Raw genomic sequence first — 57,671 nt, 5'->3', positions numbered from 1 at the left:
TTTAATCGTTCTGTTCTAGCCAACTGCTCCTCATTAGCCAATTGCAATTTTTTATCTTCATGAATCACCGCAGGAGGGTTAAAATTCAAATAGTGATTTGCTCCAATAACAGATTCATGGTCTACCGGAGTTGGCTCCTCAAGCGTCCAATCTGATGTACTTTTAGTTTCAAACCGACAGGTATTACAGATAAACTCTTCCACCTCTCCATACTCATCTTTTCGTCCCGTTACCCGCAACACCTCTTCGCCTTTGTACCACAGAGTCACCTTACCAGCACAGGTAGGGCAGTCCCTATGCGCATCCACAGGCTTCGTAAACCACACACGATTCTTAAACCGGAAAGTCTTATCCGTCAACGCCCCTACCGGACACACATCAATTACATTTCCTACAAAATCATGGTTCAGCGCTTTATGTATAAATGTAGATATCTCTGAATGATCACCTCTATTCAAGACCCCATGTTCACGTTCATTGGTAAGCTGATTGGCAACAAAAACACAACGGTAACACAGAATACAACGATTCATGTGCAACTGTATTTTATCTCCAATATCAATACGTTCGAATGTACGGCGCTCAAACTCATAACGTGTCCCTTCATCACCATGCTCATAGCCCAAATCCTGCAATTTGCACTCTCCCGCCTGATCACACACTGGACAATCCAAAGGGTGGTTGATCAAAAGCATCTCCACAACTCCTTTTCGAGCTTCAACAACATCTGGAGACGTTATATTCTGTACCTCCATGCCATCCATAACAGTTGTGCGACAAGATGCCACAAGTTTAGGCATTGGCCGAGGGTCTTTCTCAGATCCTTTAGATACTTTGACCAAACAGGTACGACATTTTCCCCCCGTTCCCTCTAATTTAGAATAGTAGCACATCGCTGGCGGGACAATATCTCCACCTATCTGACGCGCCGCATTTAGAATAGTAGTTCCTGGTGCTACCTCTACAGGTATACCATCGATTGTTACTTTAAATTTTACAATTTCTTCAGCCATCGTTTCTGCTTTCTACTAGATTATTACCCCGTTTACTGTGCTACAGGTTTTACAGGATCGGCATAATGTGCTAATCCATAATTCCTCGATTGCGACTCCCCTGGATGAAGCACATGCCATTCAAATTCGTCTCTAAAGTGTCGAATCGCTGCTGCTACCGGCCACGCCGCAGCGTCGCCTAACGGACAAATTGTATTACCTTCTATTTTTCGTTGAATATCCCATAGTAAATCGATATCCGCGATACTGCCTTTACCATGCTCTATTTTATGTAATACCTTCTCCATCCAGCCCGTTCCTTCACGACAAGGAGAACACTGTCCACAGCTCTCGTGATGATAGAACCGAGTGAAGTTCCAGGTGTTACGGACAATACATTGATCTTCATCAAAAACGATAAAGCCTCCGGACCCCATCATCGTGCCTGTCTGGAAACCACCATCTGCCAAAGATTCATAGGTCATCAGGCGGGCATCTCCGTTGATAGTCTTACAGATTAAGTTTGCAGGTAGAATCGGCACAGACGAACCGCCTGCAACCAAAGCCTTTAATCGCTTTCCATTAGCTATACCACCACAATATTCGTCGGAATAGATAAACTCTTCTACGGGCACGCCCAACTCAATCTCATACACTCCTGGATTCTTCACATTTCCTCCAGCAGAGATAAGCTTTGTTCCTGTGCTGCGCTCTATACCGATTTTCGCATACTCCTCGCCTCCATCATTGATAATAGGGACAACAGATGCGATAGATTCAACATTATTTACAACCGTAGGACAGCCATATAATCCTGCAACTGCGGGAAATGGTGGCTTTATGCGCGGATTACCACGCTTACCTTCCAATGATTCCAACAGTGCCGTCTCCTCGCCACAGATGTATGCACCACCTCCCGGTTGTACATAGATCTCTAAGTCATAGCCTGTACCTAATATATTCTTGCCCAAAAGTCCAGCGGCCTTTGTTTCGGCAATAGCGCGTTCTAAGATTCGGATCTGCGGCATCATCTCCCCGCGGACATAGATATACGACGTATTTGCCCCCAATGCATAGCTTGACACAATCATGCCCTCAATTAATGCATGTGGGATATGAGTCATCAAATAACGGTCTTTAAAAGTACCCGGTTCAGACTCATCGCCATTACATACCAAATAACGGGATACACCCTCTGGCTTTGCCAAAAAGCTCCACTTCATCCCGGTAGGGAATCCCGCTCCTCCTCTACCCCGTAGTCCCGATTTCTTCACCTCCTCGACAACGTCATCAGGAGACATGCTCTTTAATGCTTTCTCTACAGCACGATATCCACCTTTTTGACGATAAACATCAAAAGTCTGAATACCAGGCTCATTGATATGCTCTAATAATAATTTACGTCCCATATGTTTTAAGCTTGCTGTTTCGCTTTATCACGCAAAGTGTCGATCAATTCATCAACACTTTTTTCGGTTAAATTCTCGTAAAATGTATACTCAGGTCCGATCTGTAATACAGGTCCATAACCACAAGCGGCCATACATTCTACACCTCGCCAAGAGAACAAACCATCGGCTGTAATCTCTCCTTCTTTTACGCCCAGACGGTTTTCAATATGTTGCATAATCTTTTCAGCACCGACCAAGCAACATGGTCCAGTACGGCACACTTCCAACATATACTTTCCTTGGGGCTTTAAAAAATACATGGTATAAAACGTAGCCACTTCATACACTTCAATAGCTTGTATATGAAGATATGATGCCACTTTATCCATACTATCTGTACTTAACCATCCATACTCCGCTTGCACGAGGTGAAGGATTGGCAACAATGCTGACTTTTGTTGACCCTCGGGGTATCGAGCGACAATCTCGCCGAACTGCTCCAAAAGCGCTGCAGAAAATTCTACCGGTTGGTTCTCTTGTATACTAAGCATCTAACTCTCCTGCTATTACATTTAAACTACTCATATTGATAATCGCATCAGATATCAACATACCTCTACTCATTGGTGCAAACATCTGATAGTTGATAAAAGATGGTCTTCTGAAATGGAGTCGGTAAGGCGTACGCCCTCCATCATGTATCAGGTAAAAGCCGAGTTCGCCATTGGCGCCCTCCACGGCATGATACACTTCCGATTTCGGTGTTTCCCATTCTCCCATCACTATTTTAAAGTGATAAATCAATGCTTCCATATTATTATAAACCTGCTCCTTTGGCGGTAAATAAAACTCTGGAACATCAGCATGAAACACCCCTTTTGGTTCTTTCTCTATTTTATCTAGCGCTTGCTGAATGATACGCATAGACTGCCGCATCTCTTCATTACGCACCATAAACCGATCATACACATCTCCATTTGTACCTACCGGCACATCAAACTCAAACTCTTCATACGAACAGTAGGGAGCTGTAACCCGGACATCATAGTCGACTCCGGTAGCGCGTAGAATAGGACCAGACCAGCTGTAATCCAATGCTTCCTCCGGCTTTACTGCTGCTACCCCTGAAGTACGCTCAATAAATATGCGGTTACGAACAAAAAGCTCCTCAAACTCGCTCAAAACAGGCGGATAACGTTTAAGAAACTCTCTAATCTTATCAAAAGCAATATCATTAAAATCACGCTCGAATCCACCAATACGACCGATATTGGTCGTCAAGCGGGCACCACAGATTTCTTCAAAAATTTCATAGATAAACTCCCGCTCCTGCATCACATAGAGAAAACCTGAAAAGGCACCTGTGTCTACCCCCAAAATACCATTACAAATAATATGGTCGGCGATACGCGCTAGTTCCATCACGATCACACGCATATACTGCACCCGCTTGGGAATCTCAATATCCAAGAGCTTCTCGACTGTCATATGCCATCCCATATTATTGATTGGGGACGAACAATAGTTCAAACGGTCGGTAAGTGGTGTAATCTGATAAAAAGGACGATGCTCTGCAATCTTCTCGAAAGCTCGGTGTATATAGCCAATCGTGGAAACCCCACTCACAATCCGCTCGCCGTCTATCTGCAAAACATTCTGAAACACACCATGCGTAGCAGGGTGCGTAGGCCCCAGATTGAGCGTTATTAACTCATCTTGAGGGTCATTATCATAAAAAACGGGATCATTAGGGGTTATCTTGGTTATTCGGTTGCTCATCTTATCTACACTTGAAGTTAACGGCCAAAATAAAAATCTTTCTTATCTATTCGGTTAGGATCTTCTAGCGGATATTCTTTTCGCATTGGAAAGACATCCAGATCATCCATATTCAAAATTCTCCTTAGGTCTGGATGGCCTTCAAAATGAATACCAAAGAAATCGTACGTTTCTCGTTCCATCCAGTTTGCCCCTTGCCACACACTCGTTGCAGAAGGTATAGACGGCTGCTCGCCACCGATAAACACTTTCACACGAACACGTATATTTTGGAAAAGGTTATGAAGATGATACACCACAGCATATTGCTTTTCCTGCTGTGGATAGTGTACTGCAGTAATATCCGTCAAATAGTTTAAACGCAACAGTTCATCGTTCTTGACAAATGCCAGCAACTCCAAAATATAAGCTGCCTCCGTTTGAATTGCCAATAAACCATGAGGCTCTCCTAAAACCTGAATCTTATCGCCCAAAACTGCCTGTAGACGATCAATTATAACCTGATTATCCAACTTATTCATTATTTGCTTCTATACCGTACTTCTCTAATAATGCTTTATATTCCGGGGTATTTCTCCTATTCAAAGACTCATTCTTTACAATCTCCTGCAATTTGAGCACACCATCTAGGATTGCTTCAGGACGAGGTGGGCATCCAGGCACATATACATCTACAGGAATAATCTCGTCAATTCCCTGTAGAACAGAATAGGTATCAAAAATACCTCCACTGGATGCACAGGCACCAACAGCAATAACCCAACGCGGCTCAGCCATCTGCGTATATACCTGTCTTAATACTGGAGCCATTTTTTTAGCAATGGTCCCCATCACCAATAACATATCTGCTTGACGTGGCGAAAAACTAGGTCGCTCTGCACCAAAACGAGCCAAATCATAGGTAGAACCCATGGTCGCCATAAACTCTATTCCGCAACAAGATGTCGCAAAAGGCAGTGGCCACAGCGAATTGGCTCGAGCCAGTCCAATGGCTTTATCTAATGAAGTGGCAAAAAATCCAGCTCCTTCTACACCCGGGGGCGCTTCGGCTAAGGTAACTTTGCTCATAATTAGTTATTTCTTCTTTTCGTAGTTTATTTCTCGGTTCAATATAATATTTTTAATCTTGTATTGGAGCCGAGGATTGCTATTTAGAACTGTTCTAATCCCAGTTCAGCGCCTTCTTCTTTATCACATAGATAAAGCCCAGAAGCAGCATACCCATAAAGACAAACATCTCGATAAGCCCCTGCATTCCAAACTCTCTAAAATTGACAGCCCAAGGATACATAAAGATAACCTCGATATCAAAAATGACGAATAAGATAGCGACAAGGAAGTATTTGATGGAGAAAGGCTGCCTTGCATTACCCACCACTTCAACTCCGGATTCAAAAGAAGAAAGCTTCTTTTCCGAACGGACTTTAGGGCCTAAAAGATGAGTTCCCACAATGGTAAGCACTCCAAAACCGGTTGCAACAGCCAATTGAATCAGAATAGGCAAATAGTCTACTGGCATATTCTCTAGTTGTACGTTTTCCATGATAAGTTTAAGTCTCAGTTATATACACAAAAATAGGAATTTTATCCCAAATAAAAAGGGGAACTGCTATGCAGTTCCCCTTTTCTTACTAATTTTTAGAGGTTTAACTCTTTAAGTAGTCAATATAAGCCTTAGCCGTTTCGTCTTCAGGACTAATTTTGATTGTATTCTCAAAATACTCTAATGCTTTCTTGTTGTCTCCTTTTAATAAATAGAAGTATCCAACGTTATTGTACGAATCCACCAACTTAGAAGTTGCATCTTCATCTAATGTCTCCCCTGCAGCTTGTTTATCCTTCAATACCTTAATCAATTGATCGAAAGCAGGAACAAACAAACCTTTAGTCAATTCAGGAGTTTCTGGATTGATAACATCCAATTGCATATTCGCATATCCTGTCATATACAACGCTTGTACAAGATATTCGTCGTATACTTTCTGATCGTTCGATTTTACGATAACATCAAATGCTTTTATTGCATCATTTAATTCCTTCGTTGCATCTTCTTCCTTCTCTTTTTTAGCTGCTCCAGCACGGAAGTTAGCCATTCCTAAGAAATAATTTGCCTCGTAATAGAAATCCGTACCAGTTTTCTGCGCAGGAATATTGAAAATAGCCGCAGCTACATCATATTTACCTTGTCCAAATGCCACCATACCGGCCGAACCGATTTCAGGCATCATTTCAGGGTTCATCTCTAATGCTTTTTGCAAATTAGGAAGACCTTTAGCCACATTACCAGCTTCGATATTTGCCAAACCAGAGAAAAGATAATCGATATCGATCAAACGGCTTTCTTCTGCGCCTGCAAACAATTTATCAAAATACTCGACACCTTTCGCATAATCTTTATCTTGATTGACTGCGATCAAACCCAAGTAACGGAATACTTTTGCGTCAACTCCCGGTACATTAGCCAACTTCTCCGCAACAGTTTTCAACTCGTCATATTTCTGACCATATACTAAGAAATCCGCATAGCGCACGTTCGCCTCTGGTGACATATCACCTGTAACCTGTAAATACTTTTTGTAACTATCTACCGCTTTTGAAACCTGAGCTTCGTAAGCTGCTTTTTCTTCGTCTGTATTATCTGGCATACGCTTCGCCATCTGCAATTGCGTCTCAGCGATTTCGCGGTATACCGGACCATAGTTAGGGTATTCCGATACGATATTGTTATATTGTTCTAGCGCTTCGTCGAATGCAAATGCACGACGTGTAATCAACGCTTGTTGCACTTTTGCTTTCACCAAGTTAGGGTCCACATTAAGTGCGTCACGGTAACTAACATAAGCTTGGCTATTATCTTTCAATCCTAAGAAAGCATCACCTAAAGCTACAGGAACCATTGCGTCCTTCGCATTTTTAGCTTTTGCTTGTGTCAAATAATCTACTGCTTTTGCAAAATCAGGCTTAGGTGCATCGATATATGCACGACCGATATAATACAAAGGCAAATAATCTTTCTTTCCTAGAGAAGCAGTCGCTGTAGCAAACTTAGATTCTGCAGCAGAAGTGTTGTTCTTCATCAAATCTACGATACCCAAACCTACATTATTCAACTGCTCTTTTGGCGCATTTGTCAAACCATTATTAAAAATAATTGCCGCAGAATCTGCCTTTTCATTAATCAAATAAATCTGTCCAAGGTAAAAGTAGTTCTCGCCATCTTTAGCCTTCTTCTCGACCAAATTTTGCAAAATACCTTTAGCCTTATCGTACTGCTCTGCATCCATAGCTGCCTGAGCGTCCTTCAAACTTTGAGCACTTGCTGTACCAACCACAGCCCCAGCTAGTAATAAACTCAAAAATAATTTGCTTTTTGTCATAATTCTATCTTGTATTCTTATAGTTGTTTACTAATTTATTTTATCTCTAATTATTATCTCGCGACCTGGCATTGTGTAGGGTAGTAACCCCGATTTCAAAACAATACGCTGTCCTCTGTCTCCGGTCATAAATGCTGAAAAGCCAATTCCCAACCCCAAATTAGGCTGGTAGTTCAGTACAAAAATCTCACGTTTCAAAGGATACTCCCCTGTCGCAAAACTTGTCTGAGAAGGCTTCACATATTTCTTGACCCCATCTTTCTCACTAACTACGCTCAAGATACGAATTTTATCTTTTTCTGAAAAAGAACTTTCTAAAGATAAAAATTGATTGTAACTAATCAAGCCAACTTTTCCTCTTTTTTCTGCTACTTCCTTTAAAACAGCTTCAGCACCATCCTTTGCCTCAACAAAAGTGTTAGCAACCTTTTCTATTTTCCCCAGCTCCCTAAAGTAACGAAAGACACTCGAATTCAGATTGTCAAAAACCAAGGAATAATCCTTGACCTTATTCCCCTTCATCAACTCTGCAATATCAGATACATTAACGTTCGTATCTGCATCCGCAATATTACCTACCAAAATAATGCCATCATAAGCGACACTATAAATTCTCGGGGTAACAGACCTCGCTTTAAACCCCTTCTGTTCCTCCTCTGTCAACTGCCTGGTCAAAACTGCAAACGCTACATCTCCATTCAAAAGACTATTGACCACTTGTACTTCAGGATTCGCCTGTTCTTGGATTTTAGCATTATAGTACGAGCTTTCAAAAACTTCTTTCTGTTCCAAAAATAGGGGTAAGACGGTTTCGTCTACAGCAACCGGCAAGACCCCGGCCAAGATATCATCTTTCTTCTCCTTTTTAGTATTATTAGAACAGCCTGTAAAACCAAGAGCTACCACGCTGATCAACACGGAACAAAAAAACAGTTTCATACTCAGTAAGATTTAAAGATTAATACAAGGATTAATCGTACATGATTTTTAACGTAAAAAATTATTCTGCCAAAGTCTTGCAAATCGCATAAACGAGTACACAATCAGCAATCCTCCAAACATATTCTTATACGTTTTGTCAATTTCTAAAGGGAATGCCTTCCAAAAGATAATCAATAGGCCCAAAATGAAATAGAAAAGAAACATACATAGGCCTAAAATGGACAGAAATCGCTGTGTCGGCGATTTCTGTCTAAATTTATTGTTTCTTGAGTTGTTATTCACACTCATTACATATTTGTTAAGTCCAAACGAATAGGCAAAGTATAAGCAACACGCACTGGACGTCCGTTTTGAATACCTGGGCTCCATTTCTTCGCTTTCTTCAACAAGTTGACAGCAGCTTGTCCTGTACCATACGAAAGATCACGAACAACTTTGACATCAGTCAACTCTCCGTTTTTCTCTACAACGAACGATACCTGAACAGTTCCTTTCACTCCTGCATCGATAGCGCCTGATGGATACTGGTAGTTGTCGCCAATCCATTTACGGAACGCAGCCATACCACCCGGTGGCTCAGGTTGAATCTCTACGGATTCGAAGATTTCCTCTCCGGAACCAGTTCCTCCTTCTACACCTTTAGTACTACCTGTTGCTGATCCAGCAACATCTTTTGTACCCCATTTACCTTCAGTTGTGATACTACCACCCTTCATACCTTTCATCGCAACAGGGCCGATAAGTTTTTTCTTATCTGTAGCCTCTTCGACAGTAGCAACTTCCTGCTCTACCGCCTTTTCCTTAGGAACAGGCTTAATCTCAGGTAAAGCAACTACATCTAGTGCAGGTTTAGATTCAGCAATCTTAGGTGCTTCTTCTTGTACAGGTGGCTTCTCCTCTTCTTCAGGAAGTTTCTCCGCCAAATCCTCTAAAGTAACTTCTTCTGTAAAAGCAATCTCCTCTTTCGGAGCTTCTTTACCTGAAAAAAGCTTTAGATTAAGCGCCGAAGGAACACTGAAAACCGCAACAATTGCCGTTACAATAAGTAACGCTGTGTTGGTTGCTTTCGGCCCTAACTTACGAAGCTCGTACGCTCCATAAGATTTGTTCCTGTTTTCGAAGACAACATCAAGCCACTCTTTCTTAAATATATTTAATTTTCCAAACATATTATTTCTGTTTTATGATAACTGCACACAATGATTAATCATTGTATAGATTATCCTTTTTCAATAGCTCAATTTCTTCGGCCATGATACGGTTAGATATCATATAACGCTTGACGTCTACGATTTTCATCTCGTCTAATGCATCAACGATATTTCTAGTTACCGATTTTTCACTCGGGCGTATCACTACGATCATGTCTTTGCCTCCTGCCTGTTGAGGAACTACCTGTTTCATCTTCATAAGTACAGCACGTAGACCGTCCTTACTGTAATCGATTACAGCTGGTTCTTGGATAGGCTTTTTAACATCACCTTGATACCAAATAAGCTTGTCGTCAGAACCCAATACTAAAGTCACACTACGATGCTCATCCACATCAACATCAGTTTGCTTATCTGTCTCGACGTTTTTATCAGGCATAGCGACATCCATCGCTTGAGGCTTATTCAAGGAAGTGGTCAACATAAAGAACGTGATCAGTAAGAATGCCAAGTCAACCATGGCTGTAAGATCGACCTTACCCCCAGATTTCTTAGACCTTACCTTTCCGCCTTTACCGCCCTTACCAGAGTCTTGATTTAATTCTGCCATTTGCTTCTATTCTAATTAATCAGCTTTAAGGCCAGTTACGAAACTGAACTTGTTTTGCTTCTGATTACGTAATGTTTCAATTATTAAATTCAAACTAGGGAACTTCTCATTGGCATCGGCCTTGATTGCTACCGTCATTAGCTCGATATCATCTGGATCAGTACCATCTGCGGCAGCTTTATCTCTCAATATCTTTGCTGATGCTAACCTAGCCTGCTTTACCCATGAAGACAATTCATTTGATGCGTTTGATGTCGAATCTACAGGAATTCCCTTTTGCTTATCTTCTGTTCTATCGCCTGCTTCAGCTGCCAACAATGTTTTCATTGTTTTCATTGACACTCCAAAATCTTCCATCGCTTTGAACTTACCGTATTCTTCTGGTGTAAATTCAATGCCATACAATGCGCCCATTTGCTGTAAAGCTTGTACGCGTACATTTTGGTCTGACATATGAAAGAAGACTTTTCCTTCATTACCGACAGTGATCATTGCTACGTTTCCATCAGGCAATTTTGCTTCTGAATAGGAATGTGGCGCGTCAACTATCAGTGACTCTTGTTGTCTTGCGGTTGCTGTAAGAACGAAGAACGTAAGAAGCAAGAAAGATACGTCACACATCGCTGTCATGTCGATCGATGTACTGGCTCTTTTTACTTTTGCTTTACCCATTTCTTTAATCTTTTTTAATTAACAACTCTTCTTTTTCTTTAATGATGCTTGTACATTTCAGTTTCCATAAAAAAAACTAAAATTTATTTTTAAGCATCTTACTTGTGGTTAGCAGCGTACGTTTGTACGATAGAGAAACCAGCCTCGTCGATAGAGTAAGTTAATTTGTCGATTTTTGCAGTCAAGATGTTGTACATTACAATAGCAAATGTAGATGTAGCAATACCTGTAGCTGTATTGATAAGGGCCTCAGAAATACCGTTTGCTAATTTAGCTGAATCTGGAGCACCACCTGTTGCCAATGCCGAGAAGGCCTTGATCATACCTGTTACCGTTCCTAATAGACCTGTCAACGTACCGATAGAAACCAAAGTAGCCAATACATTTAAGTTTTTCTCTAACATAGGCATCTCTAATGCTGTAGTCTCTTCAATTTCTTTTTGGATAGCTAAGGCTGATTTTTCTGCATCTAATCCTGGGTTAGCTTCAACATCTTTGTATTTCAACAAACCTGCTTTGATTACGTTAGCAACAGAACCTTTTTGTTTGTCACACTCAGCGATAGCTGTATCAATACTACCAGTTTTTAATAATGATTGTACTTTTCTTACGAAGTTACCTACATTACCTGTACCTGAAGCTTTTCCGATAACGATAAAACGCTCGATAGCGAATACCCATACCATCAAAAATAGACCGATTAAGATAGGAACGACTACCCCTGCGTGATAAACCATACCACCGTAGTTACCTGGAAGAGGTTGGTTTTCAGGATTATTATCGATAAAGTTAGAAGGGTTACCCATCACATATTTCCAAATCAAATAACCAATGATAAAACAAATAACGATAGATAAGCTCGCAAATAAGTTACCTGAATTGCCACTCTCTTGTTTTGCTGGGCTAGTAGTTTTTGGTGCGTTTGCCATTTTTACTAAATTTTAGATTTTTACTGTTGTTTAATTATTTATGTTTAATTCAATTTAATGCAATACTTTTTACATCATTTTGACGTCTGTCAAAACAAATATACTATTTTGTTACAAAAGTCAAATTTTTTAGCATTTAATTTTACACTCTTTATAAATGTGCTTGACGGATGAGCATCAGCGGCAATCATATCCTCAATACACACATAAATTAAATGTTTCCATCTTGTGAATATTATGCAATAAAAACTATTTTTTTTTTGATATGCAAATTAATAAATAGTTAACTCACAAAAATAAGTAAGCTATCACTCACTTTGGTTGTTGCAACATATTTGTGGGATACCGCAGTTTAAGCCGCTAATCTCCTTGTACTAACGTATTTATAGCACAAATATTACACTATCCTCCGGCTTGTTTTACGTTATAGCCAGAACTCGTTAAAATTTCAAAAACTTTTTGCTTAAAATCCCCTTGTATCAAAATCTCTCCATCTTTTGCCGTTCCTCCAACTCCACATTTTTGCTTTAACAATTTAGCCAGATCCTGAAAATCCGAATCCTTCCCTATAAATCCCTCAACTACTGTCACAACTTTTCCTTTCCTAGACTTGCGATCTAAAAGCACTTTCAATTTCTGCTTCTCTTTCGGCAGTGTCTCCATTTCTGTATCTAGTTCTTCTTCATAGGAAAATGAACTATCAGTTGAGTAAACGATACCTTCGTAACGTTGCTTTTTTTGTTTGGCCATCTTTATTTAAAAGTTACAGAAGTTATAAAAGTGATGTAAGTTACGAGGAACCTTTTATCACCATCGTAACCTTTCTCTCCATTATAACTTTATTTTACGTATGAGGGAGGTGTTAGATTTGAGCGTAAAAATATCTCAATACTCATATCTTATCTTTAACATATTATCTTCAACGAACTCGGCTTGACCTCAATTTGAAGATCGCCCGTCAAAGTCAATGGCTCACCATCGACATGTACTGGACCAGAGTCATCCCGTTCAATCAATATATTCCGACCTGGAATAATCTCCACATACTCGGACTGGTCTGCAGATCTATTAAAAAGGTGGTAAACCATCATAGGCAGGATGTACAACGGAAATTTGTGCACAATACATACATCCAACACACCATCGTTGACAGATGCATTGGGTGCTATATAGGCGTTGTTGCCGTACTGTGGCGAATTCGCAACAGATATCATAAACGCCTCTCGCTCGTATTTCTTACCATCTATGGTTAAGGTATAATGACAGGGCTTATACTTTCCTAAGACATTGATCACAGATCTTAAATAACCAATAGGCCCACGGATAGAATCATTTGCAAACCGGTCACTCACAGATGCATCAAACCCCAGTCCCGCAATATTAAAGAAAGGTTTCTCATTGATCGTTCCACAATCCACGTCCACTGTTTCAAATCGATTCAACCGACGGATAGCAGCAGTTTCATTCATAGGAATCCCTAAATAGAGTGCTAGACCATTACCTGACCCCTCGGGAATAATTCCCAAAGGAACCCCCGAACCTATCAGTGCAGCGCCCAGCTCGTTGATAGTGCCGTCTCCACCTACAGCGATAACCGCATCGTATTTTTCCTCAATAGCTTTCCTGCCCAATTCATAAGCATGATTAGGTTTCGTTGTCTGCTGAAAAGTTGGGTTAAACTTCTTTAAATCAAGAACCTCCAAAACTTTCTTATTGAAAGCAGTTTTCTTTTTTCCTCCCGAAATGGGATTTATCACAAAAAGTATCTTTTTTTGATCTTCCATAAATGCATACTGTCACGCTTGTAAAGATATAGATTACATCGCAATTAATAACCGTACAAATCATGGAATAACTAAAATTAGCTTTTAATAGTTATAAAAGAGTCGTAGCTTTGTGGCGTCAAAAAAAGGTGGACTGATTTGCATTTTACACATACAGAGGTAAAAAGGGAGATTGCAACCACAGAAAAAAAGTGCTAAAACCGTTCATTCATTCGATTTTTCACTACTACCTGTATTGCCCTTCCCCTAAGATACAACGCGGTCCGCAGAAGTAATATTATACAAAAACAACTATTGTAATATGGCATATCTATTTACATCCGAATCGGTATCGGAAGGCCATCCCGACAAAATTGCTGATCAAATATCTGACGCATTAATTGATAACTTCTTAGCTTGGGACGAAGATGCCCGCGTAGCTATCGAAACATTGGTAACAACTGGACAAGTTGTACTAGCAGGTGAAGTCAAGTCTAAAATATACTTAGATGTACAAAAAATAACCCGATCGGTTATCGAAAAAATTGGCTACACCAAATCGGCCTACATGTTTGAAGCTAATTCCTGTGGTGTATTATCGGCAATACATGAACAGTCCGCAGACATTAACCAGGGAGTAGACCGCAAAACGAGACAAGATCAAGGAGCTGGCGATCAAGGAATCATGTTTGGCTATGCCAACAATGAGACCGACAACTATATGCCTTTAGCATTAGACTTATCCCATCGCTTACTCTATGAATTAGCAGCATTACGTCGCGAAAACAAAGAGATTACTTATTTACGTCCTGACGCCAAATCTCAGGTTACACTAGAATATAGCGACGACCATAAACCCCTACGCATAGACACTATCGTAATCTCTACACAGCACGATGATTTTGACGAAGAGAATACTATGCTGGCAAAAATCACCGAAGACATCAAAAATATTTTGATTCCTCGTGTCAAAGCCCAGTTGAAACCCGAATTGCAAGCATTGTTCAACGATGATATAAAATTCCATGTCAACCCTACTGGTAAGTTTGTAATCGGTGGTCCTCATGGAGATACAGGATTGACCGGACGTAAAATTATTGTCGATACTTATGGTGGAAAAGGTGCTCACGGAGGTGGGGCTTTCTCTGGAAAAGACCCATCAAAAGTGGATCGTTCTGCAGCTTACGCAACGAGACACATCGCCAAGAATCTAGTCGCAGCGGGTGTTGCAGATGAGATACTAGTTCAAATCTCCTATGCCATTGGTGTAAAAGACCCTATGGGGATCTATGTAAACACCTACGGTACTAGTAAAGTAAACTTATCGGATTCCGAAATTGCAACCAAAATAACGGAGCTATTTGACATGACTCCGTATGGTATCGAAACAAGACTAGGCTTACGAAACCCTATGTATGCGGAAACTGCTGCATACGGACATATGGGAAGAACACCGAAAACAGTTACTAAAACTTTCGAAAATTCAAACGGTGAAACCAAAACAATGGAAATCGAATTATTCACTTGGGAAAAACTCGACTACATTGATAAAGTAAAAGCTGCTTTTGGAATATAATTCTTAACCAGATCATACGTTTTAAAAAGCTCAAAGAACTAACATTCTTTGAGCTTTTTTTAAGCAGTAAATACAGTACCTGATAGGTATTCGATTATCTATAGATTCTGATTTAACAGGGAGATTATCCGTACTTCATTCGGACTTAATAGGGACTTCATTCGGATAAATCCGAATAAAACTCGAATTATATCCCCGTTTTTTCCCAATCAAATACCTTTTTGGGGAAAAGATGTTCCCTACTTGGTAGAAGAATGAACCCAAGACTTCTCTAGTAGACTTAAAACATATCGAGATGATTAGGAATGGAAGACCTATATCAAGCCTCTGGCCTTAATTTCCAAATACTTATTAATGGAATTTATGCTCAAATCCTCCGGGGCGGTATAAATAGTCTGTAGCCCATTGCGTGTGAGTTCTTGGATAATCAGATTTTTCTCATACACAAATTTTTCTGCTATAATTTTATTGTAGATATCAATCGTTTTAACAGCCGGCTCTCGAGCCAAATCGAACAGCTCCGTATTTTTGAAGACAACCGCGACTACAATATGGCTCTTATTCAACATCCGTAAATAAGGAAGCTGTCTATTCATTGCTTCCAAGGTCTCGAAGTTCGTATAGATAAAAATCAGAGACCGTTTATTAATATGTTTTCTGGCAAAGGCATACAACCCACCAAACTCAGACTCTTCGAACTTTGTTGTAATGCCATATAGCTTGTCGGAGATCAACCTCATCTGCTTATTGTTCCTTTCGGCTGCAATATGATTATCCACCTCCTTGGAGAATGTCAACATACCTGCCCGATCCTGTTTAAGTATCGCTGCATTCGAAAGCACCAAGGTCGCATTTATAGCATAATCCAACAAAGTCATCTCTTGAAAAGGCATCCGCATAACACGTCCCAAATCAATAAAAGAATAAATCGGTTGGGATTTCTCTTCTTGATATTGATTTATCATCAGCTTATTATGCTTGGCTGAGGCCTTCCAGTTCATATGCCGATACTCATCCCCTTTGACATACTCACGTATATGATCAAACTCCATTGTAGTACCTATCCGACGAATGCGTTTTATACCTAACTCAACAAGCCTATCCGTCGTTGCCAAGAGCTGATATTTACGCATCTGTATAAAAGAAGGGTAGCAAGGGATATCGAGATTCCCCTCCAGCGTAAACTTCCTTTCAAAAAGTCCAAGATGGCTGATTAAGACATTACATCTCCCAAAAGAATATACTCCGCGGCTTTTGGGAGACAACTCAAACTCGATTTCATGGCCCTTATCTGGAGACAACCGCAAGAAAAACTCATTCTTCCGCATCTGCAACTGTAGAGGCATCTCTTCCAGTATCCGTGCTTTTACCCCGATAGCATAACTACTCGAAACCAGCAACGAGAAGGAATTAATATCCCCGTTTGACATTTTCTCAGGGTACTTACGCTGAATAACAATAGGCTTCTTGGGGAAAAACAGAAAAAGCAAGTCCCAAACACATACCAAGAGCAATCCCCACAGTACAACTGTACATAAGATACGTAGAGGTTCCACGTAAAACGACAGGGCAAAGCCTCCCGCCAAGCCTAAGAGCAGATAGAAAAAGAGATTCTTGACATATAGCTGCCTTATCCAGTTCATTATCGAGGGATTTCTACAGATTCTACCAACTGCCGAATAATATAATCGGCGGAGAAGCCTTCCATTTCTTTTTCCGGAGTAAGCTGTACACGGTGCCCTAAAATAGAGGGCGCCACATACTTCACATCCTCAGGTGTCACAAAATCTCTCCCCTGGAGAGCGGCAAAAGCCTTGGACGCTTCCAATAGCGCAATGGATGCCCGTGGTGATGCTCCGAGACTTAAATTTGGATTGCTACGTGTCTGCACAACAATCTGCGCGATATATTGCAACACATCTTCATGTACAAAAACTAGTTTTGTCAATTGCTGAAATTGAACAAGTTCTTCTTTGGACATTACCGTTTGGACAAGCTCTTCTTTATTGCCGGTACGCTGCAGATGATGCTCTTTCAAAATATTCAGTTCTTGCTCAAACTCGGGATAATGGACATCCACCTTAAACAAAAAACGATCTAACTGCGCCTCAGGTAACCGGTAGGTTCCTTCGTGTTCAATCGGATTCTGTGTAGCAAATACTATAAATGGACTAGTCATCTTGTAGGTATGGCCATCAACGGTGACTTGCTTCTCACTCATACATTCAAATAGCGAAGCCTGTGTCTTTGCTGGTGCCCTATTAATCTCATCGATTAAAATAATATTCCCAAATATTGGTCCCTTTCTAAACTCGAATTCGTTGGTCTTCAAATCTAAGATAGATGAGCCTGTCACGTCAGAAGGCATTAAGTCTGGAGTAAACTGAATCCGCTTAAAATCACTACTTATAGTCTTTGCGATAAGCTTGGCGGTCAATGTCTTCGCTACCCCAGGCAGTCCCTCTATCAGTGAATGCCCTCCTGCAAGAATCGATATCAACAGCATATTGATTACACGGTCCTGCCCTACAATTACTTTTTTTATCTCTTGTCTTACCGCTTCCAGCTTTTCTTGTAAAACCGTCAAATCAATCCTGTTTTCAAAATCGGGCAAATAACGACCTGTTACATTATCTTGTTCGCTCATATCAAATTAGCTTTACTTTTAAATTCTTCTATTTTTCGATTAATATCTTTCACATCCTCTATGGAAAAACTATTCCGTGCGCGGCACCCGTGGAGAAAAGAGAAAAGGGTCCTCGTTTCTTCTAAACTCACCGTCGACTTTAGGGAGAGCTGCCGTAGGAATTTATCGTCTAAAAGATCCAACGTTTCCAAGTGATAGTTATGCCGTATAGCGTAGAGGAAATAATCGATTTTCTTATGGACAATATTTCCCGGATCTCCATTCTCATAGTACAGCGTACCGATGGTCTTCGCAAATTCCTTGGAAAGATTTGCTTCCGGTCGTACGATTTTTACTGCACGCTGTTCACGCTTGCTTTTAAACAATAACAGTACAAATAGACCAAACAACAACAAGTACCACGCCTGGCTAAAACCAGGACTGGTTAAAATAACCCGCAAAGGTGTAGCAGACTGTCCGGAGTTAAAGTAATAGTCGGAAAACAACACCTTCTTATTCTTAATTACTCCCAGAGCCCGAGAGACGTACTCGTACCCTCCTTCCTGCAGTAGGTGATAGTTGGTAAATACCTCGGGAACCAAATGTAAATAAATAGCTCCCTTACCATGAGAGACACGTATGAAATTGGGGATAGCTCTTCCTCTTGAATGTAATTGTCCCAAAATCGTACAGGTCTTGGCATTAAGCTTAGAAAAAACATTGAAATCGGAAACTCTATCCAAATAAAGCCTACTTGTATCCTGCCCTAACGAATAGCTCACATTCTTGTCGGTAGGCACGAACAACTTATACTGCAAGGCCTCTGCTTTAATACCTAACGTATCCAACAACTCGTCTCCGATGTAAGTCGAAGCGACAAAAATCTCTCCCCCAGAATCGGCATAATCCAATATTTTCTTTGCATCCAAATCATCATACCCCGCATATTGATACACATCAACCAATACCGCATCATAATCCCGAATACTATCTAGACGGTCCACCAATTCATATAGCGTCTCGCCAAAATCTTCGTATACACGATCGGATCCTAAGATCCGAGGCACCTCATTCCGGAAAACAAAAAGACCATAGGGTATTTTATCCTTGAAATTATAGGTTTTTGACCAATTTATGGGGCGCTTTGCTCCAGCATCAATCAGCGCAATACCTATTGCAACAGTCAATACCAATAACAGCCCTATCCATATGCTTTTTTTCAAGACCACCTCCTTTGAAATTGGACAAACTGTTCTTCATACTTCGCGAAAGACGTTGCCGTAATCCCAAACCCACCAAACCACACATAATCAAACAGCGCCGCACATGCTAAAAATTCATTCTTCAAGGCCACATTATCCACCTCTTCCATCAGCTCACTATTGGTCTTTGACTGATTCCATTGGACAATGCCTTTTCTGCCTAAAAGCTGTATATTCATCAAATGCAGATAACGAATGGCCAAAGCATAGTTTTTCTGCTGCAACGCTTCGGACAAATAAGCACCGACATCCACCCGTAGCAAATTCTTTTCAACAAAGTCTATCTGCTGCAGCTCTTCCTCTTCCTGCTCATGATGTATATATACACGCTTACGCGAGATAAAAAACTTATATGCTAAAAACACAAAAATAATCCCCCCGACGACAGCCAAGATATTAAATATATTTTCATTAAAATTAGTGTTCGGAGCAGGAAATAGACTTGAAAAGAAAGTCCCAATACGGTCGAGTAGCTTATCAAAAAAGCTCAACTTGTCTGAAATGCTCTCTATATACTCAAATTCTTTGCTCTGATACCGGGACAACATAGCATCATAAGAAGGTAAGGTATCAGCTATTATCATCTTACTTTTAGGAATAGAATCATAATAGCCGGGCTTCCAGTACGTGTATGTTGGTTCGCTACCCGCAACAGCTAAAGTATCTACGGCTACCACCTGTAAAGCACTAAACATCGCCCCTCCTTCCTATCTTATGAATTTTTTCAAAAACATCTTCTCCAAAACGGAGCTCTTTGGCAGTTTCATAGATAATACCATAACTGATTACCGATAACATGTAATAGATGATAAAGAAGACAGACAACATCGTACTACCAAAGGTAACGAGCATTTTTCCAACATATGTTTCAAAAAAATCATTACTGAATCCAACATAATTATAAGCTAGTAAGCCAATTATAATCAGTGGGACTATACTCATCAGTGTCATTAACGAACGAAACAGAAAGGTGACGACATAAGAAGCTAAACCGTATTCGCCAATCTTGTTCTTAAGCATCGAAAAAGCCGAGGTATACGTATCAAACAGGTCATAATAATTCTCTCTATACAACATAAACGCGGTAAAGAACCAGAGCCCTAATATCGCAAAGACGACCCCTACAGCAAGACTTCCGACAAGAGGAATCAATGCTGAAATAAATATTATAAAACTAAGCGGTATAAATAAGATAATGCTGACAATAATACTGCCCAACAAAAAACGAAAGTACTTACTCCCGTGACTTCTAAACGATTTCCAGATGTCTTTATAAGAAAACAAGAGGTCTCTCCTATCTCTTAACAAGATAAAGTACTCTATAGTAAATCCAAACGCGAGCACACCAATAATCAACATAAAAATAGCCGCTACACCAAAAACGACGAGCATATCAACAATTTCTCCGGAGCTGTAATCCGCATTTAAATTAAGCTGTGTTGAAATATAATACCCCACAAGCAACATGATACATAATGGACCAACCAAGAGTCTTAACAGTTCGCGAGACAGATGTCCCCAAATAATTTTCAGCAGGTTGATAAAGTCTTGCACAAACTCTCCTACTTTACGCTCTCGCTTAAACTCGAATTCGCTTAACTCCATTTATACTTTCTTGCTAACTGACGAGGTTTGATGATATAACAATAAATAATAGCTACTGTAGACAGCACAATAATACATACACACAACCATACAGATACCTGATAGTAACGTGTGACAAACCCCTCCAAGGTACCTGCTATGATAAAAAAGGGAACAGTACTAATCAATACTTTTGCGGCCTGTTTGGTTGCTGCTTTAAAGGACTCCAACCGACTATAGGATTTTGGGAAGAGAATACTATTGCCCATGGCGAGACCGCAGCCGCCCGCAATGACAATGACGGAAAGCTCAATCGTACCATGTATCCATATAGCAGACATCGCTTCCTGCAATACGTCATACTTATAAAACAGATAATGAAAGGTACCCACCATAATACCATTGCTAAACAGGATATATCCCGTACCAAGACTAAAAAAAACGCCAAAAATAAAGGCGTAAAAGGCAACTTTCACATTATTGATAGTTATAGCGACTGCTCCGCCCCAATTGCTTCCATCTTGGTACACTCCAGCAGGATTGCCGGCCTTGATATTTTCTATCGTCATATTGACGTAACTATCCCCAAGAATAAGTCGTACAAATCCTTCGTCATGTTGGGCCGAAACAAACCCAATCAAACTAGCAAAAACGAAAATTAAGAGGGAATACGTCAAGGGCCGTCGAATAGACCAGATAGCCTCAAATACCTCCACCTGAAAAAAATGGGCGATTTTATTATTTGATGATTTTTGGTCTTTATAAATCAGCTGATGCGCACGGATAGAAAGCTCATTGAGATACTGCTTGGTCTTACTCTTAGGATAAAACGTCTGTGCATAGGCCAAATCATTCGTCAACTCAATGTAATTAGAAGCCAAAGTGTCTGGATTGACATCTCCCTTATTTGTCAAGTTATCTTCTATTGACAACCATTTTTCTTTATTACGTTCTATAAAGGATGCCTCTCGCATAAACTTAAGATTACAGCTTGCTATAAACTTAGATAAAAAGCTCGGGATTCTCGAGAACTAATAAAAATTAATCTATCAAAATTATATTTAAAACACATAATCTATCTTTTTTTATAGCCGAAGTCCGTAACTTCACATCAAGATGAACAAGTTACTGATCAATACCCCTCAAAATGTAAACTTCGAATACAAGCTCGCATCGGTTGGTTCGCGCTGTATTGCTTTTGGTTTGGATTATGGTATTATGATATTGTATGCCATCTTTACATTTACACTTCTTTCCAAAATAGGCCTTTTCAATTCTTCTGACCCTTGGCTCAGTTGGGGAGTTACTTCGCTAGCTACTTTACCTATCTTTCTGTACCCCCTCCTTTTTGAGACCTTGATGGAGGGACAGACCATTGGAAAGCGAATTATGAAAATAAAAGTTGTCAAGATAGACGGCACCCGAGCTAATTTCTATCAGTATTTTATACGTTGGGTATGTAATGCAATAGACATATTCATGAGCATGGGAGGACTAGGGCTCACGAGTATCATATTGTCCCAGAAAAGCCAACGCATAGGGGATATTGCCGCAGAAACGGCGGTTATCAATATCAAAGAAGATATCGGTCTAAAAGAAACACTATTTGAGGAAATTACGGCAACGCACACTATTGTATATCCGGAGGTTATCAGACTTACTGATCAGAATCTCAATGAAATCAAAGAAATATACCACACGGGATACCGTAGAAAAAACTATAGGATCATCCAGGCTCTAGCAGCCAAAGTAGAAGTCCTACTGGGTGTAAAAGCAAACGTACACCCAGAGGACTTTTTAAGTCAAGTCATAAAGGACCACTATTACATGTTCAAAGAACAATAACAGTGCAATCACGTTATACTATTGTAGCTGAAGAGGTCTGTGCTTGTCTATCGACCTTTTTGACCAATCCTTGCAAGACATTCCCAGGACCGACTTCAATAAATGATTCTGCTCCGTCAGCAAGCATATGCTGAACAGTCTGCGTCCACCTTACCGCTCCTGTTAACTGAGCGATAAGATTTTCTTTAATCTTGGCAGGGTCTGTATAAGGCTTAGCATCCACATTCTGATAGATCGGACAAGTTGGGGCCGTAATAACGGTGGCTTCAATTGCTGCCTGCAACTCAACCTTTGCTGGCTCCATCAGTGGTGAGTGAAAAGCACCTCCAACATTCAGTTTCAAAGCACGTTTGGCACCCGCCTCAGTCAATAATGCACAGGCTTTGTCTATTCCTGCGATAGAACCCGAAATAACTAACTGACCCGGGCAATTGTAGTTTGCTGGAACCACAACATCCTCCACCTGCGCACAAATACGCTCAACGGTCTCGTCATCCAATCCAAGAATAGCAGCCATCGTAGAAGGCTCCACTTCGCATGCTTTTTGCATTGCATTTGCACGTTGTGCAACAAGCTTCAATCCGTCTTCAAATGAAAGAGCTCCAGCGGCAACCAAAGCGGAAAACTCGCCTAAGGAGTGCCCGGCCACCATAGAAGGATTAAAACTTTCTCCCAATGCCTTTGCAAGAATAACAGAATGCAAAAATATGGCCGGCTGTGTCACTTTTGTCTGCTTGAGGTCTTCGTCTGTGCCCGCAAACATAATATCAGTGATACGAAACCCTAAAATATCATTCGCTTGTTCAAATAGTGCTTTTGTTTCTGCATTCAGGTTATAAAGATCTTGTCCCATTCCAACAAATTGGGCTCCCTGACCAGGAAAAATGTAAGCTGTTTTCATATTTAAATAATTTGTTTTTTTTATAACCGCCAGCTGACGGATCCGGATTTCATCCATTCCTGTTCGCGTAATCGCTACTACAGTGATATCTCAGATTTGAATGATCTGTGTTTTAAAGATAATTACTTTTCAGGCATAAATTTTAAAGAGACTAACCGTTTATCATCAAAGAAGATATTCGACAGTTCGAAAAGATCTTCTACACTGACCTTATCGATGCTATTCAGCACATCGTCCAAAGCAATAACCCGCCCATAATCTATAATATTTTTTGCTTCGGCAATAACCATACTCATCCGGTTTTCTTCAGCCAATGCAATCTGCCCTTTGAATTTCTGCTTCGCTCTAGTCAACTGATATTCAGAAACAGGTGTATTTTTAAGTTTATTCAATTCCTTAAAAACCAATGACACAGCCTTATTTAGCTTTTCTTCGTCTGTTCCCAAATAAATACTGATACTTCCTGTATCCTTATACATCGTAAAATTAGATTCGATGGTGTAAGCTATTCCATATTTCTCGCGGATCCCTAAATTGAGGATCGAACTCATCCCATAACCTCCAAGCATATTGTTAAGTAAGAGCAACGCAGTCTTCCGTTCATCATATACACCAAAAGTCTGTCCTCCCAACATATAATGCGCTTGATTGATTGGTTTTTCAACAACTTGATTGATGTTGTTTACAACGGGTACAACTTGTGTGGGGGTGTCTAAGAGGTTTGGTTTTATTTTCCCAAAAATACGTTCTGCCAATCGTTTCACTTGGGTCAATGAATAATCCCCCGAAATAGCGATCACAATTTCCGAGGTATTGTAAGTATCCTGCATAAAACGAAGAATATCTGACTTCGTGATAGATTTTAGATCGTCTTCTAACCCCAATATATTATGCCCCAACCCAGAACCCTGAAATAAAAGATCTTCGAAATCATCCATTATCGATTCTTCAGGACTATCTAGATAGGAAGCGATTTCATCTAGCACGACACCCCGTTCTTTCTCTATCTCCGTATCAGGAAAGGTAGAGTGAAATAAAACATCTTCAAAAAGATCCAATGCCCGTTCCAAATAGGGATTTAGGAATGAAGCATGCAAACAGGTATATTCTTTTGTGGTATAGGCATTCAAATCACCCCCGACGTGCTCCAAACGATTCAAGATCTGATTGGTGGATCGCTTTTCTGTACGCTTAAAGACAAGGTGTTCAATGAAATGAGCCATCCCAAACTTACCCTGCTGTTCATTTCTAGATCCGGTATTTACGAGAATACAGCTATGGGTGATAACTGACTTTTGAAAATGCAATAATACACGTATACCATTATCCAATTGGATAAGATTGTATTCCTTCATGCAGATGGATTTTTTTAATAATGAATGCAAAGTTACGTAATAAAACACAAACCAACGGCATAGATCCCCATGCCCCTACAACCATCGTACTCAACTGGTCTTAAGAAAAAAGGCATTCTTATTCAAATATGAATCAGAATGCCTTTTAAGGTGAAATGAGCAATAGACTACATCCTTGGAGGACGCATACCTCCATGGAAGCGATTGCTATTATCTTCCATTGGATTTACACCAGAGAATTTTTGCAGTTTGAACGTGAATGTCAACATAAAGTAACGGGCCAAGCGGTTAGTACGACTGTCTGTCAGTTCCTGGGCAACAGTCCGATTGATATTCACCTGCTCATTTAATAAGTCGAACGCCTGTAAACGAATGGTCCCACGTTGACCTTTCAGCAATTTCTGCTCGACATAAGTATTGATAATAAATGGATTTACATTACTCGCATAGCCACGGTTAAACTCTTTAGATACGTCTGCTCCGAAAATAGTGGTCGGAGTAATATTTACAGATCCAATAATAGATGGGGCAACCTTTGACGTATTGGGTGATTCCAATTTTGCAAGTGAAGTACTTGTCATATTATAAGAATACCTTACACCTGGATTAATCTCCAAATTTTCAGAAGGATTGTAGCGGAAAAACAACATCTGACTAATAACAGTATTGTTTGTAACAACTTTATCAAACGTGCCTCCGGTTTCATTCTGATTTAAATAGGAAATACCGTGGTTATAATTCACGCCCCCCCCATACATAATATTATAGGTCTTTTCTTTCAACGATCTTCCCCAGTGATAAAATGTGCTTAAAGAATATACCGGATCAGATTCATTCTGATAACCCGTCTCTTGGAAAATACCATCTCCTTCTTTAGCATAGCGTCTGCTCATCGTTACTATTTTATCTTGTGTATATTCTCCACGAAGCATAGCGAAAAATGTTTTCCCTTTCTGAAAATCACCGCTTCTGAAGCGCATCCTTAAGGAATGGTTAAATTCTGGATCAAGATCCGAATTACCCAAAGTAACATTTGTTCTGTTCGTGCTCACCTCAAATGGGAGAATCTGAGAAAGTGTCGGCTCCACTGATTTCCCGCTATAATTAATGGTAATATTAGACTGTTTTGAGAACTTGTATTCAAACCGTGCAATAGGCATAATATTGAAGTTAGACCGGTCGATTGCGGCAGAGGCATCTGCACTACTCGCATTTCCCTTTAATAATGACGGTTGCACAGCAGCCCCTATGGAGTACTTAATCTTTTCATTGTCATACATAAAGCTAGCGCCCACCCGATGTGTAGTAAATGCATAATCGTAATTATATACATAATTCTTCACCCCGGATAGTTCTGGATCCGCTATCAACTGATTATTGATGTCATAAGCATTTTGCTTATCCTTATTGTCGTAATCATTATTGTTAAAGTCATAGGTGACTTCTAACTTGCTCTTTTCTGACAGAGGCTCCGTATAGGAAACTGAAGCTCCTGCATTCCAACTTTTGTTCTGGGCGTCACGCAGTGTTTGTACATAAACATCCTTTATCGATTCGTTCTGATTAGCTGGATCGTAAATTTTCTGGTTCAAGATTTCATTAAACTCATTCTCAGTGACCGCATTATCGTAATTCAGGTTAAAAAACAAATTTCGGCCTTTATTATTCAGCTTTCGGTTATATAACCCCGAAAAGTTATATCGAGGCGCATTAGAACCTGAGTTCAAATCAGTCACCTGTATATTATCTTTCAATAGGTTCTTTAAGTAGGTAGCAGTATTAACTGACCTCGTTGTATTGTCACTAAATCCAAGTTGTGGAGTTATTTTAATATAATCTTTATCCGAGATATTCCACTCCAGGTTTCCTTCGAAACGATGATCAGCACGAATACTGTTCTTGTCATCCTCCAACTCACGGGTTAAACCCTTTTGATCTCCCAAAAACTCTGTGAATGAATTTGACAAGGTATTGTTATCGTCTCTCCCGTACGAATAGCTACCATAAGCTTTCAGTTTATCGGAAAAATCGTGGCGAATATTAACGCCGATGGACCCTGTATTAGTAATCCCCTCTGAGCCACCGAACATACCTCCAGGACCCCGTCCGCCCCCGCCTCCTTGCCGTCCTCTAGCCCCACCTCCCATTGCATTAAAATCAAAGAGATTGGCATTCATATTATTCAGATTACCCAATACGGACACCTGAGATTTATCTTTAAAGCCCATAAACATTCCCGTAGTTTGGTACCGTTCTTCTGTACCACCTCCTACGCGTAGCGTAGTTACATATCCTTCATTGTATTTGGGATCAATCTGTATGTTCAAAACCTTGGTCGATTCGCCTGATTTATTACCGGTAATATTTGCCATATCTCCAAAATCATCCACAATCTGCATTTTCTCAATGATATTGGCAGGAAGATTCTGCGTTGCTGTTTTCACATCGCCTCCAAAAAAGTCCTTCCCATTGATACGCACACGAGTCACCTGCTCGCCCTGAGCGGTCACATTTCCATCTTTATCCACCTCTACTCCCTGCAATTTCTTTAGGGCATCTTCTGCAACAGATCCCTCACGCAATTTTAAATCCTTAGTAGAATATTCTACCGTATCCCCTTTGACCTGGACCGTAACAACACCATTGATAACGACCTCTTCCAACATATTGGGAATCCCTAACAGGATAATGTTAGGCACTAGCATCCTATTCTCCTCAACAGGAGCAAACGTATAGTTTTTCTCAAACGGCTCAAAGCCCAAACTAGAAACTTTGATCTTGAAAGATTGATCCTTCAAGTTATTAAAAGTATAAATTCCTCCAACTGAAGAGCTGGTCTTTAGTGTATCTGTCCCTGCAATATACTGCACTGATGCCCCTGCAATGGGTCTGGAAAGGGAATCCCTAAGAAATCCCTGCACTACCTTGTTGGATTGTGCCTGAACAGAAAAACTAACGAATAGCGCCAGCGCCACACTCCATGTCTTAAAAAAATCCATATATTTATTTTCTCTCTATTTTATACTATCCAGAAGCCAAACCTCTGTCTCTTCTTTATACGGATTTTTTAGTACTGTCCCTGTAGGACTTGCACCATAAATCTGTACATTGCTTGGTCTATTGCGCGAATCCCCCATCTTCTTCATTTGAAAAAACTGCGTATTTATTCCTACCTGCACCGCAATTCTATCACTTTTAAAATCTATTAACTCGAAGGGAACAACAGATTCGTAGACCAAAATATTATTCTCATCAAAACGTGCTACCGCCTGTATACCGTAGGTATTGTCAAAGGACAAAAGCCCATCGACGACCTTACTAAAACCTGATATTAGATATCCTCGAACACTTTTCAACAGCTCATCCTTTATATTGCTTGCATCAAGGTCCTCATCCTGGCTTAAAGCCCGCAATCGTTCTCTATCTACAAACGGATATACCAGCTTAGCTCCTTCCTTCTTCTTTTCATTATAGCTGATATTTACAAAAACACCATTGCGTAGCGCCTCCCGCTGTAACATATCATCTTTAATACGAACTGCAACAAACAGTTTATCCTCATTCTTGCTGACGCCAAAAGACCAAAAATCGCTATCAGGGTTATATAATTTATCGGACCACTCCGCCAGATTCCCATCCAAAGCAACTTTCTCTATCTTCTGGAAAGTATAATCCTGTTTTTTTTTCTTCTGTGCGAATAGCACAAATGGACAACAGCAGATCAGAAATAGGATATTAAATTTATTCATCAGCAATTTATGTTTACTTTTACAAGACAAAGAGATGCAAAAGTTTCTTTAAATCGTCAATATCTTTACAAAAAAATGAAGAAGTAGTGTAAATAAGTGTTAACATGACGATATCACAGATAAGTTACACTGAAAATCAAAGTATGCTTTTATCCCAATTTCAAAATGAATTCGTAGAAGCTGGATGCGACGAGGCAGGTCGCGGATGTCTGGCCGGCCCCGTTTTTGCAGCTGCAGTTATCTTTCCAAAGGACTATTATAATCCTATTCTAAATGACTCGAAGAAACTGTCTGAAAAGAAAAGAAATGAGCTCCGCCCTATAATAGAACGAGAAGCTTTAGCTTTCGCTGTCTGTAGCGTGACACCTCAAGAAATCGACAAGATAAATATCCACAATGCATCTTATAAAGCTATGCACCTCGCACTGGATGCGCTAAGCCTTACAGCGGAATATTTGATTATTGACGGTAATAAATTTATACCCTACCAAACAGTACCTCATACTTGTATAGTAAAAGGCGACGGCAAATACCTCTCAATTGCGGCCGCATCCATTCTCGCCAAAACATATAGAGACGAATTTATGGATAGAATTGCGGACGAATTTCCTCAATATGAATGGCGTTCAAACAAAGGCTATCCGACCATTGTACATCGAAAGGCTGTACTAGAGCACGGGCCAAGCATACACCATAGACGTACATTCCGCGTCACAGACCCGCAGCTAAAATTAGAATTATAAAGAAACGGGCTACCTAAAATTAGGTAGCCCGTTTCTTTATCGTAGTATCCAATATACTTATTTGGACGTTTTCTTTCTTCTAGTCGAAATTACTACGACCCCAGCCAAGCCAGCGACTAAAATGATAGAACCTATTAACGATACTATATTTGAAGTCTTCATTGTCGGCGAGTCAAAAACGAACTCTACTTTATGATTTCCACCTGGCAGCTGTAAGCCTCTCAATATATAATCAGCTCTAATAATAGGAACTTCTTCGCCATCAACGTATGCTTTCCACCCCTTATCATAATATACTTCAGAGAAAACAGCAAAAACATCATTAGGTGCTGTATACTCGTACTCCATTTTGTCAGGATGATACGAAACAAGCTTGATATCAGCATTATTTGGACGTCCCAATCGGGAAGCATTGACTTTATTTTTAAACTCGTCGTGGACAAAAGCTTCTTTCGCCGGGTCGAAACTACTGATAGCCTGCATCTCCTGCGCATTATCTTTAACAAAGGTTACCTTGTCTACAAACCAGGCATTTCCTGATGCTGTAGATCTACGCTGAATGCGCTCTGCTCCATTGTTCGGATCACGGGTAATAACGTACCGAACATTAAACATATCCAAGACATCCTCATTAATAGCCCCATTGAACTGATGCTCCAATAATTCCTGAAAACGCATCAATTTAGCCGCATGATACCCGCCGAGATTTTTATGGAAATAGGAGGCTTTAGCATCTGAAAACGGATTTGTCGTCATATCAAGTACACGGTAGTGTGGATCCTTATCCATACGAATGAGCTGATCCACTTCTCGCTCCTGGATAGGATTTTTTGTAAGGCTTTCATCAACAAATGTATCATTGTTCAGATAACGCTTATCCACCGTCCAAAGATCCAATAATGTAATAAGACCTATTCCTATCACCAAAACATTGGCCGAAAGCTTCTTCTTAACAAAGAACCAAGTCAAAGCAAAAACGACAAGTACGATTCCAAAAGACCGCCAGGCATCTGCAGAAGCAAGATCTGCCCTATCTTTTATTAGCTCTGCTGAGAGCTGGTTTGCCAGATTTGCATCACCAAAGTTCTGCGTCAGCATGCTTATAAACTCTTGATGAGTAGAGGCTTTAAATGCAAGAATGTTTGGCATCAACGCAACAGCCACACAAATAACACCAACAATACCAAAACTGTAAAGTACTTTCTTATCTAACTGAGCAATCTCGTTTCCTCTATTTATCAATTCATTGACTGCTAAAATAGCGAGCAACGGGATCAAAATAGATGGGATGATCAAGATTGATTCTACTGCCCTAAATTTATTATACATCGGGAAGTAGTCAAAGAACAAATCGGAAACGAAAGAAAAATGTCGACCAAATGATAAAAGTATGGTCAACCCAATCGCCGAGAGGATCCACCATTTCAACCTATCCTTAACAATAAAAATACCTAAAACAAACAAGAAGATAATACCTGCGCCAAAATACCAAGGCCCAGATGTAAAACTCTTCTCGCCCCAATAAGTTGGTAAGCTCTGCGCCATCTGCAGTGCTTGATTTTGAGGCACCCCTAAGCCAACAAAAAACTTAACAGCATGAGAATCTGCTCCTAATACCCCTTGGCTCTTTCCTCCATAAGCATTAGGTATCAAGAAAGTAATATTCTCACCCACGCCCTGGCTCCATGCATATGCATATTCCTTATCTAAACCTGCACTTTTACCCCCTTCTTCAACCTTTACGATATTTGCCTTACCACGGGTGGTCAACTTGCTATACTCATAAGTAGGGAATAAAACGGTCGCATTGACGGCTACCGCAATAGCCACAGCCCCTAGCTGTAGGCCGGTAGCTTTCGCAAAAGCTGGAAGCTTCTTGTCTCGAATTGCATAATATAACTCAAATCCAACGAACACTAACAATGCAATGAACAAATAATAAGTCATCTGCACGTGATTGGTCCGGATTTCCAAAGCAAGGAATACAGCCAACAAAATAGGCCCCCACAATTTACTACCTCGATAACACAGCAGGACAGCTCCAATAATAGGTGCTAAATAAGCAATGGCATAGGCCTTATTGACATGACCTGCTTCTATATAAATAAAGTTATAAGACGAAAAAGTAATCGCTATTGCACCTACTGCAGCCAACCAGGGTTTTATCCGAAGGACGCAAAGCAAAAAATAACTTCCCAAAAGGTAAATTAAAACTACATCAGCAGGTAAAGGAAAGACCGCTTTTATAACGCGACTGACGTAAGTCGTTATATTCGTAGTATGCTCATACCAAATCTGATAAGTAGGCATCCCTCCAAACATCGAATTGGTCCACTGTGGCGCATGTCCGTCTTTGGCCTTATAGTCGAAAAGCTCCTTTTGGCTTCCCATAGCCTGCATCACATCATGTTGCGACAATGCTTTTCCCTGCCAAACTGGAGAGAAGTAAAAAAACACTAACACAAAGAATATCGCAATAACAATCAAGTGCGAGGAATTCTCTTTAAACCAATTTTTCATCTGTAAATAATTTGTTCTTTAATGGCCATATGGAATATCCAGATTGTTTCCCTTGGTTTTTGAGTTTCGCAATCCTAGACATTTCATCAAATAATTTTTCTTTTAAAGGTTATGAATTCACCATGAGCATATTTTTCTATCATAGAGCTCATCATGTGTTCATGAATAAGTTAAGAGGTTATGCCTTTTATAAAGCTCAAACCTACATAAATTCATTTTTATATGCAATATAATTGCGCCTCATATAAAAGGTATTTGCAGCGCTATTCCTGTGGTTATTAAATCAGCTTCCTTTTTCAATCAATTTCTTAATATCTGAAAGCTCACCAAACAATACCAATAAGTCATTTTCACATAACAAGGTGTCTGACTTTGCAATTCCGGAGGCTTCCTTACGATGTACGGTCTTGCCTTTAGCAACCGCATCGGTCACCGTAACAGTTGTTAAGACAATAACCTTGTACCTATTGGTCAGGTCTGCATCCCTCAACGTCATACCTACATATTTGGAAGGGACTTTGGTTTCAATAATGCTATATCTATCAGACACTTTGAAGGAATCAACAATATCGACATTATCCAGTCGCATCGCGAGACGTTCTGCAGCTTCCTCTTCAGGCATGATATATTCGTCTATCTGCATCGCCTCCATTACCGTCTTTTGTAAGTCAGAAACAACCCTTCCAATAATTCGTTTGACACCAAGCTGTTTGACCAAAGCTGTTGTGAGTAAAGATGCACCTTCATCTTCGCCAATGGCGATAATTACCGCATCACTATCCTTGAGCGGCAAGGAGGATACCGCTTCCCGATCCGTGGTATCAAGACATACGGTATGCGTAATCTTGTCTTTCAACTGTTCGACAATCTGTATCTTTAAATCCGCGCCAATGACTTCATGGCCCAACTCTGTTAAGTGTATACCTAATGAGCGGCCAAAATGCCCAAGGCCTAAAACTATATATTTCATCTATATGTCTATTTAGTACCCTAAAACAGAAGCTTCTCTGTTGGATAAATATAACTTTTGTTCTTCGTATTTTTTATAAAAGCAACAAGCAACGTCAACATGCCCACACGCCCCACGAACATTGTAAAAATAATAATCATCTTGCCTGTCGCACTCAATGATGGGGTCACTCCTAGGCTAAGCCCACAAGTGGTGTATGCGGACACGGATTCAAACAGGAGTGCCTTCATCGGTTGATCCGGATCCGAAAAATTAAGAAGCACAAAAGAGAATGTAATCGTCAATACGGAAAGGACAATAATAGCAAACGCCTTATTAATTGATTCTGAAGCTATCTTTCTTTTGAAAAGTTCGATAGAATCTTTTCCTCGCGCTAATGAAAAAATATTCATGAAAGCAATTGCAACGGTGGTGACTTTGACCCCGCCGCCTGTCGAACCAGGTGAAGCCCCTATCCACATCAAAGTGGTCAGCATAATCAATGTAGGCGTGCTCACAAAATTGACATCAACACTATTAAAGCCCGCGGACCTAGAGGCATTGGCCATAAAAAGTGATGTAACCCATTCTCCAAACACACTCCCATCTGGAATCAATGTGTTATTTTGCTCCATCAGGAAATAGGACCCCGTCGCCATAACGACAACAATCGCATTACATAGGAGTATGAATTTGGTATTGAAGCTAAAAGGCTGTGCTTTGTGTTTGTATTTCTTTTTTAGAAACACCATACAGATCAAAGCATTGATTTTACCTTTGAGGTAAGTATAAAAGTTATAAACAGTACCGAAGCCCAATCCCCCCAAAACAAAAATCAGAACCAAAACAATTTGAAAACTATAATTGTATCTGTAGCCAGGATTGCCGATTCCATCGGAAAGAATAGAAAACCCTGCATTACAGAATGAAGAAATAGCATGAAAGGCGGAAAAAAACACACGCTCGGCAGAACTTTCAAAAAGCGCAGGATCTAATGTGAAATAAATAAATATACCTCCAATGAGCTCAAACAATAAAGTAATGAATATTATCGTCAATAACGTCGATACAACATCGTTAAGCTTGTTTTCGCCCAAAATCTCACCAAACATCAGCTGGTTCTTAAAGGAGAAGCCCCCTGAGAAGAAATAACCGAAGAAACCTGTAAAGGTCATAATCCCCAATCCTCCAACCTGTATCAATAACATGATAATAGTCTGTCCAAACAATGAAAAATTGGTGGAAATATCCGTTACGGAAAGCCCTGTAATACACACTGCACTAGTGGCCATAAAAAAAGCATCAACAAAGCCAAGAGGAGCTTCTAGGGTTGTTCGAGGTAGCATGAGCAACACGGTGCCTATAAAAATCAGTCCTATGAAGCTGATTACAAATAATATCGTGGGATTAAAATAGAAGTTATCAAAAAACAAACTGCTCTTTGATAGCTCAGATAAAAAGACAATTCCAATGCCCAGATACAACCACTCGTCTTTCGCGAGGTAGCTTACCCATGTGACATCGGAGATACGGGCCAAAGCAACAATCAAAAAATACGCAACAACAATGATTCCAGAGTAATGTGAGGCCGTAATACGTCTAAAGGCGAATATAGAAGAGGCTGTTCGGATGAACTCTAGTGCAAAAAGACCATAAAACATAGCGACAATGGCTACTTTCGTATGTTTTGCTATCTGTGCATTCGTTATATAGCCGATATGTACTAATACAGTGACTGCACATACCATGCTAACATAGAACATAATAAGGTCTACAGCCTTGTAACGGTAACGAAATACAAACTTTAAAAAATCTGCAATAGACTTCATACTACAAACATAGTAATATATATTTTTGCTGAAGTCAATTACTTCTCCTCTACTTCAGTTTTTTCCTTCTTTTTGAACAGCCCCTTAAAGAATTTTCCTGTTTTTTTGACCACTCCTTTTGCTTCTACGTGTACCTCTTTCGCTTTCTCTGCAGTACCTAACAATTTGGCCTCTCGCTCCGGACTAATACCAGCACACTGCTTAATCCCCTCGAGAAGACTTTGCCACAGTGTCTTGAAGAATGTGTGCTCTGGCACACGTGTATAGTTAATCTTTCCAACGTGATATTTTTCATTTGCATCGGGATTACTATCGTTTATCAGAATTTGATTAACAAGGAATGACGCCAGTTTGGATTTCTTACCATTTTCTTTTTCTGGAAGATCTATTTTTAAATTATCATAATCAAATTTAAAACTACCCCAGTTTTTACGGTCGGTCCCCTCCATATTGAAAGCAATTTTTCTAATATTGCCAGAAGCAATCCCTACATTGAGTAAGGGGTGTAAAATACGGTTAAAGGCTGTCGCATTCATAGCCCCTAACGTACCACTATAGGTATGGTACCCGTTTTTACTTAACATATCAAATCCAAATTTTGCATGGAGCCGTCCAGCCCCCATAACTTGCGCAGAGAGATCAGCCCTCATATACTTATCTTTCTTTAACACAGTCGTATCGTTCGTAACATTGGTTAGCGTTCCCTTGGCATGATTAAAACTGATGGCTCCTTCACGCCCAAATTTTGCACTCATTTCATGATAAGTTACGGTAATATTATCTACGAAAACGGTATCCAATCGCAACAGCTTTTTGGCCTTCATCAGTTGCTGATGTGGAGAATGTCCTATTTTCACCACAGGATACTTTGGATATCTTTTATCAGCGGAAAGATCTACTGTCCCGTTTTTTAGCTGAACCTTGGCGGCAATAGTCTGCTGATTATCAATCAGTCTCTTAAAATCAAGATGTTCCATGCGTAACGTATCAAACGCTAAAACAGCCATGGTCACATTCTTATTTTTTCTCTTAAAAAAAGAAGCCTTATTCATCTTAGGCCCGTAAAAGACTTTGGTTAATAAGACATTCTGTTCTCTGGTGTTGATCCTTAGATCATCAAACTTAACACGATAGTAACCATCCGGCAGATCATACTCAAAATGAGGTATCTGTACGTCAACCATTTTGGTATAATAGAGACGTGAGGTATCAGCAAGAGAGGTTTCATCAACCAATACGTCATGAACGTTGATATTCACCTGATCGAGACTGATGTGGCTGGTATTCCCCGCTTCGATTTTAGAATACTTGAACTTTACATTATCTATCTTGATATCCTTTACATTGATAGACCTGACGATATCTTTAACATTTTCATATAGCGTTTTTTGGGTATGTTCAGAAATGGTATCATTGTAGGCATGATATTCACTAATGAGATGGATACTAGGCTCCTCAAAAACAATGGAACGAATATTCAACCTCTTCTCAGACAGAATATCCATAAGACTGAACCGTCTTATCTTCAATGTTTTCAACTTGATATGATAGCGATTATTAGGGGCTTCTTTAGACAATACTTGCTGTCTATAAATTGCTGAATCTGGGATCAACTCTGCATTCCATAATGTCGCATTTCCGAGTGCAATATTCAAATCCAGATCATCATACTTCAAGGTATACAATCCGCTAGTGGATTTGTGTACAGCTTCTTTGAGCTTTGTCTCTACAATGGGTTTCCAATTTCTTCCATAATACCAAACCACTCCAGCTACGCCCAATATAAGGACCAACAATACAATCAGAATCCACTTCAACGCAAGCTTCATATTTGTTTCATTATTAATTTGAGAAAAAACAACCGAGCAGGTATTTTGTTTTTTCTCAAATACACGTTATTTAATTCCGGTTATCTTCGTTGGCGTACATACTCAGATAACTCTCATAACGCGATTCTTCAATATCTCCCTGTTCGACGGCATCCAACACGACGCAACCTGGCTCATTGATATGACGGCAGTTGTTAAATCTACACTTATTGAGATAGTACCGCATCTCGGGGAAGAAATGTGACAACTCCGTCTTTTCAATATCGACGATTCCTAGTTCACGGATACCTGGGGTATCAATCAATTTGCCTCCAAAAGGCAGCTCAATCATCTCAGCAAAAGTAGTGGTATGCTTCCCTTTGTCAGACCAGTCGGAAATACGTCCTGTGCGCAACTCCAATCCAGGCACAAGTCTATTGATCAATGTAGATTTGCCGACTCCGGAATGCCCTGAAACCAACGTAACCTTATCCTTCAACACATCCTGTAGCACATCGACATGTGTCCCTTCCAATGCTGACACATCGTAACAGGAATAACCTATGTTTTCATAAATCGCTTTATACTGTTGTAATATCTCTTTACCTTCTTCACTAAAAAGGTCTAATTTATTAAAAACAAGTATAGCTGGAATTCCATATGCCTCGGCTGTCACAAGGAAACGATCTATAAATCCTAAAGAAGTCGGCGGAGAAGCCAAAGTGACGACCAAAACGGCCTGATCTAAATTAGCGCCCAAAATCTGTGTCTGCTTCGAAAGATTTACTGACCTACGGATAATATAGTTCTTACGTGGTTCCAATGTTGTAATAATCCCATTCTCGCCAGAAGGTTCTACATCAAAGCCCACCCAATCGCCCACAGCAACAGGATTAGTGGTTTTTATTCCTTTTGTTCTGAATTTGCCCTTGATACGGCAATCATAAGAAACACCATCGTCTCCTAACACCTGATACCAACTACCGGTTGACTTTGTCACCAAACCTCTCATTTCCTACTAATGCTTATTTTATTAAGTAATTATCCCAATCTGCACAAAAGTCGCAAAAAATATCAACATTACAGCTTATTGCTTCTGCTCTTTCCTTCTCCTAAATATAGGTAGTTGATGAAGGTTTTACTACCTTTGTCTAGTACACATAAACATATTATTTGTGAAAAAACTATTTCTTTTGGACGGGATGGCTCTTATTTATAGAGCGTACTTTGCACTCAACAAAGTCCCTAGGTTGACTTCATACGGGCTCAATACCGGCGCTATAATGGGTTTTACAAACACCTTACTAGATGTTTTAAAAAACCAAAACCCAAGCCATATTGCAGTTGTGTTTGATACAGCTGCGCCAACAAACCGACATATTGAGTTTGAAGCGTATAAAGCAAACCGCCAAGAGATGCCAGAAGACCTTTCTAAATCGATACCGTATGTCTTTAAATTGATCGAAGGGTTTAACATCCCACTGATTACCAAAGATGGTTATGAAGCGGATGACATCATAGGAACACTCGCCAAAGAAGCTGAAAAAGAAGGATTCACGGTATACTGTATGACACCAGATAAAGACTTTGGACAACTCGTATCGGAGAATATCTTTATTTATAAGCCTGCCCGAATGGGAAATGGAGCAGAGGTGCAAGGTGTGCCAGAAATATTGGAGAAATGGGAAATAACGGATGTGTCTCAGGTTATTGATATTCTAGGACTCTGGGGAGATGCTGTAGACAATATACCCGGAATACCTGGAATTGGCGAAAAAACGGCAAAAAAACTGATCCAAGAGTTTGGTAGCGTTGAAGGCATTATTGCCAATTCGGATAAACTGAAAGGAAAACAGAAAGAAAATGTAATCAATTATGCTGAACAAGGACTAATTTCCAAAAAGCTAGCAACAATTCTTTTGGATGTCCCAGTCAAATTAGACGAAGAACAACTACAGGTACAGCCTCCGAATAAAGAAATTCTCGAACCACTATTTGCCGAACTGGAATTCAGAACACTGGGCAAACGTGTCTTTGGTGAAGACTTCTCTGTTGGTGATGCTGCATCAAAAGCTCCGTCAGGACAAATGGATCTCTTTGCAAGCGAGCCAATGCAGGTAGAAGATAACACTTCTGCTGCTTCAATTGGACCGAATAAGACAATTAAAGACACCGACCATACGTATATTTTAGTAGAAAGTATCGAAGAGATCAAAGAACTGGTAACGATTCTATCCAAGCAACAAAAAATATGCTTCGATACGGAATCCACTGGCGTAGATCCTTTATTGGCAGACATTGTAGGACTATCTTTCTCCTTTGAAAAAGGAAAGGCTTACTATGTACCGACTCCTTCTGATAGAGAACTGGCTTTGGACATCGTTTCCCAATTTAAACCTGTATTTGAAAATAGTGCTATCCAGAAAATTGGACAGAACATCAAATATGACATTCTGCTTCTTTCGCGATATGACATCGCTGTACAGGGCGACCTGTTCGATACAATGTTAGCGCATTATCTAATCGACCCTGATACACGCCATGGCATGGATATTCTATCGGAAACCTACTTAGGCTACACACCTATTTCCATAACTGAGCTCATAGGTAATAAAGGAAAAAACCAAGGAAATATGCGCGATGTACCAGTAGAACAAGCAAAGGAATACGCTGCTGAGGATGCGGACATCACCTGGCAGCTATATGAAACTTTTACTCCGCTTTTATCCGAAACAGCAACTCAAGAGCTTGCAGAGAAAGTAGAATTCCCGTTGGTATATGTGCTTTCGGAAATGGAAAAAAATGGTGTCAAGATTAACATTGACACGCTGAAAGTATTCTCACAATCCTTAGAGACAGACATTGCAGCTCTGGAACAACGTATTTATGAGAAAACGGGTGTCCAGTTCAATATTGCTTCGCCCAAACAGCTCGGCGAGGTTTTATTTGATAAACTGCAACTAGATCCGAAAGCTAAAAAGACAAAAACGGGGCAGTATAAGACTGGAGAAGAGGTCTTACTAGCACTAGCACATAAATCTGATATCGTGCAAGACATTTTGGATTTTAGACAGTATCAGAAATTAAAATCTACTTATGTAGACGCACTACCCAATCTAATAAACCCAGAAACAGGACTAATACACACCTCCTATAATCAGGCTGTAGCTGCCACAGGACGTTTAAGCTCGACCAATCCGAACTTGCAAAACATACCTATACGGACAGAAAAAGGTCGCGAAGTACGTAAAGCATTCGTGCCTCGCTCGGAAGACCACATCATCCTGTCTGCCGATTATTCGCAAATTGAGCTCCGAATTATGGCTGAATTAAGTCAAGATGAAAATATGCTGGAGGCATTTACCCTAGGTCATGATATCCATAAAGCAACAGCTGCTAGAGTCTACGGCGTACCCTTGGAGGAAGTAACCTCGGATCAACGTCGGAATGCAAAGGCCGTCAACTTTGGTATTATATATGGACAGTCAGCATTTGGGCTTTCTCAAAACTTAGGCATATCCCGGAAGGAAGCTGCAGAGATTATCGATCAATATTTCGCACAGTACAAGGGCATCAAAAACTATATGTCAAAAGCAGTAGAGTCTGCAAAAGAAAAGGGATATGCAGAAACTATTCTAAAACGTAGACGCTATTTGAGGGATATCAACTCGGCAAATATGACCGTGAGAGGCTTTGCTGAACGTAATGCGATAAACGCTCCAATACAGGGATCTGCCGCTGATATGATTAAAATTGCCATGATCCAAATTCAAAAAGACATTGAAGGTCAGAATCTGAAAGGAAAAATGATTATGCAGGTTCATGACGAACTTGTATTTGACGTACCTAATAATGAGGTCGACACTTTCAAGCAGATCATCACCGAACGAATGACCAAAGCTATTGAACTCCGTGTTCCAATTGAAGTCGAAATTGGAGAGGGTTCGAATTGGCTTGCTGCCCATTAAATTGATTCAAGAGAAAAACATTAAAGGAAGAGGGATGAAAAAAATAGTTTATTTGATTACACTTCTGTGTGCTGTCTTATTGCAAGAAACTAAAGCACAGCCCAATGGAGCCTTATACTTTGAAGACGCACCTAATAACATGATGCGCTTCTATTTTGACCAGAACTATTTCCTGGTTGACAAAAACTGTGAGTTCAAATACGTTGAACGTGTCTCCTCCTTTGATAAAAAAACGAACAAATTTGAAGGTGTATTTAAAGATTTCGACCCTAACGGAAGACTAATCCTAACAGGACATTACCAAGAGGGCAAAAAGCAAGGAGAATTTAAAGCGTTCCATCCTAATGGAGCTCTCAAATGGGAAACAAACTTTATAAATGACGCGCCATCGGGCTCTTGGAAATACTATTATCCAGATGGCAAGCCAATGCTTTTTGTCACAATAACCTTGAACAACTTTTACATAAATCAATACTGGAATAGAGAGGGGACTCAATTAGTAAAGGATGGAGAGGGGAAATACGATATAGACCTCCCTATTGTAGGGTTTACAGACCATGGATATACTAGATTCAACCGGCAGGGAAAAGTGAAGAATGGACAACCTGATGGTATCTGGTACATATCCTTTGTCGATGAAAGAAAAAGGCGAGATACACATCTTTTATTCATTGAGCAATATGAGGATGGTCGCTTAAATGGAAAGAATTTTGAAGAAGGGTTTGAGCACCTACTCATTGCAGAAGAGGACTTTGTGTTTACACCCAATGATTATTTTCCTAGAGCAGAGTTCATGCTCAGTAAAAGATGTTCCTTTGATGAGTTTACGGGATTCAATATTTTCATCGCAAACAAATTTACCAAGTACTTAAGTGAGGTCGGTTATTCCAACAATCAGGATGTGCAAAAGGAAATCACCTACGTTGTTAACGTTTCAAAGAACGGGGTTCCCTCTTCGGCAAAATTAGAAAACATCGCATCCTTCTCTAAGGAGGAACGGTTTCATTTCAATCAGATGATTAACCAAATCGGATATTACCTCCCATCTTACAACCAGAGCTTGCCCATAGCCGACATACTTACAATAAAATTTGTAATACAGTCGCAAGCTGGCACAATACACATATCTCCAGTACAAATACAACGAGAAAAGGGTGTGTAGGATATTTACTTGAATTTATCTATGTTTGCAAAACAAAAAAGCTTTAAATAAAGATTGAAACATGAAATTTCACAAAGAAGGATATACCAGTTTAGCGTTAGTTGTTCTATTTATATTCATCATCAATGCTGTCGCAAATTATTATGATGCCAATCTTATAATAAAATGGTTACTGTATATTGTTTCTGCTTTCTTATTCATCACCATCGTACAGTTTTTCCGAAGTCCTATTAAAAAGATTAAAATAGACGAAAACGTCGTTTTATGCCCTGCCGATGGTAAAGTTGTCGTCATCGAAGAGACAGAAGAAACCGAATATTTTAATGATAAACGAATCCAGGTCTCTATTTTTATGTCACCGGTAAATGTGCATGTAAACAGAAATCCTGTTTCTGGTGTAGTCTCTTTTTTCAAATATCATCCGGGAAAGTTTCTGGTAGCATGGCATCCAAAGTCATCTACGGAAAATGAACGCACAACAGTTGTTGTAAAAAAATCCAACGGTGTAGAGGTACTATTCCGTCAGATTGCAGGCGCTTTAGCACGTCGGATAGTATGGTATGTAAAAGAAGAACAGTCTGTTCAACAAGGTGAAGAGTTTGGCTTCATCAAATTTGGCTCACGTGTGGACCTTTTCTTACCCCTAGGAACGAAAATCGATGTAACCATCGGTGACAAGGTCGTTGGTGGTAAAACCATTATCGCTAGGTTTTAATATTAAATTAACATTAATATACCTATTTTTAGCGATGTAACAGTCTAGGTAGTGCTGCATAGACCGAATTATTGTTACAATTGAACATTAATTAATAGAAAAGGTCTTTTATGAACTTCAGGCTACTTGTTTTTTACATCGCTTCAGTAATCTCCCTATCTGTAGCACTTGTGAGTATGTATTATGAAAGGAGTTGGAATCACTTTTTCATACTGCTTGCTGTATCTTTTGTCGTCTCATTTATAATACTCAACAATGTACTAAATCAGTACATCAATAACCGAATTAGTAATATCTACAAACTCATCCGTAGCCTAAAACTGGGCAAGGATATGAAGGAAGTACTTGCTGAACATGCCAGCGATGACCCTATAAAAGGGGCCGAACAGGAAGTAAGGGACTGGGCGAAACAAAAGTCGACAGAAATTGACCAGCTTAAAGCTCAAGAAAAATTCCGAAGAGAATTTTTGTCAAACATTTCGCATGAATTCAAAACACCGTTATTTGCTATACAAGGATATATAGAAACGCTACAGGATGGCATGATTACGGATGACCCAGATATGGCATTGGTATTTTTAGATAAAGCGGCAAAAAATATTGATCGCCTCACTTATCTCATCAATGACCTGGATGAAATTTCAAAATTGGAATCAGGAAAAATATCCCTTAATATCCAAAAATTTGACATAATCGAATTAATTCACGAAACCATTGAGCATCTAATTGACAAAGCCAACAAACATAACATAAAGATTGTCTTTAACACAAAGTCGAACCAGGCCGTCCAAGTAAAAGGTGACCGACTGAAAATACAGCAGGTCTTAATCAACTTAATCGACAATTCTTTAAAATATGGGAAGAACGGAGGAAAAACAACTGTTAGCATATTCCCTTTGCTGGATCAAATATTAATTGAAGTAACAGACAATGGTTATGGTATAGAAGAAAAAAATCTTCCCCGTGTATTTGAACGCTTCTTCCGTACAGACAAAAGTAGATCTCGTGACATTGGAGGATCCGGGCTTGGTCTTTCTATTGTCAAACACATCTTGGAAGCACACCAACAAACGGTAAATGTACGCAGTACAGAAGGAATAGGTACGACTTTCGGCTTTACCTTATCCAAATCAAAGAACATTTAATTGGGCAACCATTATCAAACTTAACATTAACTTAACATTAAGATTATACTTTTGCATCAAAATAAAAGTATTATGTCTTTAAATAGCATTTTTCAGTACTTTGTCCCAAAGGACAAAAAATTCTTCCCTCTATTTGAGCAGGCTGGCGCTAATCTTATTGAAATGGCGAAGCTATTGAACATCTCAGTAAATAGCACAAATCTAGAAGAGAGAAAAGAGCTTTCTAAAAAGCTTGAAGACCTTGAGCATGTTGGTGATAACATCACCCACCAAATACATTTAGAACTTGGACGTAATTTTATTACTCCATTTGATCGCGAAGACATACACGCCTTAGCGAGTTCTCTTGATGACGTGGCTGATTTTATACATGGAGCTTCCAATAGAATGCAACTATACAATGTAGAACAGCCTACTCAGCCAATGATTGAAATCACGGCATTGATTCTAGAGGCTACGGAGCATGTTGCTAAAGCGTTGTTCGAACTAAAGGATTTGAAAAACATACGTAACATCACAGATTCTTGTGTACGTATCAACAGCGTGGAAAATAAAGCCGACTATATTTTTGATAAAGCTGTTGCAGACCTATTCGAGTATGAAAAAGATGCAATATCTCTTATCAAACAAAAAGAAGTTCTATCCGCAATGGAAGACGCAACGGACAAATGTGAGGATGTGGCAAATGTACTGGAAAGTATCCTTGTTAAAAACGCCTAATGGTGACACGCTAACTATACATAATTAATTTATTATGATTACGACTTTACTAGTTGTTGTTATCGTGCTGGCAATAGCTTTTGATTATATCAATGGCTTTCACGATGCAGCCAATTCAATCGCAACTATTGTATCGACAAAAGTATTGACTCCCTTTGTAGCCGTACTTTGGGCTGCCCTATTTAATTTTGTTGCATACTTTGTATTTACAGACCATAAAGTAGCCAACACTATCGCAAAGACTGTTATAGACGAATATATCACGTTAGAAGTAATATTTGCTGGGCTTGTCGCTGCCATATCTTGGAATCTATTTACATGGTACTACGGGATACCTTCATCTTCATCACACACTTTAATTGGTGGTTTTGCGGGATCGGGAATGGCCTACGCTTTATTTCTTGGAGCCAATCCAATAGACGCTATAAACCTAGGAGCCACTTTAAAGATTCTTTCTTTTATTGTACTCGCACCTGTTATTGGTATGACGATAGCCATCATCGTTACACTTATCATCATCAATATCTGCAAGAAAACAAGACCTAGTGTCGCTGAGCGTTGGTTTAAATTTTTACAACTGGTCTCTTCCGCAGGCTTGAGTTTTGCGCATGGTGGGAATGACGCACAAAAAGTAATGGGAATAATAGCGACCGCATTAATAGCACAAGGTGTAATCGGAAATTTTGAGGAGATGCCAGAGTGGGTTCCACTTTCTTGTTATGTTGCAATTGCGGCAGGTACCATGAGTGGTGGATGGAAAATTGTTAAAACAATGGGGACCAAAATTACAAAAGTGACACCGTTGGAGGGCGTAAGTGCCGAAACAGCAGGAGCCGTCACACTGGGGATTACAGAACATTTTGGTATACCAGCATCTACAACACATACTATCACAGGTGCAATTATAGGTGTCGGTGTAGTAAAAAGAGTTTCGGCCGTAAGATGGGGAGTAACAATAAGCTTGCTCTGGGCTTGGATATTAACTATTCCTGTAAGCGCCATCTTAGGAGGTTTGACCTTAGCGATTATACACTATATACTTTAATAGCCTGATTTTCGCAATCATTTTGAACAGAATATGTTAGGCAATGTAGCTTTTACACTACATTGCCTTTCTTTTTTATCGAATGACAAACAAATTTGGGTGAAATATTTGCTATATAACAGACAAATAAGTAATTTTACCTATTATTTAACAAGGGACAGGGGCGAAAATTAATTTTCATTGTGATTTATTTTTTTGGCACCGTTATTGTTAAGTTATGTTAAAAATGAGAACAATTAAAAATTTTAATAACCTTAAACAAAAGAGTATGAACTATTCTACAATTAAAAAAACAGCTGTTGCAGCTTCTTTAGTAGCCGCTTTAGGTTTTGCTGAAACTGCTCAAGCTCAAACTCCAACTGTATTTGGTGGTAGATCACAATACAGAACTTGGTCTATCGGAGTACAAGGTGGTATCACTACACCTAACACTTTAATCGGTGGTAACAATGCTTTTGGTCAAAAAGTTGGTTACTTCCAAAATAAAGTTGGTGAGTACTATGGTTTGACTGTTCGCAAACAATTCTCTCACCTATTTGGTTTAGAGGTTGAAGCTAACCGTGGTAAAATCAAATCATTCAACAAAAACAATGCTTTTGAAGCAGGTTCTGGCGCTACAGGAGCAGGTACAGCTAAGTCTGTTGAAACTTCTGTTAACTGGGCAGCTAGCTTAAACGGTGTATTCCAATTAGGAACTATTGACTTCTTAAGAAGAGAAAATGCTGTTAACTTCTACGCTAAAGTAGGTTTAGGAGCTTTCGCTTACAACCCTGTTCAATTCGCAAACAATGAATTTGGTGGTGGTGAAGTTTACAACAACAAAGACAAATGGGGTGATGATATTTTCGGAGATAGAGAGCACAAAGGAGATAGAAAAGACCGTTTAGGTATGATCGTTCCTGTAGGTGTTGGTGCTAAATTCAAATTATCTGAAGTTGTTGCCTTGAACTTAGGTTACACAATGAACTTCACTGATGAGGCATTATTATACGGACCAAACAGACACGGAGATTCTAAACAACGTTTTGCTAACGTATACGGTGGTCTAGAGTTCACTTTAGGTTCAAAAGACAAACAAAACTTGACTTTTGCTAACCCAGTTGCTACTATGTATGATGAGTTAAGAGACCCATCTTTACGCAACGAAGTTGAAGCATTAAAACAACGCGTTTCTTCATTAGAAGGTACTGTTGATGCTTTAGGAAAAGATTCAGATGGTGACGGTGTGCCAGATAAATTTGACAAATGTCCTAACACTCCTGCTGGTACAGTAGTTGATGGTTCTGGATGTCCTATCAAATTCCCTGAGCAAGTTGTAGCTCCAGGTGCTACTACAGGTGCTTACTACGCTCCTATTCAATTTGAGTTTGATAGCTCAGTATTGAAAACTGAATCTTACGGTACATTAGATAAATTAGCTAAAGAAATCCGTGACGCTAAGTCATCTGTTACTTTAAACGGTTACGCATCTTCAGAAGGTTCTGAAGCTTACAACGTAAGTTTATCTAAAGATCGTGCTAACGCGGTAAAACAATACCTAGTAAATGCTGGTGTATCTGCATCTAGCATCAATGCTAACGGTTACGGAGAAGCAAATCCAATTGCATCTAACGCAACTGAAGCTGGTCGTGTTCAAAACCGTCGTGTTGAGATCAAAAAATAATCATACTTAACGTATAATTATTAAGTATAATAAGCCGTCCCGAAATTCGGGACGGCTTTGTTTATTTTAAACTTTTTCACTTTTTTGCATTCTAATGTTAATATGTGGAAAAGAAGTTTGGACTGATTTAGTTTAAAAAGCGTATTTTTCAATAAATAGTTACGATATGGAAGAGGAATTTGAGTTTGGATCGCCGGAGGAGCAAAAGGAATCTGTAAATCGTTATGAGGAAATGATTCGGAATGAAGATCAGTATTTCTTTGACTCAGCGGCTTTTGATAGTATTATTGATTATTATACAGAAAAGAATGACCCACTAAAGGCATTACAAGTTATCGATTTTGCGAGTAATCAACACCCTTTTGAGACATCCTTTTTCCTAAAAAAAGCCCAGCTTTTAGCTTCGGTGCAACAGTATGAACAGGCCTTAGAAGCTCTTCTCAAAGCAGAACTATTAGAACCCTCTGACGGGGACATTCAGCTTGTAAGAGGATCTATTTTAGCTTCTACAGGTAAGTATGCAGAAGCCGAAGAAGCGATGCTTAGTGCTTTACATAGCGTAGAGAACAAAGAAGATGTATACTATCAACTTGCAGGACTGTATCAAATTCAAGGAGCTTATGAAAAGGCTGTGCACTACCTTAAAAAAACACTCGAAGCCAATTTAGAAAATCAAGACGCATTATATGAACTGGCTTTTTGTTACGACATACTAGATAAACAGGAAGAGAGTATTTCGTTTTATAACGAGTTTATAGACAGAGATCCTTATTCTTTTATCGCCTGGTATAATCTTGGAAATGCATATCACAAAATGTCCAGATTTGAAGAAGCCATTGACGCCTATGACTACTCAATTCTTATAAAAGAAAATTTTGCATCAGCATACTTTAATAAAGGAAATGCTCTTGTAAACCTAGACAAATACTCGGAAGCAATACTCGTATACAAACAGACCTTTGAATACGAACCGCCCAATGCAGATACATACTGTGCCATGGGAGAATGTTACGAAAAATTGGAGCAAATGGACACTGCGAGAGATTACTATAAAAAAGCAGTGAAACTTGACAGCGATTTATCTGACGCATGGTTTGGAATTGGGGTAACATTAGATTTTGAAGAACGTTACTTCGAATCATTGCATTTTTACAAAAAAGCATTGGAACTCGAAGACGATAATCCAGATTACTGGTTTGCAATTGCAGATGCAAGATACAAACTAGGGCAAGTCGAAGAATCAGAAAAAGCCTATGCTAGAGTGGTCGAACTAAACCCGACAGACATGGATGCATGGCTAGACTTTTCATCCATCTATTTTGAGCAAAAAAAATTCACGCAAGCGATAGAAACGATGTCTGAAGCAATAAAATGCAACCCGGATACGGCGGAGCTTTACTACAGACTTGTCGCCTACTTATTCGCTAACGGTCAATATAATGAAGCGCTTAACTTTCTCGAACTCGCATTAGCTTTTGGTCCAGAAAAGCACAATATTCTTTTTGACTACCTACCACAGTTGCAAGGCAATCAAATCATTTCGGAAATAATAAAGAAATACACCTCAAATTCATGATAAAACTGGGATTAATCGGGTTTCCTCTAGGTCACTCTTTTTCAAAAAACTATTACTTATCTAAATTTGAGAACGAGAACATCACTGACGTAGATTATGATCTATATTCGTTAGAGAATATAAATCAATTCCCCAACTTATTTCTTAACGACAATCGATTTAAGGGTTTTAACGTCACTATACCTTACAAACAAACAGTTATCGATTTTATCGACGATCTTTCGGTAGAGGCAAAGCAAATCGGTGCAGTCAACTGTATCACCATTCAGCATATCGGGGACAAGGTATTACTAAAGGGTTATAATACAGATGCCTTTGGCTTTGAAACCTCTCTAGTTCCGCTTCTTACACCTCAACACGACCGGGCCCTAGTTCTTGGAAATGGAGGTGCAGCGAAAGCCGTATTATACACATTCGATAAATTGGGAATTCCCTATACCATCGTTAGCAGAAGTAAAACAAATGGCAATCTTACCTACGAACAACTCAATAGAGACATTATTTCTTCTCATCCCATAATTGTCAACTGCACCCCCGTCGGGACAGCTCCTAATATAGAAGAAGCTCCACAAATACCCTATGAGTATATCACCAATAGGCATCTACTCTATGACCTCATCTACAATCCTGCTGAAACTTTGTTTCTAAAAAAAGGAAAACTGCAAAGTGCGATTACAAAGAATGGTCATGACATGCTAATTCTTCAGGCTGAGAAAAACTGGCAAATATGGAAAGATAATTTCTAGATGATACGTAATATTATTCTCCTCATCCTAGTTGGCATAACAACTCTAGCTTGCCATAACGAAGACTACAGTCCAAAACCTCGCGGATTTCATCGAATTATCTTTCCAGAAAAGATATACAAACAAATTGAAACTGGATGTCCATACAGCTTTGATATACCGACCTACAGTAGTCTTGTTGTCGATAATAGCAGTAATGCAAAGCCTTGCTGGAAAAACCTAGATTTTCCACAATTTAATGCGAAATTGCACCTCAGTTACTTCGAAATAGAGCCCAACTCAACGTTCCAACAGCTTACTGAAGATGCACGCACTTTCGCCTTCAAACACACAGCTATGGCAAGTGCTATAGAACAGCAGGCAATCTCTCTCCCAAAACAGAATGTCTATGGGTTGGAGTACCACATACAAGGAAACACAGCTTCGAACTATCAATTTTTTATCTCGGACAAGTCCAAACATTACCTGCGCGGGGCACTATACTTTAATGAAAAACCACATCTTGATTCTATACAGCCTGTACTTAAGTTCATAGAGCAAGATATTAGTCACCTTATCCATACGACCAAGTGGTTATGAGCCCAGCTTTTTACTATAGATATTCGTGAATTATATGCTTTTTAGCTAAGTTTGAATTATGATTAATATAGAAACTATCACGTTTAATCCCTATCAGGAAAACACCTATATCCTTTTCGACGATAAGAAAAACTGTGCGATTATTGACCCCGGGATGCACACCCCTCAGGAGGAACAACAACTAGAGTCTTTTATCAACACAAATGAACTGAAGCCACAACTGTTGCTGAATACACACTGTCATATTGACCATGTCCTTGGAAATCATTTCGTCTATGAAAAATGGGGACTTAAACCCCTATTCCATGAAGGTGAAATCCCTGTACTGATAGCGGTACAGAACTACGCTCCACAAATGGGCTTTCGATATGATCCATCCCCAATTCCCGAAGAATTCCTAATCGATGAGCAGAAGCTTTTGATTGGAGACCATACACTACATTGCATATTGGCACCAGGCCATTCTCCTGCCCATCTTTGTTTCTACAATGCCGAACAAGACTTTCTAATAGGAGGAGATGTATTGTTCAGAAATAGTATAGGCCGAACCGATCTGCCGGGGGGGAACCATGAAACATTATTAGAGGCGATTAAAAAAAACATATACACCTTACCCAATAAAACAATTGTCTATCCAGGCCATGGTCCTACCACAACAATCGCCTACGAAAAAGAAACAAATCCATTTATTCGCGGATGAGAAAGCTAAAAATACCCCTCTTATTTGCCTGTCGTTATCTCTTTTCAAAGAAGACCGTCAATGCGATAAATATCATTTCTATAATAAGTATTGTAGGGGTATTCGTTAGTACAGCAGCTCTTGTAATCGTCCTTTCTTTTTACAATGGCATGGAAAAGTTTATATTATCCATGTATAGTAATTCCACGCCTGATTTACGAATCGAACCCAGGCAAGGGAAAACATTCTCAAGCGCCACTCAAGTATTTAAAGACATTTCTTCGTCACCAGATGTTAAAAATTATGTTGAATTACTTGAAGACAAAATTCTTATTCAATATGACCATCAACAATTTGTTGGACAACTTAAAGGTATTTCTCCCAATGCTCTCGCGGCACAGGATCAAAGAGAGATCCTACACTCGGGTAAATTTGTAATCCGAGAGGATTCCACAGACTATGCACTAATAGGGGCACAGATTCAATCCAACTTACAAATTCCACTTACGGGCTTTTATAACCAGATTGAACTCTACTTTCCAAGGCGAGGGGTTTCTGCAAGCAACTTAAACCCATTAGAAGACTTTAACATTCGAACAATCCCTGTCAATGGTGTACTGACCTACCAGCCCGAATTTGACAATATCGTCCTCGTACCAATGGACTTCGCTAGGGACATTCTGGGCGAACCAAACCAAATATCTGCTGTTGAGATATATACTAGTGAAGTCGCCAAAACTACTAAAATCCAGAAACGATTAGAAAAGGAGCTTGGCCAAGATTTTCTAGTTAAAGACAGGGAGCAACAAAATCCAACGTTGTACAAAACTGTAAAATCAGAAAAGTGGATTGTCTTCTTTATATTAACATTTATTGGCATAATCGCTATTTTCAATATCATTGGTTCCCTCACGATGCTAGTCATTGACAAAAAAGAAGACATGAAAGTCTTACAGCACCTAGGTGCAAACAAACCTATGGTAGAACGGATTTTTTTTATTGAAGGAATTCTAATTGCTCTTATTGGAAGTGCGTTAGGTATAACAATCGGCTACCTCTTTTGTAAACTACAAGAAAAATTTGGCTTTATCCGTACGGGAGAAATGGAAGGTTCACTTATAGATATATACCCTATCGACATCCGGTCCCAAGATTTCATTATCGTATTCACAACTGTCTTTATACTATCAGCCTGTGTTTCCTATTTCTCTTCGAGATTGAGTGTACGTGAAATTGGCAGAATAACGGATATAAACAAAGCAGAGTAGTCTAATATTTTAACTTCTGTCTACTGTAGTCTCCCCGTTGAATTTGATTAATTAATTGCGCCCAACCGAACGGATTTAGCAATGGATTGGCATACCTTTGATTAATATTCTTATTCGTCATATTTATGTGCCTCTGCATCGAATTAAAACTCTGAATTTCATCAGCGCTGCGAGGTACAATACGAGCTAAAGCGGCCATTGCCTCGGGGCTCAAATTATTACGTGCAGAAGCGACAGGATCATGACCGTCTTTCATGCCCATGAAATCAGCGAGATAATCCTCGTAGCTTGCCCAAGGAAAAGGTGTCACTGCAGGTAATTCAATCACCAAACTACGCATCTGTATGTGTGCCGTAAATTTATCGTCAGAGACATTGGGTATTACAAAGGTCACTGGATCATATCCAACACTTGAGAATTGTATAGTATCACCGCTGTGTGCGACAAACGAGAAATAACCGTCGTTATTAGAAATAAAAGTCTGATTGTTATAGGATGTATTTTTTATGGTCACATAAGCGACGGGTAGTTCAGACCCAACAGAGGATATCAACCCACTAAACTGTAGTATACTCTTAGTTTGTGTAAACCCAAATTGTATACAACAGATTAAGCATAAAATGAATAGGTACTTTAGATATTGTTGCATTCTAACAAAAATAATTAAACACAAAATACCTTCTTGTTAAAATGTGTTAAGCAAAAAACAACAATTCCGTTACAATTGGTTGGGCGTTGTAGCATTTGGATCATCCATATCCGTAATATTGATTGCCTCTACAGCAACAATTTCAGGGACGGCCTTCTTTACCGCTTGTTCTAAGCCTGCTTTGAACGTCATGATACTCATAGAACAGCTGGCACAAGCCCCCAACAGCCTCAACCGAACGATATTATCGCTGGTAATTTCTTCAATACTAACATTACCTCCATCTGTTTCAAGATAAGGTCTTAATGTGTCTAATGCTTGCTCGACTCTTTCTCGTAAGGTCATTTTATTAAATACTTTCTTTCCTTTGGAGTAAAGATAGACAAATATTTACTTAATTTGAAATCTGAGAATGTTTTATAGCATAATCGTGACAGGCTCCTCTTTAAGGGTTAAAGTTTGTTAAAGCCACACTTTAGTGTTACTAACTCAATTAAAATCAATTAAATTGCGCGCTGAAATATAATTGAATATTATCTTTAATTGACGTATCTTTGTACAATGTTTTTAAATAGACGCACAGGAGTTATAATCGCCTTTTTATTGGCTACATTTTTTTTCACAGGCTGTAAAAGTAAGTTTGAAAAGCTGAAAAACAGTAATAATATAGCCATGAAGTATCAAGAGGCTGTAAAGTTTTATGAAAAAGGGAAATACTCAAAAGCTTTAATTCTATTTGATGATTTAGCGGAAAAATACCGTGGCCGTGCAGAAGCCGAAGACCTTTTTTATCTCCGAGCCAATGCTACCTATCGCCTGAGGGATTATACTTCGGCTCGCTATCATTTCAAAAGTTTTGCTACTATCTACCCAAGTAGCCCTCGTGCTGAAGAATGTAGGTACATGGCAGCCTATTGTTATTATATCGAGTCTCCTCGATCGAACTTGGACCAAGAGAATACTCGTAAAGCAATTGACGAATTACAACTATTTGTAAACTACTACCCAGAATCGGAGAGAGCGAAAGAAGCGGGGGAACTTATTCAGAACCTTCGTGAAAAACTGGAAAAGAAAGCTTTTGACAACGCAAAGCTCTATTACAATATGGGGCTGTCAGATGATTATCGTGCCGCGGTAATTGCGCTTGAGAACGTTTTAAAAGATTATCCCGATACTCGATTTGCAGAAGAAATTGAATACTTAATTGTAAAAGCACAGTATTTGTTTGCAGATAACAGCTATCCAAATAGACAAGAAAAACGCTTTAATGATGCTATTGATTATTATGAAACATTTATTGAACACTATCCGTCAAGTAAATATCGTAATGAGTTAGATGGATTAAAGTCGAGTGCGGACAAAAAGATTGTACTCGCGATACGTAAAATGAACGAAATCAATAAGCAGATAGAAGATCAAAACAAAGAGCTTGGGATAACCGAAGTAAATACAGAAGCGACAGCAACACAAGTTAAGAAATAGAATATTTATATAATATATCAACAAATATGAGTCAAGCAAAAAACAACGCCGTTCCAAACTCTACCGTTACTAGGGATTTAAGAGAATTGGATCAAGCTACCGACAACCTGTACGAATCTATAGTTGTAATTAGCAAAAGAGCGAACCAAATTGGAGTGGAGATGAAGGAGGAGTTGAATTCCAAATTGGCAGAATTTGCTAGCAACAATGATAATTTGGAAGAGGTTTTTGAAAACCGGGAGCAAATTGAAATATCAAAACATTACGAACGTATGCCAAAAGCAACTCTTGTTGCTATTGATGAGTTTCTGAACGACAAAGTTTACTTTAGAAACCCTTCAAAAGAGCAAGACTAATCGTATTGGAAAAATGTCTTCTTTAAAAGACAAAAATATTATACTTGGTGTATGCGGCAGTATAGCCGCATACAAAATTGCCTATTTACTACGGCTCCTTATCAAAGAGGGAGCAGATGTTCAAGTCTTAATGACTAAAGAGGCAACCCAATTTATTACTCCCCTAACATTATCCACACTTTCTAAAAAACCTGTACTTGTCGAATATTATGACAGGAACACGGGGTCGTGGAATAATCATGTACAATTAGGGCTAGATGCCGATTTAATGATTATAGCTCCAGCTTCTGCCAATACAATTGCAAAATTGGCCAACGGAATTTGCGATAATCTCTTAACGGCAACCTACCTCTCTGCTAAGTGTCCCGTTTATTTAGCGCCAGCAATGGATTTAGACATGTGGAAGCATCCGGCAACACAACACAATATCTCACGTATTCAATCCTATGGAAATATTATTATTCCACCTGGAGATGGGGAACTTGCAAGTGGATTAGTCGGTGAAGGCCGCTTAGCTGAACCTAAGGACATTATCCGCTTTTTACTTTTAAGTTTAGATAATAGTTTGCCTTTGAAAGGAAAAACGGCATTGGTAACAGCTGGACCAACTTACGAGTCAATAGACCCAGTCCGCTTTATAGGAAATCATTCGTCAGGAAAAATGGGTTATGCAATAGCTCATCGCTTGAAATCACTTGGAGCTGAAGTAACACTCGTATCAGGCCCCACAGCATTACCGACACCTCTAGGTATTAAAACAATCAATATACAATCTGCTCAGCAAATGCTTGAAGCTAGTGCCGAAGAATTTAAAACGGCTGATATTATCGTCATGAGTGCAGCTGTTGCAGACTACACACCTATAGACGTTGCTCAACAAAAAATTAAGAAAAAAGAAGAAGAGTTCTCAATTCAGCTCAAGAAAACAACAGATATTCTAGCCTTCTTAGGACGTCATAAAAAAAAGCACCAAACTTTAGTCGGCTTTGCATTAGAGACAAATAATGAGGTAGAACATGCTAAAGAAAAACTAGAGCGTAAAAACCTAGATTTTATCGTTCTAAACTCCTTGGCTGACAAAGGTGCTGGATTTGGTACTGATACGAACAAAGTAACTATCCTTTCTAGCATAGGCGAGGTAAATGAATTTGAGCTAAAAAGTAAAGCTGAAGTTGCTAATGATATATGCGAATTGATACTTAAGCATCAAAACCCTAGTTCCCCACAGCTCTAAGATTACTCTAAAGATTTGCAATTCGAACTTCCTTAGGGTAATAATTATTAATTCGGTTTGGCATCGCTTTAATCCAACCTAAATCCATTCCTTCATAACGAACGATAATCCATCCGCTTAGTCCCTTACTATTGACTGAAGGAGACAAACTTTCTTTACGAAGATATGTCAGCATTTCTTCTAAATTGAGATCTAGAAACGGTATATCCTTATGAATCCGGTTACTCAGCGCGAGATCGTGACTTGGGATTAGGTCTTTCCCAACTACTCGTCCAATTTCTGTTCCTGCATTTTTCAGATATAGTACTTTCTGTAAAGTTGCTAAATCCTGTTCGTAAGCTTTCGGAAAAATATGCAATAAGTCATGATACAGAAAAGAATAAAGTCCTTCCATATTTGCCCACTTTTGTGCTAAAGACTGTGGTGCTGCATTCTTTTCCGCCTTTACTTTCTTAAGAGAAAAATTCGCCAGTCCTTCTTTGCGCTTCAGAATTGCGCAGAAAAACCCCTCTCCCGCTACCTTATGGGGATAGAAACGATATGAGGTAGCCGCATGCTTATCGGACTTCCCAACCTCTATCCCCCACGAATCGTCTACCGATACAGAAATCGATTCGAGATTGAATGTATCGATCATCCAATCCACGATATCTTCGTTCTCTTCTTTTGAATAAGAACAAGTAGAATAAAATATGACACCAGCCGCTTTCACAGTTGCTATACTATCGGCAATAATACGCTTCTGCCTTTCACTACACAATTTTACATTAGCCATGGACCATTCATCCATTGCGCCATGATCTTTATGAAACATTCCCGAACCCGAGCAGGGAGCATCAATAACAGCTAAGTCAAAATAACCAGGAATCCGAGAAAAAGAACTTGGGTCATTGTTAGAAACAACCACATTCGCATTCCCCCATTTTACGAGATTATCACGTAGTACTGAAGCCCTGCTTTTTATTATCTCATTGGCCACCAACAAGCTGTCCTTGTGCAAGGCTGAGCTCAATAAAGTCGCTTTGCCGCCAGGTGCGGAACATAAATCCAATGCACGTATAGGTTCTCTATTAAGTTTTAACTCACGAACAACAAAGTCTAAAAACATCGAACTTGCTTCCTGAGAATAGTAACAACCAGCATGAAATAAAGGATCTAAGGTAAAAACAGGTCTCTTATTGAGGTAAAAACCACCATCACACCAAGGTACCTCTCGTTCGATATCTAATAGAGACAGATCAAACTTCTTTCCCGGATTGATACGTATTGAAGACGTCTTCTGCTCCTTGTCATGGATACTTACGAAAGCATTATAATCAAAATGGGGATCTCCTTGGAGATGTCTAACTAAGTCTGGGGGGAGTTTATTACTCATACACAAAAATAAAAAGTCAAAACTAAAAGTCAAAATTAAAATGAAATCCAGCTTATTGTCTTATCTTTGGACTTTTTAAACACTCTTACTTCTATGAAGAATTTCAAAAAATACTACATTATTCCAACTACACCTGAAGATATTTTTCGTGCCTTGACTACGGATATCACTATTCGCTTGTGGACCGGTGATCTTGTTGAGATAGACGCCCGTGAAGGCGGTCAGTTCTCTTTTTGGGATGGAGGTATTACAGGGCATTTTATCGAACTAGAGCCCTTTAAAAAAATAGTACAACAATGGTACTTCGGAGAGCAAGAAGAAGCCTCTATCGTCACAATTAAGCTTCACGAACACAAGAAAGGTACTTCCTTTGAAGTCAACCATACTAATATTCCAGATGAAGATTATGAAGACATTGTCGATGGTTGGGATCAAGAATATGTAGGCAGTCTAATTGACTTTTATACGGAAGAATAGAATTAGATTCCTTCCAATAAATCAAATCCCAGCATTATTCAATTAACTATTGTTGGTTTCTTTATTATAGCTGCATCTCTTCCTCCTCTTTAACTTCCCAACTTTAGGGTGTTCGACTTTACCTTTAGTATCTTATTAACTCCCTACATATATGCTCTTTCGAAAGTAGACTATTGCTCACTATTTATTTCGAGTACTGAGTAGCTGGCTTCGGGGAAGCGCTCCGAATAACACGTTCCTGTGGTTAATAATATATCTTCCTAATCTCGTTCAGGTTCCTGAGAGGGTCTATATTGGACACAGCTAGAACAGAGAGGGCTGTATTCCTCTCTGGGATCCCGTTCTCTCCTCGTTTAGCATTATCCGCTGGGGGATTATATATACAACAAAAGCCCCTCCAGTTTCCTGAAGGGGCTTCGTATTAAAAAAGGCACCGACCTACTCTCCCACCTGTTACGGCAATACCATCGGCTCTGGCG

General features: G+C 39.5%; 52 protein-coding genes (1 of these 52 running past the window's edge). 19 read left to right on the top strand and 33 right to left on the bottom strand.

All coding sequences use genetic code 11. From position 1 onward, the window contains the following. From CLV99_RS21395 to CLV99_RS21320, 15 genes are all read right to left on the bottom strand, one after another. Positions 1–1,013, bottom strand: the 5' portion of a protein-coding gene (locus tag CLV99_RS21395) for a 2Fe-2S iron-sulfur cluster-binding protein (protein ID WP_133586559.1). It extends 4 nt beyond the left edge of the window; the window shows 1,013 of its 1,017 coding nt (coding positions 1–1,013); the start codon lies at positions 1,011–1,013; its stop codon lies off the left edge, out of view. Positions 1,014–1,045: 32 nt separating this feature from the next. Beyond that, positions 1,046–2,401 (bottom strand): NADH-quinone oxidoreductase subunit NuoF, encoded by a 1,356-nt coding sequence (nuoF, locus tag CLV99_RS21390; RefSeq protein ID WP_133586558.1) that lies wholly within the window; start codon positions 2,399–2,401, stop codon positions 1,046–1,048. 5 nt (positions 2,402–2,406) lie between these two features. Then, positions 2,407–2,934 carry an NADH-quinone oxidoreductase subunit NuoE family protein gene (locus CLV99_RS21385; RefSeq protein WP_133586557.1) on the bottom strand — a complete coding sequence of 176 codons (528 nt, stop codon included), beginning with the start codon at positions 2,932–2,934 and terminating at the stop codon, positions 2,407–2,409. Beyond that, a complete protein-coding gene (locus CLV99_RS21380) occupies positions 2,927–4,162 on the bottom strand; it encodes an NADH-quinone oxidoreductase subunit D (RefSeq protein WP_211348617.1) in 1,236 nt (411 codons plus the stop codon). The genes CLV99_RS21385 and CLV99_RS21380 overlap by 8 nt, the downstream gene beginning before the upstream one ends. 17 nt (positions 4,163–4,179) lie before the next feature. Further along, positions 4,180–4,683 (bottom strand): NADH-quinone oxidoreductase subunit C, encoded by a 504-nt coding sequence (locus tag CLV99_RS21375; RefSeq protein WP_133586556.1) that lies wholly within the window; start codon positions 4,681–4,683, stop codon positions 4,180–4,182. After that, positions 4,676–5,230, bottom strand: coding sequence for an NADH-quinone oxidoreductase subunit B (locus tag CLV99_RS21370; RefSeq protein ID WP_133586555.1), 555 nt, complete (start codon positions 5,228–5,230; stop codon positions 4,676–4,678). Before CLV99_RS21370 ends, CLV99_RS21375 begins: the two co-directional genes overlap by 8 nt. A 94-nt stretch (positions 5,231–5,324) precedes the next feature. Further along, on the bottom strand, positions 5,325–5,705 hold the full coding sequence (locus CLV99_RS21365; protein WP_133586554.1) for an NADH-quinone oxidoreductase subunit A: 381 nt from the start codon (positions 5,703–5,705) through the stop codon (positions 5,325–5,327). Positions 5,706–5,808: 103 nt separating this feature from the next. Then, the gene (locus CLV99_RS21360) at positions 5,809–7,518 is read right to left on the bottom strand and encodes a tetratricopeptide repeat protein (RefSeq protein WP_246032825.1); all 1,710 of its coding nucleotides are present in this window, start codon (positions 7,516–7,518) and stop codon (positions 5,809–5,811) included. A 51-nt stretch (positions 7,519–7,569) separates the two neighbouring features. Beyond that, entirely contained in the window at positions 7,570–8,478 is a 909-nt protein-coding gene (locus CLV99_RS21355) for a PstS family phosphate ABC transporter substrate-binding protein (protein WP_133586552.1), read from the bottom strand. Between the two features lie 290 nt (positions 8,479–8,768). Then, positions 8,769–9,650: an energy transducer TonB gene (locus CLV99_RS21345; RefSeq protein ID WP_133586550.1), complete on the bottom strand. Its 882-nt coding sequence runs from the start codon at positions 9,648–9,650 to the stop codon at positions 8,769–8,771. A gap of 34 nt (positions 9,651–9,684) precedes the next feature. Beyond that, positions 9,685–10,242, bottom strand: a complete 558-nt coding sequence (locus tag CLV99_RS21340) for an ExbD/TolR family protein (RefSeq protein WP_133586549.1) — start codon at positions 10,240–10,242, stop codon at positions 9,685–9,687. Positions 10,243–10,257: 15 nt separating this feature from the next. Next, positions 10,258–10,914 (bottom strand): ExbD/TolR family protein, encoded by a 657-nt coding sequence (locus CLV99_RS21335; RefSeq protein WP_133586548.1) that lies wholly within the window; start codon positions 10,912–10,914, stop codon positions 10,258–10,260. Positions 10,915–11,012: 98 nt separating this feature from the next. Beyond that, entirely contained in the window at positions 11,013–11,843 is an 831-nt protein-coding gene (locus tag CLV99_RS21330; RefSeq protein WP_133586547.1) for a MotA/TolQ/ExbB proton channel family protein, read from the bottom strand. A 402-nt stretch (positions 11,844–12,245) separates the two neighbouring features. After that, on the bottom strand, positions 12,246–12,593 hold the full coding sequence (locus CLV99_RS21325; RefSeq protein ID WP_133586546.1) for a translation initiation factor: 348 nt from the start codon (positions 12,591–12,593) through the stop codon (positions 12,246–12,248). 155 nt (positions 12,594–12,748) lie between these two features. Beyond that, complete coding sequence (locus CLV99_RS21320) at positions 12,749–13,627, bottom strand: diacylglycerol/lipid kinase family protein (RefSeq protein WP_133586545.1); 879 nt, start codon at positions 13,625–13,627, stop codon at positions 12,749–12,751. 301 nt (positions 13,628–13,928) lie between these two features. Between CLV99_RS21320 and metK the strand changes: the two genes are divergently transcribed. Then, positions 13,929–15,182 carry a methionine adenosyltransferase gene (gene metK / locus CLV99_RS21315; protein WP_133586544.1) on the top strand — a complete coding sequence of 418 codons (1,254 nt, stop codon included), beginning with the start codon at positions 13,929–13,931 and terminating at the stop codon, positions 15,180–15,182. Positions 15,183–15,496: 314 nt separating this feature from the next. Here the strand turns inward: metK and CLV99_RS21310 are convergent, their stop codons facing one another. Genes CLV99_RS21310 through CLV99_RS21285 form a run of 6 tightly spaced genes read right to left on the bottom strand, consistent with a single transcriptional unit; the run spans position 15,497 to position 21,628 of the window. Continuing rightward, positions 15,497–16,825, bottom strand: a complete 1,329-nt coding sequence (locus tag CLV99_RS21310) for a DUF58 domain-containing protein (RefSeq protein ID WP_133586543.1) — start codon at positions 16,823–16,825, stop codon at positions 15,497–15,499. Next, a complete protein-coding gene (locus CLV99_RS21305) occupies positions 16,825–17,829 on the bottom strand; it encodes an AAA family ATPase (RefSeq protein WP_133586542.1) in 1,005 nt (334 codons plus the stop codon). Before CLV99_RS21305 ends, CLV99_RS21310 begins: the two co-directional genes overlap by 1 nt. Further along, positions 17,826–19,031, bottom strand: coding sequence for a DUF4350 domain-containing protein (locus tag CLV99_RS21300; RefSeq protein WP_133586541.1), 1,206 nt, complete (start codon positions 19,029–19,031; stop codon positions 17,826–17,828). Before CLV99_RS21300 ends, CLV99_RS21305 begins: the two co-directional genes overlap by 4 nt. After that, on the bottom strand, positions 19,028–19,765 hold the full coding sequence (locus tag CLV99_RS21295; RefSeq protein ID WP_133586540.1) for a hypothetical protein: 738 nt from the start codon (positions 19,763–19,765) through the stop codon (positions 19,028–19,030). The genes CLV99_RS21300 and CLV99_RS21295 overlap by 4 nt, the downstream gene beginning before the upstream one ends. Further along, positions 19,758–20,675, bottom strand: a complete 918-nt coding sequence (locus CLV99_RS21290) for an ABC transporter permease (RefSeq protein WP_133586539.1) — start codon at positions 20,673–20,675, stop codon at positions 19,758–19,760. Before CLV99_RS21290 ends, CLV99_RS21295 begins: the two co-directional genes overlap by 8 nt. Continuing rightward, positions 20,666–21,628 carry a stage II sporulation protein M gene (locus CLV99_RS21285; RefSeq protein WP_133586538.1) on the bottom strand — a complete coding sequence of 321 codons (963 nt, stop codon included), beginning with the start codon at positions 21,626–21,628 and terminating at the stop codon, positions 20,666–20,668. Before CLV99_RS21285 ends, CLV99_RS21290 begins: the two co-directional genes overlap by 10 nt. Before the next feature lie 142 nt (positions 21,629–21,770). On the opposite strand from CLV99_RS21285, the gene CLV99_RS21280 reads away from it, so the two are divergent. Continuing rightward, positions 21,771–22,499 carry an RDD family protein gene (locus CLV99_RS21280; RefSeq protein WP_133586537.1) on the top strand — a complete coding sequence of 243 codons (729 nt, stop codon included), beginning with the start codon at positions 21,771–21,773 and terminating at the stop codon, positions 22,497–22,499. Positions 22,500–22,512: 13 nt separating this feature from the next. Here the strand turns inward: CLV99_RS21280 and fabD are convergent, their stop codons facing one another. From fabD to CLV99_RS21260, 4 genes are all read right to left on the bottom strand, one after another. Beyond that, complete coding sequence (gene fabD / locus CLV99_RS21275) at positions 22,513–23,400, bottom strand: ACP S-malonyltransferase (protein WP_133586536.1); 888 nt, start codon at positions 23,398–23,400, stop codon at positions 22,513–22,515. Between the two features lie 122 nt (positions 23,401–23,522). Then, positions 23,523–24,755 (bottom strand): M16 family metallopeptidase, encoded by a 1,233-nt coding sequence (locus CLV99_RS21270; RefSeq protein WP_211348615.1) that lies wholly within the window; start codon positions 24,753–24,755, stop codon positions 23,523–23,525. A gap of 167 nt (positions 24,756–24,922) precedes the next feature. After that, positions 24,923–27,754 carry an outer membrane beta-barrel protein gene (locus tag CLV99_RS21265; RefSeq protein WP_133586535.1) on the bottom strand — a complete coding sequence of 944 codons (2,832 nt, stop codon included), beginning with the start codon at positions 27,752–27,754 and terminating at the stop codon, positions 24,923–24,925. Between the two features lie 15 nt (positions 27,755–27,769). Beyond that, positions 27,770–28,504, bottom strand: a complete 735-nt coding sequence (locus CLV99_RS21260) for a hypothetical protein (protein ID WP_133586534.1) — start codon at positions 28,502–28,504, stop codon at positions 27,770–27,772. A 143-nt stretch (positions 28,505–28,647) separates the two neighbouring features. On the opposite strand from CLV99_RS21260, the gene CLV99_RS21255 reads away from it, so the two are divergent. After that, positions 28,648–29,247, top strand: a complete 600-nt coding sequence (locus tag CLV99_RS21255) for a ribonuclease HII (protein WP_133586725.1) — start codon at positions 28,648–28,650, stop codon at positions 29,245–29,247. 57 nt (positions 29,248–29,304) lie between these two features. On the opposite strand, the gene CLV99_RS21250 is transcribed toward CLV99_RS21255, so the two are convergent. The 5 genes from CLV99_RS21250 to rsgA all read right to left on the bottom strand — a co-directional run bounded on the left by CLV99_RS21250 (position 29,305) and on the right by rsgA (position 37,365). Beyond that, positions 29,305–31,767, bottom strand: a complete 2,463-nt coding sequence (locus CLV99_RS21250) for a YfhO family protein (protein WP_133586533.1) — start codon at positions 31,765–31,767, stop codon at positions 29,305–29,307. Positions 31,768–32,050: 283 nt separating this feature from the next. Beyond that, positions 32,051–32,737, bottom strand: a complete 687-nt coding sequence (locus CLV99_RS21245; protein WP_133586532.1) for a potassium channel family protein — start codon at positions 32,735–32,737, stop codon at positions 32,051–32,053. A gap of 20 nt (positions 32,738–32,757) precedes the next feature. Continuing rightward, the gene (locus CLV99_RS21240) at positions 32,758–34,545 is read right to left on the bottom strand and encodes a TrkH family potassium uptake protein (protein WP_246032824.1); all 1,788 of its coding nucleotides are present in this window, start codon (positions 34,543–34,545) and stop codon (positions 32,758–32,760) included. 38 nt (positions 34,546–34,583) lie between these two features. Next, positions 34,584–36,374 carry a hypothetical protein gene (locus tag CLV99_RS21235; protein ID WP_133586531.1) on the bottom strand — a complete coding sequence of 597 codons (1,791 nt, stop codon included), beginning with the start codon at positions 36,372–36,374 and terminating at the stop codon, positions 34,584–34,586. Positions 36,375–36,444: 70 nt separating this feature from the next. Continuing rightward, positions 36,445–37,365, bottom strand: a complete 921-nt coding sequence (gene rsgA, locus CLV99_RS21230; protein ID WP_133586530.1) for a ribosome small subunit-dependent GTPase A — start codon at positions 37,363–37,365, stop codon at positions 36,445–36,447. Between the two features lie 163 nt (positions 37,366–37,528). On the opposite strand from rsgA, the gene polA reads away from it, so the two are divergent. The 12 genes from polA to CLV99_RS21170 all read left to right on the top strand — a co-directional run bounded on the left by polA (position 37,529) and on the right by CLV99_RS21170 (position 51,619). Beyond that, positions 37,529–40,321, top strand: coding sequence for a DNA polymerase I (polA, locus tag CLV99_RS21225; RefSeq protein ID WP_133586529.1), 2,793 nt, complete (start codon positions 37,529–37,531; stop codon positions 40,319–40,321). 34 nt (positions 40,322–40,355) lie between these two features. Continuing rightward, on the top strand, positions 40,356–41,483 hold the full coding sequence (locus tag CLV99_RS21220; protein WP_133586528.1) for a toxin-antitoxin system YwqK family antitoxin: 1,128 nt from the start codon (positions 40,356–40,358) through the stop codon (positions 41,481–41,483). A gap of 61 nt (positions 41,484–41,544) precedes the next feature. Beyond that, on the top strand, positions 41,545–42,198 hold the full coding sequence (locus CLV99_RS21215) for a phosphatidylserine decarboxylase family protein (RefSeq protein WP_133586527.1): 654 nt from the start codon (positions 41,545–41,547) through the stop codon (positions 42,196–42,198). Positions 42,199–42,308: 110 nt separating this feature from the next. Next, positions 42,309–43,343 (top strand): sensor histidine kinase, encoded by a 1,035-nt coding sequence (locus tag CLV99_RS21210; RefSeq protein ID WP_133586526.1) that lies wholly within the window; start codon positions 42,309–42,311, stop codon positions 43,341–43,343. Between the two features lie 72 nt (positions 43,344–43,415). After that, the gene (locus tag CLV99_RS21205; protein ID WP_133586525.1) at positions 43,416–44,063 is read left to right on the top strand and encodes a DUF47 domain-containing protein; all 648 of its coding nucleotides are present in this window, start codon (positions 43,416–43,418) and stop codon (positions 44,061–44,063) included. 34 nt (positions 44,064–44,097) lie between these two features. After that, positions 44,098–45,108 carry an inorganic phosphate transporter gene (locus CLV99_RS21200; RefSeq protein WP_133586524.1) on the top strand — a complete coding sequence of 337 codons (1,011 nt, stop codon included), beginning with the start codon at positions 44,098–44,100 and terminating at the stop codon, positions 45,106–45,108. Between the two features lie 226 nt (positions 45,109–45,334). Further along, complete coding sequence (locus tag CLV99_RS21195; RefSeq protein WP_394347257.1) at positions 45,335–46,771, top strand: OmpA family protein; 1,437 nt, start codon at positions 45,335–45,337, stop codon at positions 46,769–46,771. Between the two features lie 166 nt (positions 46,772–46,937). Then, complete coding sequence (locus CLV99_RS21190) at positions 46,938–48,347, top strand: tetratricopeptide repeat protein (RefSeq protein ID WP_133586523.1); 1,410 nt, start codon at positions 46,938–46,940, stop codon at positions 48,345–48,347. Then, a complete protein-coding gene (locus CLV99_RS21185) occupies positions 48,344–49,093 on the top strand; it encodes a shikimate dehydrogenase family protein (protein WP_133586522.1) in 750 nt (249 codons plus the stop codon). Before CLV99_RS21190 ends, CLV99_RS21185 begins: the two co-directional genes overlap by 4 nt. Further along, complete coding sequence (gldD, locus tag CLV99_RS21180) at positions 49,094–49,672, top strand: gliding motility lipoprotein GldD (protein WP_133586521.1); 579 nt, start codon at positions 49,094–49,096, stop codon at positions 49,670–49,672. Positions 49,673–49,730: 58 nt separating this feature from the next. Then, positions 49,731–50,372: an MBL fold metallo-hydrolase gene (locus CLV99_RS21175; RefSeq protein WP_133586520.1), complete on the top strand. Its 642-nt coding sequence runs from the start codon at positions 49,731–49,733 to the stop codon at positions 50,370–50,372. Beyond that, complete coding sequence (locus CLV99_RS21170; protein WP_133586519.1) at positions 50,369–51,619, top strand: FtsX-like permease family protein; 1,251 nt, start codon at positions 50,369–50,371, stop codon at positions 51,617–51,619. Before CLV99_RS21175 ends, CLV99_RS21170 begins: the two co-directional genes overlap by 4 nt. A gap of 1 nt (position 51,620) precedes the next feature. On the opposite strand, the gene CLV99_RS21165 is transcribed toward CLV99_RS21170, so the two are convergent. Together CLV99_RS21165 and CLV99_RS21160 are read right to left on the bottom strand one after the other, a co-directional pair. After that, positions 51,621–52,268 carry a hypothetical protein gene (locus tag CLV99_RS21165; protein WP_133586518.1) on the bottom strand — a complete coding sequence of 216 codons (648 nt, stop codon included), beginning with the start codon at positions 52,266–52,268 and terminating at the stop codon, positions 51,621–51,623. 69 nt (positions 52,269–52,337) lie between these two features. Beyond that, positions 52,338–52,613 (bottom strand): NifU family protein, encoded by a 276-nt coding sequence (locus CLV99_RS21160; RefSeq protein WP_133586517.1) that lies wholly within the window; start codon positions 52,611–52,613, stop codon positions 52,338–52,340. A 216-nt stretch (positions 52,614–52,829) separates the two neighbouring features. Here CLV99_RS21160 and CLV99_RS21155 point away from each other — a divergent pair, with 216 nt between their 5' ends. The 3 genes from CLV99_RS21155 to coaBC are packed head-to-tail and all read left to right on the top strand — an operon-like array spanning position 52,830 to position 55,340. Beyond that, the gene (locus CLV99_RS21155) at positions 52,830–53,750 is read left to right on the top strand and encodes an outer membrane protein assembly factor BamD (protein ID WP_133586516.1); all 921 of its coding nucleotides are present in this window, start codon (positions 52,830–52,832) and stop codon (positions 53,748–53,750) included. Positions 53,751–53,776: 26 nt separating this feature from the next. After that, positions 53,777–54,106, top strand: a complete 330-nt coding sequence (locus tag CLV99_RS21150; protein ID WP_133586515.1) for a DNA-directed RNA polymerase subunit omega — start codon at positions 53,777–53,779, stop codon at positions 54,104–54,106. 13 nt (positions 54,107–54,119) lie between these two features. Beyond that, complete coding sequence (gene coaBC, locus CLV99_RS21145; RefSeq protein ID WP_133586514.1) at positions 54,120–55,340, top strand: bifunctional phosphopantothenoylcysteine decarboxylase/phosphopantothenate--cysteine ligase CoaBC; 1,221 nt, start codon at positions 54,120–54,122, stop codon at positions 55,338–55,340. 7 nt (positions 55,341–55,347) lie between these two features. Here the strand turns inward: coaBC and CLV99_RS21140 are convergent, their stop codons facing one another. Then, positions 55,348–56,715, bottom strand: coding sequence for a methyltransferase RsmF C-terminal domain-like protein (locus tag CLV99_RS21140; RefSeq protein ID WP_133586513.1), 1,368 nt, complete (start codon positions 56,713–56,715; stop codon positions 55,348–55,350). A 93-nt stretch (positions 56,716–56,808) separates the two neighbouring features. Between CLV99_RS21140 and CLV99_RS21135 the strand changes: the two genes are divergently transcribed. Then, positions 56,809–57,192 (top strand): SRPBCC domain-containing protein, encoded by a 384-nt coding sequence (locus CLV99_RS21135; protein ID WP_133586512.1) that lies wholly within the window; start codon positions 56,809–56,811, stop codon positions 57,190–57,192. Positions 57,193–57,671 lie beyond the last annotated feature (479 nt).

The organism is Sphingobacterium yanglingense (assembly GCF_004363245.1).
Lineage (GTDB): Bacteria > Bacteroidota > Bacteroidia > Sphingobacteriales > Sphingobacteriaceae > Sphingobacterium > Sphingobacterium yanglingense.
Note: the sequence above shows the minus strand (reverse complement) of the source record. Positions and strands in the feature narration are given on the sequence as shown.

Coding starts and splice junctions, on each gene's coding strand:
- nuoF (WP_133586558.1), bottom strand. CDS start 2,401: ATGGGACGTAAATTATTATTAGAGCATATCAATGAGCCTGGTATTCAG.
- CLV99_RS21385 (WP_133586557.1), bottom strand. CDS start 2,934: ATGCTTAGTATACAAGAGAACCAACCGGTAGAATTTTCTGCAGCGCTT.
- CLV99_RS21380 (WP_211348617.1), bottom strand. CDS start 4,162: ATGAGCAACCGAATAACCAAGATAACCCCTAATGATCCCGTTTTTTAT.
- CLV99_RS21375 (WP_133586556.1), bottom strand. CDS start 4,683: ATGAATAAGTTGGATAATCAGGTTATAATTGATCGTCTACAGGCAGTT.
- CLV99_RS21370 (WP_133586555.1), bottom strand. CDS start 5,230: ATGAGCAAAGTTACCTTAGCCGAAGCGCCCCCGGGTGTAGAAGGAGCT.
- CLV99_RS21365 (WP_133586554.1), bottom strand. CDS start 5,705: ATGGAAAACGTACAACTAGAGAATATGCCAGTAGACTATTTGCCTATT.
- CLV99_RS21355 (WP_133586552.1), bottom strand. CDS start 8,478: ATGAAACTGTTTTTTTGTTCCGTGTTGATCAGCGTGGTAGCTCTTGGT.
- CLV99_RS21345 (WP_133586550.1), bottom strand. CDS start 9,650: ATGTTTGGAAAATTAAATATATTTAAGAAAGAGTGGCTTGATGTTGTC.
- CLV99_RS21340 (WP_133586549.1), bottom strand. CDS start 10,242: ATGGCAGAATTAAATCAAGACTCTGGTAAGGGCGGTAAAGGCGGAAAG.
- CLV99_RS21335 (WP_133586548.1), bottom strand. CDS start 10,914: ATGGGTAAAGCAAAAGTAAAAAGAGCCAGTACATCGATCGACATGACA.
- CLV99_RS21330 (WP_133586547.1), bottom strand. CDS start 11,843: ATGGCAAACGCACCAAAAACTACTAGCCCAGCAAAACAAGAGAGTGGC.
- CLV99_RS21325 (WP_133586546.1), bottom strand. CDS start 12,593: ATGGCCAAACAAAAAAAGCAACGTTACGAAGGTATCGTTTACTCAACT.
- CLV99_RS21320 (WP_133586545.1), bottom strand. CDS start 13,627: ATGGAAGATCAAAAAAAGATACTTTTTGTGATAAATCCCATTTCGGGA.
- metK (WP_133586544.1), top strand. CDS start 13,929: ATGGCATATCTATTTACATCCGAATCGGTATCGGAAGGCCATCCCGAC.
- CLV99_RS21310 (WP_133586543.1), bottom strand. CDS start 16,825: ATGAACTGGATAAGGCAGCTATATGTCAAGAATCTCTTTTTCTATCTG.
- CLV99_RS21305 (WP_133586542.1), bottom strand. CDS start 17,829: ATGAGCGAACAAGATAATGTAACAGGTCGTTATTTGCCCGATTTTGAA.
- CLV99_RS21295 (WP_133586540.1), bottom strand. CDS start 19,765: ATGTTTAGTGCTTTACAGGTGGTAGCCGTAGATACTTTAGCTGTTGCG.
- CLV99_RS21290 (WP_133586539.1), bottom strand. CDS start 20,675: ATGGAGTTAAGCGAATTCGAGTTTAAGCGAGAGCGTAAAGTAGGAGAG.
- CLV99_RS21285 (WP_133586538.1), bottom strand. CDS start 21,628: ATGCGAGAGGCATCCTTTATAGAACGTAATAAAGAAAAATGGTTGTCA.
- CLV99_RS21280 (WP_133586537.1), top strand. CDS start 21,771: ATGAACAAGTTACTGATCAATACCCCTCAAAATGTAAACTTCGAATAC.
- fabD (WP_133586536.1), bottom strand. CDS start 23,400: ATGAAAACAGCTTACATTTTTCCTGGTCAGGGAGCCCAATTTGTTGGA.
- CLV99_RS21270 (WP_211348615.1), bottom strand. CDS start 24,755: ATGAAGGAATACAATCTTATCCAATTGGATAATGGTATACGTGTATTA.
- CLV99_RS21265 (WP_133586535.1), bottom strand. CDS start 27,754: ATGGATTTTTTTAAGACATGGAGTGTGGCGCTGGCGCTATTCGTTAGT.
- CLV99_RS21260 (WP_133586534.1), bottom strand. CDS start 28,504: ATGAATAAATTTAATATCCTATTTCTGATCTGCTGTTGTCCATTTGTG.
- CLV99_RS21255 (WP_133586725.1), top strand. CDS start 28,648: ATGCTTTTATCCCAATTTCAAAATGAATTCGTAGAAGCTGGATGCGAC.
- CLV99_RS21250 (WP_133586533.1), bottom strand. CDS start 31,767: ATGAAAAATTGGTTTAAAGAGAATTCCTCGCACTTGATTGTTATTGCG.
- CLV99_RS21245 (WP_133586532.1), bottom strand. CDS start 32,737: ATGAAATATATAGTTTTAGGCCTTGGGCATTTTGGCCGCTCATTAGGT.
- CLV99_RS21240 (WP_246032824.1), bottom strand. CDS start 34,545: ATGAAGTCTATTGCAGATTTTTTAAAGTTTGTATTTCGTTACCGTTAC.
- CLV99_RS21235 (WP_133586531.1), bottom strand. CDS start 36,374: ATGAAGCTTGCGTTGAAGTGGATTCTGATTGTATTGTTGGTCCTTATA.
- rsgA (WP_133586530.1), bottom strand. CDS start 37,365: ATGAGAGGTTTGGTGACAAAGTCAACCGGTAGTTGGTATCAGGTGTTA.
- CLV99_RS21220 (WP_133586528.1), top strand. CDS start 40,356: ATGAAAAAAATAGTTTATTTGATTACACTTCTGTGTGCTGTCTTATTG.
- CLV99_RS21215 (WP_133586527.1), top strand. CDS start 41,545: ATGAAATTTCACAAAGAAGGATATACCAGTTTAGCGTTAGTTGTTCTA.
- CLV99_RS21210 (WP_133586526.1), top strand. CDS start 42,309: ATGAACTTCAGGCTACTTGTTTTTTACATCGCTTCAGTAATCTCCCTA.
- CLV99_RS21205 (WP_133586525.1), top strand. CDS start 43,416: ATGTCTTTAAATAGCATTTTTCAGTACTTTGTCCCAAAGGACAAAAAA.
- CLV99_RS21200 (WP_133586524.1), top strand. CDS start 44,098: ATGATTACGACTTTACTAGTTGTTGTTATCGTGCTGGCAATAGCTTTT.
- CLV99_RS21195 (WP_394347257.1), top strand. CDS start 45,335: ATGAGAACAATTAAAAATTTTAATAACCTTAAACAAAAGAGTATGAAC.
- CLV99_RS21190 (WP_133586523.1), top strand. CDS start 46,938: ATGGAAGAGGAATTTGAGTTTGGATCGCCGGAGGAGCAAAAGGAATCT.
- CLV99_RS21185 (WP_133586522.1), top strand. CDS start 48,344: ATGATAAAACTGGGATTAATCGGGTTTCCTCTAGGTCACTCTTTTTCA.
- gldD (WP_133586521.1), top strand. CDS start 49,094: ATGATACGTAATATTATTCTCCTCATCCTAGTTGGCATAACAACTCTA.
- CLV99_RS21175 (WP_133586520.1), top strand. CDS start 49,731: ATGATTAATATAGAAACTATCACGTTTAATCCCTATCAGGAAAACACC.
- CLV99_RS21170 (WP_133586519.1), top strand. CDS start 50,369: ATGAGAAAGCTAAAAATACCCCTCTTATTTGCCTGTCGTTATCTCTTT.
- CLV99_RS21165 (WP_133586518.1), bottom strand. CDS start 52,268: ATGCAACAATATCTAAAGTACCTATTCATTTTATGCTTAATCTGTTGT.
- CLV99_RS21160 (WP_133586517.1), bottom strand. CDS start 52,613: ATGACCTTACGAGAAAGAGTCGAGCAAGCATTAGACACATTAAGACCT.
- CLV99_RS21155 (WP_133586516.1), top strand. CDS start 52,830: ATGTTTTTAAATAGACGCACAGGAGTTATAATCGCCTTTTTATTGGCT.
- CLV99_RS21150 (WP_133586515.1), top strand. CDS start 53,777: ATGAGTCAAGCAAAAAACAACGCCGTTCCAAACTCTACCGTTACTAGG.
- coaBC (WP_133586514.1), top strand. CDS start 54,120: ATGTCTTCTTTAAAAGACAAAAATATTATACTTGGTGTATGCGGCAGT.
- CLV99_RS21140 (WP_133586513.1), bottom strand. CDS start 56,715: ATGAGTAATAAACTCCCCCCAGACTTAGTTAGACATCTCCAAGGAGAT.
- CLV99_RS21135 (WP_133586512.1), top strand. CDS start 56,809: ATGAAGAATTTCAAAAAATACTACATTATTCCAACTACACCTGAAGAT.